Annotated in this window: 48 protein-coding genes (1 of these 48 running past the window's edge); 16 read left to right on the forward strand and 32 right to left on the reverse strand. The window is 47.6% G+C overall.

Annotated elements, in window-relative coordinates; genetic code table 11:
* The 20 genes from Q4526_RS00095 to mnmG form a co-directional block, all read right to left on the reverse strand.
* Window positions 1–953: filamentous hemagglutinin N-terminal domain-containing protein (locus Q4526_RS00095; RefSeq protein WP_215974669.1), on the reverse strand; the 953-nt coding region annotated here is incomplete at its 3' end.
* A 110-nt stretch (window positions 954–1,063) separates the two neighbouring features.
* On the reverse strand, window positions 1,064–1,618 hold the full coding sequence (locus Q4526_RS00100) for a hypothetical protein (RefSeq protein ID WP_215974670.1): 555 nt from the start codon (window positions 1,616–1,618) through the stop codon (window positions 1,064–1,066).
* Between the two features lie 31 nt (window positions 1,619–1,649).
* Complete coding sequence (locus Q4526_RS00105; RefSeq protein ID WP_215974671.1) at window positions 1,650–2,402, reverse strand: TlyA family RNA methyltransferase; 753 nt, start codon at window positions 2,400–2,402, stop codon at window positions 1,650–1,652.
* Window positions 2,402–4,231, reverse strand: coding sequence for a glutamine--fructose-6-phosphate transaminase (isomerizing) (gene glmS / locus Q4526_RS00110; protein WP_215974672.1), 1,830 nt, complete (start codon window positions 4,229–4,231; stop codon window positions 2,402–2,404). The genes Q4526_RS00105 and glmS overlap by 1 nt, the downstream gene beginning before the upstream one ends.
* 52 nt (window positions 4,232–4,283) lie before the next feature.
* Window positions 4,284–7,085 (reverse strand): insulinase family protein, encoded by a 2,802-nt coding sequence (locus Q4526_RS00115; protein ID WP_215974673.1) that lies wholly within the window; start codon window positions 7,083–7,085, stop codon window positions 4,284–4,286.
* 17 nt (window positions 7,086–7,102) lie between these two features.
* Window positions 7,103–7,924: an undecaprenyl-diphosphate phosphatase gene (locus tag Q4526_RS00120; RefSeq protein ID WP_215974674.1), complete on the reverse strand. Its 822-nt coding sequence runs from the start codon at window positions 7,922–7,924 to the stop codon at window positions 7,103–7,105.
* 12 nt (window positions 7,925–7,936) lie between these two features.
* Window positions 7,937–9,304, reverse strand: a complete 1,368-nt coding sequence (gene glmU, locus Q4526_RS00125; protein WP_215974675.1) for a bifunctional UDP-N-acetylglucosamine diphosphorylase/glucosamine-1-phosphate N-acetyltransferase GlmU — start codon at window positions 9,302–9,304, stop codon at window positions 7,937–7,939.
* A gap of 140 nt (window positions 9,305–9,444) precedes the next feature.
* Complete coding sequence (locus Q4526_RS00130) at window positions 9,445–9,870, reverse strand: F0F1 ATP synthase subunit epsilon (protein WP_215974676.1); 426 nt, start codon at window positions 9,868–9,870, stop codon at window positions 9,445–9,447.
* Window positions 9,871–9,915: 45 nt separating this feature from the next.
* On the reverse strand, window positions 9,916–11,295 hold the full coding sequence (gene atpD, locus Q4526_RS00135) for a F0F1 ATP synthase subunit beta (protein ID WP_215974677.1): 1,380 nt from the start codon (window positions 11,293–11,295) through the stop codon (window positions 9,916–9,918).
* Window positions 11,296–11,368: 73 nt separating this feature from the next.
* Window positions 11,369–12,232: a F0F1 ATP synthase subunit gamma gene (gene atpG / locus Q4526_RS00140; protein ID WP_215974678.1), complete on the reverse strand. Its 864-nt coding sequence runs from the start codon at window positions 12,230–12,232 to the stop codon at window positions 11,369–11,371.
* Window positions 12,233–12,285: 53 nt separating this feature from the next.
* Window positions 12,286–13,830 (reverse strand): F0F1 ATP synthase subunit alpha, encoded by a 1,545-nt coding sequence (atpA, locus tag Q4526_RS00145; RefSeq protein ID WP_215974679.1) that lies wholly within the window; start codon window positions 13,828–13,830, stop codon window positions 12,286–12,288.
* A gap of 16 nt (window positions 13,831–13,846) precedes the next feature.
* Entirely contained in the window at window positions 13,847–14,383 is a 537-nt protein-coding gene (locus Q4526_RS00150) for a F0F1 ATP synthase subunit delta (protein ID WP_215974680.1), read from the reverse strand.
* A 12-nt stretch (window positions 14,384–14,395) separates the two neighbouring features.
* Window positions 14,396–14,866, reverse strand: coding sequence for a F0F1 ATP synthase subunit B (locus tag Q4526_RS00155; protein ID WP_215974681.1), 471 nt, complete (start codon window positions 14,864–14,866; stop codon window positions 14,396–14,398).
* Window positions 14,867–14,915: 49 nt separating this feature from the next.
* Window positions 14,916–15,152 carry a F0F1 ATP synthase subunit C gene (gene atpE, locus Q4526_RS00160; RefSeq protein WP_020208604.1) on the reverse strand — a complete coding sequence of 79 codons (237 nt, stop codon included), beginning with the start codon at window positions 15,150–15,152 and terminating at the stop codon, window positions 14,916–14,918.
* Window positions 15,153–15,206: 54 nt separating this feature from the next.
* Window positions 15,207–16,151, reverse strand: coding sequence for a F0F1 ATP synthase subunit A (gene atpB, locus Q4526_RS00165; RefSeq protein WP_215974682.1), 945 nt, complete (start codon window positions 16,149–16,151; stop codon window positions 15,207–15,209).
* A 48-nt stretch (window positions 16,152–16,199) separates the two neighbouring features.
* Entirely contained in the window at window positions 16,200–16,634 is a 435-nt protein-coding gene (locus Q4526_RS00170) for an ATP synthase subunit I (protein WP_303604379.1), read from the reverse strand.
* A 303-nt stretch (window positions 16,635–16,937) separates the two neighbouring features.
* Window positions 16,938–17,849, reverse strand: coding sequence for a ParB/RepB/Spo0J family partition protein (locus Q4526_RS00175; RefSeq protein ID WP_215974684.1), 912 nt, complete (start codon window positions 17,847–17,849; stop codon window positions 16,938–16,940).
* A gap of 27 nt (window positions 17,850–17,876) precedes the next feature.
* A complete protein-coding gene (locus Q4526_RS00180; protein WP_215974685.1) occupies window positions 17,877–18,683 on the reverse strand; it encodes a ParA family protein in 807 nt (268 codons plus the stop codon).
* 148 nt (window positions 18,684–18,831) lie between these two features.
* Entirely contained in the window at window positions 18,832–19,476 is a 645-nt protein-coding gene (gene rsmG, locus Q4526_RS00185) for a 16S rRNA (guanine(527)-N(7))-methyltransferase RsmG (protein ID WP_215974686.1), read from the reverse strand.
* Window positions 19,476–21,371 carry a tRNA uridine-5-carboxymethylaminomethyl(34) synthesis enzyme MnmG gene (gene mnmG / locus Q4526_RS00190; RefSeq protein ID WP_215974687.1) on the reverse strand — a complete coding sequence of 632 codons (1,896 nt, stop codon included), beginning with the start codon at window positions 21,369–21,371 and terminating at the stop codon, window positions 19,476–19,478. The genes rsmG and mnmG overlap by 1 nt, the downstream gene beginning before the upstream one ends.
* 622 nt (window positions 21,372–21,993) lie before the next feature.
* Here mnmG and Q4526_RS00195 point away from each other — a divergent pair.
* The 3 genes from Q4526_RS00195 to Q4526_RS00205 all read left to right on the forward strand — a co-directional run bounded on the left by Q4526_RS00195 (window position 21,994) and on the right by Q4526_RS00205 (window position 24,190).
* Window positions 21,994–22,857: a fructosamine kinase family protein gene (locus Q4526_RS00195; protein WP_215974688.1), complete on the forward strand. Its 864-nt coding sequence runs from the start codon at window positions 21,994–21,996 to the stop codon at window positions 22,855–22,857.
* 71 nt (window positions 22,858–22,928) lie between these two features.
* Window positions 22,929–23,552 (forward strand): signal peptidase I, encoded by a 624-nt coding sequence (gene lepB, locus Q4526_RS00200; RefSeq protein ID WP_215974689.1) that lies wholly within the window; start codon window positions 22,929–22,931, stop codon window positions 23,550–23,552.
* A gap of 125 nt (window positions 23,553–23,677) precedes the next feature.
* Entirely contained in the window at window positions 23,678–24,190 is a 513-nt protein-coding gene (locus Q4526_RS00205; protein ID WP_215974690.1) for a helix-turn-helix domain-containing protein, read from the forward strand.
* Window positions 24,191–24,248: 58 nt separating this feature from the next.
* On the opposite strand, the gene mnmE is transcribed toward Q4526_RS00205, so the two are convergent.
* The 5 genes from mnmE to rpmH form a co-directional block, all read right to left on the reverse strand.
* Window positions 24,249–25,607 (reverse strand): tRNA uridine-5-carboxymethylaminomethyl(34) synthesis GTPase MnmE, encoded by a 1,359-nt coding sequence (mnmE, locus tag Q4526_RS00210; protein ID WP_303609489.1) that lies wholly within the window; start codon window positions 25,605–25,607, stop codon window positions 24,249–24,251.
* A 19-nt stretch (window positions 25,608–25,626) separates the two neighbouring features.
* Entirely contained in the window at window positions 25,627–27,282 is a 1,656-nt protein-coding gene (gene yidC / locus Q4526_RS00215) for a membrane protein insertase YidC (protein ID WP_215974803.1), read from the reverse strand.
* 25 nt (window positions 27,283–27,307) lie between these two features.
* A complete protein-coding gene (yidD, locus tag Q4526_RS00220; protein WP_368411077.1) occupies window positions 27,308–27,577 on the reverse strand; it encodes a membrane protein insertion efficiency factor YidD in 270 nt (89 codons plus the stop codon).
* Window positions 27,529–27,903, reverse strand: coding sequence for a ribonuclease P protein component (gene rnpA / locus Q4526_RS00225; RefSeq protein WP_215974693.1), 375 nt, complete (start codon window positions 27,901–27,903; stop codon window positions 27,529–27,531). The genes yidD and rnpA overlap by 49 nt, the downstream gene beginning before the upstream one ends.
* 121 nt (window positions 27,904–28,024) lie before the next feature.
* The gene (rpmH, locus tag Q4526_RS00230; RefSeq protein ID WP_215974694.1) at window positions 28,025–28,159 is read right to left on the reverse strand and encodes a 50S ribosomal protein L34; all 135 of its coding nucleotides are present in this window, start codon (window positions 28,157–28,159) and stop codon (window positions 28,025–28,027) included.
* 410 nt (window positions 28,160–28,569) lie between these two features.
* Here rpmH and dnaA point away from each other — a divergent pair, with 410 nt between their 5' ends.
* The 8 genes from dnaA to Q4526_RS00270 all read left to right on the forward strand — a co-directional run bounded on the left by dnaA (window position 28,570) and on the right by Q4526_RS00270 (window position 43,957).
* Complete coding sequence (dnaA, locus tag Q4526_RS00235; protein ID WP_215974695.1) at window positions 28,570–30,018, forward strand: chromosomal replication initiator protein DnaA; 1,449 nt, start codon at window positions 28,570–28,572, stop codon at window positions 30,016–30,018.
* A gap of 52 nt (window positions 30,019–30,070) precedes the next feature.
* Window positions 30,071–31,174, forward strand: coding sequence for a DNA polymerase III subunit beta (gene dnaN / locus Q4526_RS00240; RefSeq protein ID WP_215974696.1), 1,104 nt, complete (start codon window positions 30,071–30,073; stop codon window positions 31,172–31,174).
* Between the two features lie 10 nt (window positions 31,175–31,184).
* On the forward strand, window positions 31,185–32,291 hold the full coding sequence (gene recF, locus Q4526_RS00245) for a DNA replication/repair protein RecF (RefSeq protein WP_215974697.1): 1,107 nt from the start codon (window positions 31,185–31,187) through the stop codon (window positions 32,289–32,291).
* Window positions 32,292–32,324: 33 nt separating this feature from the next.
* Window positions 32,325–34,745, forward strand: coding sequence for a DNA topoisomerase (ATP-hydrolyzing) subunit B (gene gyrB, locus Q4526_RS00250; protein WP_215974698.1), 2,421 nt, complete (start codon window positions 32,325–32,327; stop codon window positions 34,743–34,745).
* 520 nt (window positions 34,746–35,265) lie between these two features.
* On the forward strand, window positions 35,266–38,079 hold the full coding sequence (locus tag Q4526_RS00255; RefSeq protein ID WP_215974699.1) for a TonB-dependent receptor: 2,814 nt from the start codon (window positions 35,266–35,268) through the stop codon (window positions 38,077–38,079).
* A gap of 65 nt (window positions 38,080–38,144) precedes the next feature.
* Window positions 38,145–39,746, forward strand: a complete 1,602-nt coding sequence (locus Q4526_RS00260; RefSeq protein WP_215974700.1) for a discoidin domain-containing protein — start codon at window positions 38,145–38,147, stop codon at window positions 39,744–39,746.
* A 73-nt stretch (window positions 39,747–39,819) separates the two neighbouring features.
* Window positions 39,820–42,363 (forward strand): family 20 glycosylhydrolase, encoded by a 2,544-nt coding sequence (locus Q4526_RS00265; RefSeq protein WP_215974701.1) that lies wholly within the window; start codon window positions 39,820–39,822, stop codon window positions 42,361–42,363.
* The gene (locus tag Q4526_RS00270; protein ID WP_303609482.1) at window positions 42,266–43,957 is read left to right on the forward strand and encodes a tetratricopeptide repeat-containing sulfotransferase family protein; all 1,692 of its coding nucleotides are present in this window, start codon (window positions 42,266–42,268) and stop codon (window positions 43,955–43,957) included. The genes Q4526_RS00265 and Q4526_RS00270 overlap by 98 nt, the downstream gene beginning before the upstream one ends.
* 3 nt (window positions 43,958–43,960) lie before the next feature.
* Here Q4526_RS00270 and Q4526_RS00275 read toward each other — a convergent pair whose 3' ends face one another.
* The 3 genes from Q4526_RS00275 to Q4526_RS00285 all read right to left on the reverse strand — a co-directional run bounded on the left by Q4526_RS00275 (window position 43,961) and on the right by Q4526_RS00285 (window position 47,082).
* Window positions 43,961–45,088: a helix-turn-helix domain-containing protein gene (locus tag Q4526_RS00275; protein ID WP_215974703.1), complete on the reverse strand. Its 1,128-nt coding sequence runs from the start codon at window positions 45,086–45,088 to the stop codon at window positions 43,961–43,963.
* Window positions 45,089–45,581: 493 nt separating this feature from the next.
* Window positions 45,582–46,502, reverse strand: coding sequence for a prolyl oligopeptidase family serine peptidase (locus Q4526_RS00280; RefSeq protein ID WP_215974704.1), 921 nt, complete (start codon window positions 46,500–46,502; stop codon window positions 45,582–45,584).
* 106 nt (window positions 46,503–46,608) lie between these two features.
* Entirely contained in the window at window positions 46,609–47,082 is a 474-nt protein-coding gene (locus Q4526_RS00285) for an Lrp/AsnC family transcriptional regulator (protein ID WP_215974705.1), read from the reverse strand.
* A 266-nt stretch (window positions 47,083–47,348) separates the two neighbouring features.
* On the opposite strand from Q4526_RS00285, the gene leuA reads away from it, so the two are divergent.
* The 3 genes from leuA to Q4526_RS00300 all read left to right on the forward strand — a co-directional run bounded on the left by leuA (window position 47,349) and on the right by Q4526_RS00300 (window position 51,810).
* Window positions 47,349–49,049 (forward strand): 2-isopropylmalate synthase, encoded by a 1,701-nt coding sequence (gene leuA / locus Q4526_RS00290; protein WP_215974706.1) that lies wholly within the window; start codon window positions 47,349–47,351, stop codon window positions 49,047–49,049.
* Between the two features lie 245 nt (window positions 49,050–49,294).
* Window positions 49,295–50,602: a GGDEF domain-containing protein gene (locus Q4526_RS00295; protein WP_215974707.1), complete on the forward strand. Its 1,308-nt coding sequence runs from the start codon at window positions 49,295–49,297 to the stop codon at window positions 50,600–50,602.
* 83 nt (window positions 50,603–50,685) lie between these two features.
* Complete coding sequence (locus Q4526_RS00300; protein WP_215974708.1) at window positions 50,686–51,810, forward strand: pectate lyase; 1,125 nt, start codon at window positions 50,686–50,688, stop codon at window positions 51,808–51,810.
* Window positions 51,811–51,813: 3 nt separating this feature from the next.
* On the opposite strand, the gene Q4526_RS00305 is transcribed toward Q4526_RS00300, so the two are convergent.
* From Q4526_RS00305 to glyQ, 4 genes are read right to left on the reverse strand one after another with little or no spacing between them, the layout of a single operon-like run.
* Window positions 51,814–52,569 (reverse strand): 1-acyl-sn-glycerol-3-phosphate acyltransferase, encoded by a 756-nt coding sequence (locus Q4526_RS00305; protein ID WP_215974709.1) that lies wholly within the window; start codon window positions 52,567–52,569, stop codon window positions 51,814–51,816.
* 20 nt (window positions 52,570–52,589) lie between these two features.
* Window positions 52,590–53,150, reverse strand: coding sequence for a D-glycero-beta-D-manno-heptose 1,7-bisphosphate 7-phosphatase (gene gmhB / locus Q4526_RS00310; RefSeq protein WP_215974710.1), 561 nt, complete (start codon window positions 53,148–53,150; stop codon window positions 52,590–52,592).
* A 6-nt stretch (window positions 53,151–53,156) separates the two neighbouring features.
* Window positions 53,157–55,235, reverse strand: coding sequence for a glycine--tRNA ligase subunit beta (glyS, locus tag Q4526_RS00315; RefSeq protein WP_215974711.1), 2,079 nt, complete (start codon window positions 55,233–55,235; stop codon window positions 53,157–53,159).
* A gap of 3 nt (window positions 55,236–55,238) precedes the next feature.
* Window positions 55,239–56,186 (reverse strand): glycine--tRNA ligase subunit alpha, encoded by a 948-nt coding sequence (glyQ, locus tag Q4526_RS00320; protein WP_215974712.1) that lies wholly within the window; start codon window positions 56,184–56,186, stop codon window positions 55,239–55,241.
* A gap of 197 nt (window positions 56,187–56,383) precedes the next feature.
* Between glyQ and Q4526_RS00325 the strand changes: the two genes are divergently transcribed.
* Both Q4526_RS00325 and Q4526_RS00330 read left to right on the forward strand, forming a co-directional pair.
* On the forward strand, window positions 56,384–57,253 hold the full coding sequence (locus tag Q4526_RS00325; protein ID WP_215974713.1) for a lysophospholipid acyltransferase family protein: 870 nt from the start codon (window positions 56,384–56,386) through the stop codon (window positions 57,251–57,253).
* Window positions 57,254–57,272: 19 nt separating this feature from the next.
* Window positions 57,273–57,671, forward strand: the 5' portion of a protein-coding gene (locus tag Q4526_RS00330) for a RimK/LysX family protein (RefSeq protein ID WP_215974714.1). The gene runs 312 nt beyond the window's last position; the window shows 399 of its 711 coding nt (coding positions 1–399); its start codon is at window positions 57,273–57,275; its stop codon lies off the right edge, out of view.

The following is a 57,671-nucleotide window of genomic DNA, read 5'->3' on the forward strand; positions in this document are numbered from 1 at the left end:
TCAATAAAGCCGCCGTCGCCGCCTTCGGGGGCCGACGCATCCAAGGTGCCACTTACACGTACGGTGCCGCCGGTGCTTGCGGTCATGCCACCCAGCAGTAAAATTTTGCCGTCTTGATTTTGTAGAGTTTGTGCTTCTATCACGCCGGTGTTGTTGACCACGGTTTGCAAGAGCGCGTCACTGGCGTGGGCAGTCATGAGTACCTGGCCGCCGTCGGCCTGAATCAAGCCGTGGTTTTCCGCCAAGGCGTTCAGCGCGGCTTGGTCCACTTGTACATTCAGCAGACCATCGCCGGCAAAATCGAGGGTGATTTGATTGCCCGCAGCCAGTGCCACGTTGCCCAGCTTGGCGTGAATGACACCGCGGTTACTGACTTGCCCACCTAAAAGCGCTACCGCACCTGTGTCGGCAGCGGTAATTTCGCCTAAGTTTAATACCGAGGCGGGGGCGCCATTGCCGCTAAAGGTAAAGTGGGTATAGTCGGTGTGCGACACGTCCAACGTAGAGGCCACCAGGGAGCCGACATTGACGCTGGCATTTTGACCGAACAAGACGCCGTTGGCGTCCATCACAAAGACGCGGCCGTTGGCGTTAAGTTGGCCGTTAATTTGCGTACCGTCGGCGCTGAAGACGCGGTTGAGCGCAATAGAGGTGTCATTCGGCTGCAGGAAGTTAACAATTTCGCTGGCGTCGATATCAAAACTGTCCCACACGATGGTGGTGTTCTGGCTGTGTTGGTTGATATCGGTGATATTGCCGTAGTGATGAATATTGGCGTTGCCGTCGATCACTACGCCGCCCTCGGGCGCCGCCATGGCGCAATGAGCACTGGCCACGGCCAGTGCTAGCGCTAATTGCTTACCGGCAAACGTTCTTTTTCGGCGCCCACTTTTGGCGGCATCGGTGTGCGACGAATTGTTTGTGTTCCCTTGGGTATTAGCGATTACGCTCATGACGATCCTCGAAAGCTGATGTTCGACTTAATGACTGGGTTTCTATGCAATTGCAAAGGCCTCTATTCTAAATCAGGGGCATTGAGATTAGATAGTAGCTAAACCAAGAATCACTGCAACTGAGCGATATTGTGGCTGAATATTCGCGCAGCCTGATCCAGGCTTTGTAACTTGAGCGGCAAGGTCAGCGTAATTGACTTATTCAGCGTCATAGCCCCGCGCCATACCGAATGTTGAGTGTAGGCGTTGTCTAGCCAGATTATTAATGTTTTATCACTCAGTTGGGTTGCATTAGCAAGGGCTGGTGCCACCCCAAAGCGAGTGATCATTTGCGCTTTTGACAGCTGGCTGTCGAGCACCAGGGCGCCTCGAATTAGATAACGGGCACGGCTTTCCTCCTCTGCAATCATCAAACCATCGGCCTCTAAGGCCGATAGCAGTAATTGCTGCCAGTGTTCAATTTCTTCGGTTGTGATTTCACTGGGTTTTGAGGCTAGTATTTCTAGAGGTGCACCCCAGGCGATAGCGTCGGTACTGTGTATTTGAACCCCCCGTGCCACGACACTGATAAAAGACTCATTATTAGCGTTATCGGTGGGTGGCGGATAAAAAACACACGCGTTCAACACTGCGTTAAGGCACAACAGACAAAACCATTTGACCATAAACGACTTTCCTTGCGGCGTTAGCAGGTTGCTAACGGCCCTTCTGCGCCCACACAAAAAACTCGCGGTTACCATCGCCGCCTTTTATCGGGCTGTCGAAGTAATCTTTCGCCTGTAGTTGATTGGCTTGGCAGTAGGCTTTGATTTTGGCTTGAACTTCTTTATATAGACTGGCATCGCGCACAATACCGCCTTTTCCTATTCCCTCACGGCCTACTTCGAACTGCGGCTTAACCAAGCTGAGCAAATACCCGCCGGGAGCCAGTAATGGGGCCAGCGAAGGGTAGATCAGCGTTTGTGAAATAAACGAGACATCCATAACCGCCAAATCAAACCCGGCGGCGCTGTGAGTATCGCGCAGTGTTAAGGGTAGGGCACGGGCGTTAATTCCTTCGTAAACTGTAACGCGCGTGTCCTCGCGGATGCTTTGGGACAGTTGGTCGTGGCCCACATCGACACCAACGATAGCATTAACGCCAGCTTGCAATAAGCAATCGGAAAAACCACCGGTGGATTGACCCACATCGAGTGCCGTTACACCAGAAACCTTAATACCGGTATGTTGCAATGCACCCTCAAGTTTTAAACCACCTCGCGAGACGTAGCGATCTTCCTCGGTGGCGGTGACCGTCAACGGTGTATTTACCTCGATTTTTTGACTGGGTTTGGTCAACGGCAAGTTTGTATTACTGTCACTGACGCAGCCATTTTTAATCAGCTTTTGCGCATGAGCGCGACTGCGTGCTAAGCCGCGCACTACCAACTCAGTATCCAACCGATCCATTATTCGACAGTAACCGATTTGGCCAAATTACGCGGCTGGTCAACATCGGTACCTTTAATAATAGCGACATAATAAGACAATAATTGCAGCGGAATGGTGTACACCACCGGGGCCAGCCAAGGGTCGGTATGGGGTAGGTTAATAACCCGCATGGTGTCGTCCGATTGAAAATTAGCATCGATATCGGCAAACACATACAGTAAGCCGCCGCGCGCGCGCACCTCCTCAACATTGGATTTTAATTTTTCCAACAACTCGTTGTTAGGGGCAACCACAACAATGGGCATATCATCGTCAATCAGTGCCAAGGGGCCGTGTTTTAACTCACCCGCGGCGTAGGCCTCGGCGTGAATATAAGAAATCTCTTTGAGCTTTAACGCCCCCTCCATGGCGATAGGATATTGGTCGCCGCGCCCCAAAAACAACGTGTGGTGCTTATCGGCAAACTCTTTGGCCATGGTTTCAATAGACGAAGCAAGGTTAAGGGTTTCTTCTAATTTTTGCGGTAGGTTTTTAAGTGCGCTAACCAGCTGCTTGAGCTGCTCTGGGTTCATCTGATTGTGTTGCGCTAAAGACAGCACCAAAATCGCCAAGCCGACCAGTTGAGTGGTAAAAGCTTTGGTTGAGGCAACGCCGATTTCCACACCGGCGCGTGTCATAAACGCTAGATCGGATTCTCGCACCAACGACGATGCACCCACATTACAAATTGCCAGGGTAGCCAAATAACCCAAATGACGCGCCATTCTTAACGCGGCCAAGGTATCTGCCGTTTCACCGGATTGCGAAATCGTCACCAACAGACTGTTTTCGGGTACCACGGATTTTCGGTAGCGGTACTCTGAGGCAATCTCGACACTGCAGGCAATACCAGCCAAAGATTCAAACCAATAGCGCGCAACCATTGCCGAGTGATAACTGGTGCCACAGGCGACTATTTGTACGTGGCGTACTTGGGCAAATATTTTCGTGGCCTCAGTGCCAAACGCTTGCTCTAGCACATGATCTTGAGCCAGGCGCGACTCCAGCGCGTTACGCACAGCCTGGGGCTGATCGTAGATTTCTTTGAGCATAAAATGGCGGAAATCGCCTTTGTTGCCCGCGTCGTAACTGGCGGTAGATTCTTGCGCAGGGCGGTCAACTTCTACTCCGTTGGCATCTTCAATATAAACATGATCGCGTGTGATTAAGGCAACATCGCCTTCTTCTAAATAAATAAATTGGCGCGTTACCGGTAAGAGGGCGAGCGAGTCTGAGGCGACAAAGTTTTCTCCTATACCTAAACCAATAACCAACGGGCTTCCCGAGCGGGCCACTACCAGTTGCTCTGGGGTATTTTTATCCATTACCACGGTACCATAGGCGCCACGCAACTTCTGGGTGACGGCCTGAACGGATGCCAATAGATCGTTACGTTGTTGTTGCTCTTTATGCACAAGGTGAGCAATCACTTCGGTATCAGTTTGTGATTGAAAGTGATAACCCTCAGCCACAAGTTCTTGGCGCAGCTCCTGATGGTTTTCAATAATGCCATTGTGCACCAGGGCAATATTGTCCGAACTGGTGTGAGGATGGGCGTTATTCTCGCTGGGCTCACCGTGAGTTGCCCAACGAGTATGGGCAATACCAGTGCCACCAATTATTGGGTTTGTCATAGCATCGGCCAAGGCTTGCACCTTACCCAAGGCACGAATTCGCTCTATGGTATTCTCTGGATTGATGACCGCTAAACCAGCAGAGTCGTAACCTCTGTACTCCAGACGTTTTAAGCCTTCTAATAATATTTGCGCTACATCGCGCTGGGCGATGGCCCCAACTATTCCACACATAATCTTTCACACTCTCTAATCGTAGCGCGCGGGCATTGCGCGTACTGTTTTGTTATGGGCTAACAAAAAGCTCGCCTTGTAACTGGACGGTTACACGCTCTGCGTTATCGCCGAGCAGTAGGCTATCGTATAACGATAGAACCTGGTTTTTGCTGGTTGCTTCTATCGCTTCAGTCAGTTTTTGTCGGGTGTTAAAGTCATCATTACCCCGATAAAAATCATTGAGAAACCTTGGGTATTCATCGGAAAAATTACCCGGTGGCTGATTAATTTGCGCTATCAGTGTTGTACGTAAAGTATCAAACACACTTTCATCAAGCTCAGCCAGATCGCGTCTATAGTCTTTAATGAATAGGTCAAACCGCGCCTGTAGTGGCTGCAATGCGGTATTTTTCGTTTGTGCGTAAATCATTAAGCCCCAATGGTAACCAATGCGATCAATACTTGATCCCACAATATAACCCACTTGTTCTTCGGTTCTTAATTTGTTGTACATGGCTTGATTGAATACCGAGTTTAGCAATAACAACTCGGCACCGGTGGTTAACTTATCGACCGGAGAGTAAAACGCATTGAGTAAGGCATTGTCGGTATGTTGGGTGGTACCGTTGTGCTCTATTTCTATACCAGCTTTTACCGGCTTGTACTCACTCAAGTAGCGCTCTTGGGCTTGCCAGTTGCCAGGTAAAAGTGCTTGGGTACTAGCGGCTATTGCCTCCACATTCTCTGGGGTGTAGTTACCAAAGGCATAAATACGAATTCTATTGTTTAACAAAATTTGACGGTGATATTGCTGTATATCTTCTGGCCTAACCTCTGCGAGTGCTTCGGCCAATTGCTGATCAGTCCAACCGTGAGTCGACATTAAGCGATTTAATTCGGTGAAAAGTTGCCTATTAGGATCATCTTTTTTTCGCCCCTGTAGCCAATCATTAAACCCTTCTTTCGCAATGTCAAACGATTGCGCATCAAACTCTAGATTAATCCAACGCTTGAGCATTCTTGCAAACAGAAGAGGGTGTTTTTCTGTATATCCTGACAGCGTTAAGGCGTGATTTTCTCTGGGGCGCTCAATCCCCATTCCAATACCAGCGCGACCCGCTTTATCCCTTAAGGCAGTGGTTTTTTGGGCAAAAACACGATTAATTAAATCGCTCATTACTGAGTTTTTAGCACTCTTAACAGGTAAGTTTGTATTAAACATCACCTGTACATAACCGTATTCTGACTGATGGTATTGGCTGTGTGTTAACCAGGCTTCTATACCGGGTTGATTTACAATACGTTTAGGAGAAGCTAGATCATTATCGACAATCTGTGCTTTGCCCGAGCTAAACAGGTCATTTTCTTCCGGTAAAGATAACTGCTGTTTTTTGGCTTTTTCTTGCCATAGTTTGAGTTCTTGCTCAGTGATGGGGCGAATAGCGTACTGACCATCGTAGTAGGGTATATCTTCGGTGACCTCAACACTTGGCAAGATATGCCAAATACGGGCGAGCTCTGGTTGCATTCGATCCAATATCTGTTGAATTTTTTGCGGATGAAACTCACTTAATACATAGTTTGCATTAATAAGATTTTCTATCGGAAAATCGAACATAGCCCGGGAAAAATGTAATGCTTGGCGGTACGCCTGTGGCACTTGTAAATCGGCAAAGCGTTTGTCTAGCATTGCTCGATATTCTTTGAAATATACTTCATCAACTCCGTTTTTTTTAATTTTTTCAATATACGAAAATACCGTGGCAATTATATCGTCTTGATAGTCTACGCCGGTCTCGGTCAAGCCAATGTTAATGGTGAAAATACCGTCAGAGCCATAATATTGCGGGCTTACACTGGCAGTAAAATTATCCACCCAGCCCTTAGCTCTTAATACTTGTGCGGCGGTTCCGGGCTCTTCAGAGCTAATCAAGTTGGCAATAAAACGATTGGGTTTATAGGGCCACTGATTTGAATTGTCGTCGATTGAAAATTCAATCACCAGCTCACGCATTGGTTTTATCGGCTGGTAATCAATATGCTTGCCTAGCTGGGCTGCTGTTAGACCTTGTACGGCAATGCTGGGGCGTGCAATGTTTTTGTTTTCAATAGCTGTAAAATTTTCACGCGCTAATTTTTCCAAATCACCAATAGGGAGATTGCCAAAAACAACCAGTTTCATGTTATTGGCAGAATAGTACTGTTGATACAAACCCAGCATCGCTTGGTAGACGTCTACATTGTCGTTATCTTGCAATGTCTCAAGATTACCAACCGACATTCTCGTCGCTGGGTGTGCGGGGTTAGCGGTGATGCCTCGCAACCGATTAATAATTCGGCCGTCTTGGGTGCGGCCCATAGACCACTCGCTATCGACAGCGTGTTTTTCTTTGGCGCTGTACTCTTTATCAAAATTCGGAGACTTAAAATAATCGCTAAAACGATCTAGCGCTTCTTCAATGGCTTTTTCACCAATTTGAAAAAAATAATTGGTATGGTCGGTGGCGGTATAAGCATTGCTAAACCCCGCATTTTTTTGTACGTAGGTTTGAAAACCATTAGCTTCTGGGTATTTTTCTGTACCCAAAAACAACATGTGCTCCAGATAATGCGCTAAACCCGGTATAGCCTCAGGGTTGTGATAACTGCCTACACCCACACTTAATGATGCACCGGCTACCTCTAATGAAGGGTCTGATATCAGTACAACATCCAGCTGATTATCTAACTGCACGGCTTTATAAGCTCGCTGATCATTAGGGCTTTTTATAATCATTAAATCTTCTTTATCGCTTTGATGGTGGTTAGCACTACAGGCCGTTAACAGTACGGCGATCATGGCTAACAGAGGGAGACTTAATAAATACTTCATTTGATTGTTTTTTCCGTTCAGTAATATAAGTAAAGCAAATAACCACCTAGCAACAGGCGATACCAAACAAAAGGCTGTAGTCCGTATTTTTTAATCAGTGCGAGAAACCAGTGAATACACGCATAAGCACTGATGGCTGAAAGCCCCGTACCGACTATTAGAGGAAACAAGGCTGTCTCTGTCGGCTGGGCCTGTAACTCTATGGTTTGCAGGCCTGCGGCAAGCGCAATAACCGGTATACTCAACAAAAATGAAAATCGTGCGCTGGCTTCACGAGTCATACCTGTCATTAGACCTGCTGTCATGGTAATGCCCGAGCGTGATGTGCCAGGTATTAATGCCAGTACTTGACTTAAGGCAATAATCAACACTTGACGATTGGTCATACTGTGTTCATCGGTAAGCACAGGTTTAACTTGTCGCTTTTGCGCTTGAGCATAACGCCAATCGGCCCACCCCAACAGTAAACCAAAAACAATCAAGCTATAGGCCATGTACACGCCTGTGCGCAAATGTTCTTCAATCACTGATTTGGCCAGAAGACCAACCAACCCTACCGGGATAGTGGCCAGAATAATACTCCAGGCCAGTTTTGAGTTAGAGGTATGTACACCATTAAAACTTTTGCACCAGGCGATAAAAAGCTGAAATATATCTTTTCTGAAATACGTAACAACCGCTAATAAACTGCCAAAATGTAATGCAATATCAAAAGCCAGCCCTTGATCTTGCCACTGGGTAAACAGTGGAATTAATAACAAGTGGGCACTGCTGGAGATCGGTAAGAATTCCGTCAGCCCCTGAATAAGAGATAAAACAAGTACTTCAAACCATTGCACTATTGTTCTCTCTTATTGTTTGGTTGGTTTTTGCCAACCCGGTAAATTACGCTGTTTAGCGCGGGCAATGGCTAAGTCTTGTGCTTCTGTGCTTTTGGTAATAGTGCTGCCAGCACCGATACAAGAGTCGCGGGCCAACTCAACCGGAGCAACTAGTGCCGTGTTAGAGCCGACAAAACAATCATTGCCAATCACTGTTTTAAATTTGTTTACACCGTCATAGTTGCACGTAATAGTGCCGGCACCAATATTAACCCCAGTGCCCATATCGCAATCACCAATATAGCTTAGGTGATTCACCTTGCTACCTTTACCTATTACAGACTTCTTAATTTCAACGAAGTTTCCAACTTTTGCCTTAGCCTGTAACACGCTGCCCGGTCGCAAACGGGCGAAAGGTCCAACGGTACAGTGAGTATCCAGTTGGCTGTTGTCGATCATCGAGTTAGCTTCTATTCGACTACCCGCGGCGATTGTGGCGTTTTTAATAATGCAGTTGGGGCCGATGGTTACACCATCACCGAGCTCTACATTACCTTCGATAATAACGTTGATATCAATGCATACATCTTGGCCAAAGATAAGGGAACCACGACAATCAAAGCGAGTAGGATCGAGCAACATCAAACCTTTTTGCATATAGGCATTGGCCTGATTTAACTGATATTGGCGCTCCAAGGTGGCTTGTTGTTGTCTGTTATTCACACCTTCCACCTCCCACAAGTCCTGGGGCTGACAGCTAGTAATAGTTGTGCCGTCGCGCTTGGCCATAGCAACGATATCGGTTAGGTAATACTCTTGTTGGGCATTGTTGTTCGATAGCTGCGGCAACCAGTCACGCAGTTTAGCGGTGGGAACTGCCATGATTCCGGTGTTGATTTCAGCTATTTTTTTCTGCGCATCGCTGGCGTCTTTTTCTTCCACGATGGCTACAATGCTGTTGTCGCTTGGCTCGCGCACTATACGCCCATACCCGGAAGGGTCTGCCAGGTTAACAGTCAATAGCGTCAATTGTTCCCCGTTACATTGTGCTGCTAAACGCTGTAGTGTTTTCGGTTGGATTAACGGTACATCGCCATACAGAATTAATGTTGTGGTCGACTCGCCAAGGTGGGGTAGGGCAGCTTGAACGGCATGACCGGTTCCCAGCTGCTGTTTTTGCTCGGCCCATTGCACTGTTTGACTGGAAAAGTTTTCTTTCACCTCTGCGCCACCGTGCCCCACTACGATCACTGGAGGTGCATTATTGCCAGGCAATGCACTAGCGGCTTGATATACATGACTCACCATAGGTAAGCCTGCAATAGTTTGTAGGACCTTGGGCGTAGCCGAGCGCATACGGGTGCCTTTACCCGCCGCCAAAATCACAATATCCAGCACTGATCAACTCCAATAGACGTATGTTTGAGGGGTAAGCGAATGATACCAATATCTGACAATGCCCGCTGAGAGTTAAAGCTCTAAACGAAAAAAGGGCAGCCGAAGCTACCCTTTTTAATGCCGATGTACCTTGGCGTGAGTTACTTCCGCGCTTTGCGTCTAATCGCCTGTAAAGCGCGCAATTGAGCAGAAGCTTCGGCCAGCTGTATTGCCGCCTTGGAATAGTCCATTTCACCGGAGTTATTCAGCAGCTTAGCAGCGGCTTGCTTTTTCGCGTTTTCGGCAGCGGCTTCATCCATATCGCCGGCGCGCAGGGCGGTATCGGCCAAAATGGATACATGATTCGGCTGAACTTCCAAGTATCCACCGGATACATAGAAGACTTCCTCTTCACCGCCTTGCTTTTTGATGCGAACAGGACCAGGCTCTAAGCCAGTCAGCAGTGGTGCGTGACCATAGGTTACACCTAGGTCACCCAGGCTACCTGTTGCCACAACCATCTCTACCAAACCGGAAAAGATCTCTGTTTCTGCACTAACGATATCGCAATGGACAGTCATTGCCATAATCTGCCTCTCAAGCTTTTAGGGAGCGGCTTGCGCCGCGCCCAATTACTTCATTTTTTCGGCTTTCTCGACGGCTTCGTCGATAGTACCAACCATGTAGAACGCCTGCTCTGGCAGGTGATCGTAATCGCCAGCCAAAATACCCTGGAAACCACGGATGGTTTCTTTCAGGGATACGTACTTACCAGGCGCACCGGTGAATACTTCCGCTACGTGGAAAGGCTGAGACAGGAAGCGTTCAATCTTACGGGCACGTGCTACGGTCTGCTTATCTTCTTCAGACAGTTCGTCCATACCCAAAATCGCAATAATGTCTTTCAGCTCTTTATAACGCTGCAACACCATCTGTACACCGCGCGCGATGTCGTAATGCTCTTGCCCAATGATTAATGGATCAAGCTGACGCGAGGTTGAATCCAGCGGGTCGATAGCGGGATAAATACCTTTAGAGGCGATGTCACGGCTCAAGGTTACGGTTGAGTCCAAGTGAGCAAATGTGGTCGCTGGCGATGGATCGGTCAAGTCATCCGCAGGTACGTAAACGGCCTGAATAGAGGTAATAGAACCGGTCTTGGTCGAGGTAATACGCTCTTGCAGTACACCCATTTCTTCGGCCAGAGTTGGCTGATAACCTACCGCCGATGGCATACGACCCAACAGTGCCGATACTTCGGTACCCGCTAGGGTATAACGATAAATGTTATCGACGAAGAAGAGTACGTCTTTACCTTCATCGCGGAATTTCTCGGCCATAGTCAGACCGGTCAGTGCAACGCGCAGACGGTTACCCGGTGGCTCATTCATCTGGCCGTAAACCATGGCAACTTTGTCCAGTACGTTGGACTCTTTCATCTCGTAGTAGAAGTCGTTACCTTCACGAGTACGCTCACCCACACCGGCAAATACAGACAAACCGCTGTGCTCTTTGGCGATGTTGTTGATCAGCTCCATCATGTTAACGGTCTTACCAACACCGGCACCACCGAACAGACCAACTTTACCACCCTTGGCGAATGGGCATACCAAGTCGATAACCTTAATACCGGTTTCCAGCAATTCATCGGAAGCTGCCAACTCTGCGTAAGCAGGGGCTTTACGGTGAATTTTCATACGGTCTTTTTCACCGATAGGGCCGGCTTCGTCGATGGGGTTACCCAACACATCCATAATGCGACCCAAGGTTTCAGCACCTACAGGTACTTTGATCGCTTCATTGGTGTTTTCGACATCCAGACCGCGACGCAAACCTTCAGACGAACCCAGTGCAATAGTGCGTACCACACCGTCGCCCAATTGCTGCTGAACTTCCAAGGTTAGGTTTTTCTCGGTGATAGTCAGTGCGTCATAGACTTGAGGCACTGCATCACGTGGAAATTCCACGTCGATCACGGCACCGATGATCTGTACGATACGTCCGCTACTCATTTCCGATTCCTCTTTATTTCAGGCTCTTAGCCTGAAGGTTTAAGCTAAATTCTTCACAATGGCGTACGGGATTTTAAGAAATCGCCGCTGCACCGCTCACAATTTCTGACAATTCCTGAGTAATTGCCGCCTGACGAGCTTTGTTGTAGACAAGCTGCAGACCGTCAATAAGGTCACCGGCATTATCGGTGGCGCTTTTCATAGCGATCATACGAGCGGCTTGCTCACAAGCTCCGTTTTCTACGACAGCCTGGTAAACCTGTGACTCGATATAACGGGTCAGCAGGCCTTCAAGCAACTGTTCAGCATCCGGCTCATACAAGTAGTCCCAGTGATGCTGCAGCTCTTCGTCTTGTTTTGGCTCAAGTGGTAACAGCTGCGCTACACCAGGGTCTTGTGTCATGGTGTTCACAAACTCGTTGCTCACCAGGTACAACTTATCGATACCCTCATTAGAGTAGGCATCGAGCATAACCTTGACTGAACCAATCAAATCAGCAACGCTTGGTGCTTCACCAATGTCGCGAGTGCTTGCCAGCACACTGCCGCCAAAACGATTGAAAAACGCCTGCGATTTCGCACCGATTAAACACAAGTCTACGCCCACACCCTGTTCAGAATAGCTTTGCATTTTCTTCAATGCTGCTTTGAACAGGTTAACATTCAGGCCGCCACACAAACCGCGGTCTGTGGAAACGACGATGAAGCCCACGCGTTTAACATCGCGTTGCTGCATAAAACGGTGTTTGTATTCGGGGTTGGCGTTTGCCAGATGTCCGATCACCGAGCGCATACGGGTAGCGTAAGGTTTACCTTTTTGCATGCGTTCTTGAGCTTTACGCATTTTACTGGCGGCGACCATTTCCATCGCGCTGGTAATTTTTTGCGTGCTCTTAATGCTCGAAATCTGTGTGCGTATTTCTTTTGCGCCTGCCATTAATCCGGCCCTCGAGATTTCTTAACGGTGGTGCGCAAAGCGCACCACTGAACTTACCAAGTTTGGCTAGATTTAAACTTCTCAACCAAGGCTTTGAATTGCTCTTCCAAATCGCTGTTCCAATCACCGGTATCGTTGATTTGTTTAATCAACTCACCGTGTTCGGCATCAGCGTAAGACAGAAGGGCAGCTTCAAAATCCAAAATCTTATTGGTTTCGATGTCTTGCAAATAACCTTCGTTGGCGCAGTAAAGTACCAAGCCCATTTGCGCAATGCTCATGGGTGAGTATTGCTTTTGCTTCATCAGCTCGGTAACACGCTCACCGTGATCCAACTGGGCTTTAGTCGCGTCATCCAGATCAGAAGCAAACTGAGCAAAGGCCGCCAATTCGCGGTACTGAGCCAGTGCGGTACGAATACCACCAGAGAGCTTTTTGATAATCTTGCTTTGCGCCGAACCACCCACACGAGATACCGAAATACCGGCGTTCATCGCAGGGCGAATGCCCGAGTTGAACATGTCTGCTTCGAGGAAAATCTGACCATCGGTAATCGAGATTACGTTGGTCGGTACGAATGCAGAAACGTCACCACCCTGGGTTTCAATAATTGGCAGAGCGGTCAAAGAACCGGTTTTGCCTTTTACTTCACCATTGGTTTGTTTCTCAACGTACTCGGCGTTTACACGAGCGGCACGCTCTAGCAGACGTGAGTGCAAGTAGAAAACATCCCCTGGGTAGGCTTCACGACCCGGTGGGCGACGCAAAAGCAAAGAGATTTGACGGTAGGCCCAAGCTTGCTTGGTCAAATCATCGTAAATAATCAGGGCATCTTCACCGCGGTCGCGGTAGTACTCACCAATGGTACAACCGGCAAATGCAGCCAGGTACTGCATAGACGCTGGGTCTGATGCGGTAGCGGCAACCACTACGGTGTGTTCCATGGCGCCGTGCTCTTCTAGCTTACGCACTACGCTGGCAATCGAGGAAGCTTTTTGCCCGATCGCTACATAAACACATTTAATACCAGAGTCTTTCTGGTTGATAATGGCGTCAACAGCAATGGCAGATTTACCAATCTGACGGTCACCAATGATCAGCTCGCGCTGGCCGCGACCGATTGGTACCATTGAGTCAACGGCCTTTAAACCAATCTGTACTGGCTCATCAACCGATTGACGCCAAATTACGCCCGGTGCTACTTTTTCAATAGCGTCGGTTTGCTTGGCATCGATTGGGCCTTTTCCATCGATGGCATTACCCAAAGCGTCAACGACACGACCTTCGAGTTCAGGACCCACCGGCACTTCAAGAATACGGCCAGTACATTTACAGGTTTGACCTTCGGCAATGCCGAAGTAGTCACCCAGAATAACGGCACCGACAGAGTCCTGCTCGAGGTTAAGTGCCATACCAAACATGCCACCTTCGAACTCGATCATTTCCCCGTACATAACATCCATCAAACCGTGGATGCGTACAATACCGTCTGATACAGAGACAACCGTACCTTCGTTACGGGCCTCAGAAGACACATCGAGGTTATCGATGCGCTGTTTGATAATTTCGCTAATCTCGGATGGATTCAGCTGCTGCATGCTTTTTTCCTCAATCCTACGAATTGATTGCTTTGGCGAGTTTTTCTAACCGACCGCGCATGGAGCCGTCGATCACCAAGTCACCAGCTTTAATGACCACACCACCGAGTAATTGTTGATCGGTGATAGTGGACACTTTTACCTTACGCTCCAGTTTCGCACTGAGCGCGTCGGCCAGTTTTTGCTGGCTGGCATCGTCCAGTTCAAATGCTGTTGTCAACTCAACGTCAACGGCCTGCTCTTGGGCGGTTTTCAGCGCATCGAAAAGGGTGAATACTTCGGGCAACAAAGCCAAACGCTTATTGTCCGCCAGTAGCTGAACAAAGTTTTGGACTTTTTCGCTCAGCTGTTCACCGCAGACTTCAATCAGAGCGGCGGCTTGATCAGCGGGAGTCATACCTGGTGAGGCAACAATTTCTTTTGCCTTACCGTACTCGCTAACCAATGCCAGTGTTTTCAGTTGCGTTGCCCAACCCGCAAGATCGCTATGGTCGCGGGCGAATGTAAAAGCCGCTTTTGCATAGGGTCTTGCTAGGGTAGTCAATTCAGCCACAATTCACCTCACTTACAAACTGGCAGCCAGTTTGTCGATCATGTCTTTGTGAGCCGCTTGATCGACAGAAGACTCGAGCACTTTCTCAGCACCGGCAAACGCCAAGACAGAGACTTGTGAACGCAGCTGTTCTTTCGCGCGATTCATTTCTTGCTCAACTTCAGCTTGAGCGGCCGCTTTAATACGGTCTGCTTCAGTGCGAGCTTGCTCTTTCGCTTCATCGACGACTTGCGCTGCACGCTTATTGGCAGACTCCAGAATACCGGCAGCCTCAACCTTAGCTTCACGCAAGGTTTTAGTTGCTTTTTCCTGAGCCAGTTCCAAATCTTTGCTGGCGCGATCGGCGGCGGCCAGACCGTCAGCAATTTTCTTCTGACGCTCCAGCATAGCCGCAGTAATAAACGGCCATACATACTTCATGCAAATAAGCACAAAGACAATGAACGTTATGGACTGTCCAATGATGGTTAAATTAATGTTCACGCCGACACCTCGGTTATGGGAAGTTTCTGTGCGTTAATTCGGTTTTAGCTTACGCCAAACCTGGAACAGTAACGAACAGAATGTACATAGCGATACCCACACCGATCATTGGTACGGCGTCAAGCAGACCAGCGATCAAGAACATTTTGCCTTGCAGCATTGGAGCCAATTCTGGCTGACGGGCAGAACCTTCAAGCAGTTTGCCACCCAAAATGGCGAAACCAATAGCGGTACCCAGAGCGCCCAGACCAATCAACAGTGCAACAGCAATCAGTGCTAAACCCATGGTAAATCTCCTCGATTTAAGTATGTAAAAGTAAATTAAAAAAAGGTGTATATTTTAATGATTAAACTGATCTTCATCATCGTTATGGAACGCCATAGCCATATACACAATGGTCAGCACCATAAAGACAAACGCTTGCAGTGTAATCACGATAATATGGAACAGCGCCCAACCTAATTGCAACACACCGGCGAACAGGCCAAGAATCAAGCCGGCTCCAAACATGGTGGCAATCAGAATGAAGATCATTTCACCCGCATAGAGGTTACCGAACAAACGCAGGCCCAATGAGATAGGGCGGGCGAGTAGGGTGACTGACTCAAGCGCGAAATTAATAACAATAATAACCGGTGCCAACACAATCGCCGGCCCTTTGGTGGGCGGGTGGAAAGGGTGGAAGGTCAATTCTTTAACAAAGCCCACAAAACCTTTCTCTTTGATGCTAAACAACACCATCAGAAAGAAAACGGTAAAGCCCATACCCAGTGTAACGTTGGGGTCGGTAGTTGGCACAATCTTAAAGTAGAAGTGGGGGTCGCCGGCAATCCAGGCTGCCAACTGCGGAATAATGTCCACAGGAATCAAATCCATCAGGTTCATCAAGAAAACCCAAACGAAAATAGTCAGAGCCAAGGGCGCAACAAAACGGCTTTTGTACTGAAAACCATCTTTTACGGTTTTATCAATAAATTCGATGATGGCTTCAATAAAATTGAGCATACCAGTGGGGACACCCGCGTGTGCTTTGCTAGCACCCCAGCGAAATAGTGCTAAAAAGATAACACCTAGGCCAATTGACCAAAGCATTGAATCAAGGTGAATCGCATTGAACCCCATAGCCGACATTTCTTCTGAACAGTGTGCAACTGTCCAGCCGGTGGATTCTTGAACACTTTTACCATCGCAATAGGTACCGGCAGGCAATTTGCCATAGGTCCAGTTGGTTAAGTGGTGCTGGATATACTCGGTGGTGGTTGGTGCGCTACCTTCCGCGGCCATCTGTAATCTCTCAACTGTTAATTCACGTTTTAAATTGAGCGGAACTTTTTATGGTTTACCGCTCATTCGGTGGTGGCGCAAAACTTTAGCGGTCACCACCAACTGTACTACCTGGGCCAGAATGTAGGCACCGATAAAAACCGGCACACTGAAATCCACATCCCGGGTAAACACCGCCGCAAACAATACGGCAGTGAGTGTAAATTTCGCTGCTTCTGCTCCGTAGAGACGATTAACACTCGCGTAGACACTGGAGGCGCCGTTGATACGTCTGGCATACCAAGCAAATACAATTGCCGGCACCAAACATACGGTAAAACCCCACAGTAAAGACATCCCCCAACGCGGCTGCCAGAGTAGAGCCGGAAAACTGATACACAGGGTAATTACCCACAATCGCATCAAGTGCTTATAAACCGGTAATCTGGCTAGCTCAGCTGTCTGTCGGCGTGCCCCAAGCATCGATTCTTTATCGTTTGCCACTGCGATGGTGTCCTGCAATTTGGCAAATCTGTCGATTTACGCCGTATATTTACGTCTGCTTACAGATCAGCTGCAAAGCCGCAGCATTATAGGGGGTTTCCAGAGTGCCTTTCAACAGTGCAATCGTTAAATTCGCTCAGTTAGGGTCAATTGTGAACCTAATAGTGGGTAAAGACTGCAAAACAAGCCTTAACACTCCTTAACTGGCATGACCAATACCTGTGGATATTATTTTTTTGACCCAAAATAGGGCGGCGGTTATACCAAACCAAACACCTAGAGCACTTTTTACTTGGTTAATTTTTATTTTATATGGGACAAAATACCATCCAGCTCGTCAAGATTATTGTAGCTGATGACTAATTTACCCTTCCCTTTGGCTGAGTGCTGAATAGCGACACCGGCCCCCAGAGTTTCCGACAACTCATTTTGCAGCCGCTTAATATCCGCCGACTCTTGTGGTTTTGCGCCAATGGTTCCTTTGTTTTGTTCTTCTTGGATTTTTCGCACTAAAGCTTCAGCCTGACGCACAGTCATACCTTTGCCCACAATTTGCCTAGCCACTTGACGCTGCTGATCGGCCGTTAGGGACAACAGGGCGCGCGCATGGCCCATTTCTAAGTCACCGTGTTCGAGTAATTTTTTCACTTCTTCATCGAGGGCAATCAGGCGCAACAGGTTAGTCACCGTGGTGCGCGACTTACCCACCGCCTGAGCCACTTCCAGATGGGTGAGTTCGAATTCGTCTTGTAGGCGCTTGAGGGCGACCGCTTCTTCGATGGGGTTGAGGTCTTCACGCTGAATATTTTCAATCAGCGCCATAGCAATGGCAGCTTCATCCGGCACATCGCGCACCACCGCCGGTATTTTGTCGAGCCCCGCCTGTTGGGTTGCACGCCAGCGTCGCTCACCGGCTATAATTTCGTACTTGTCCTCACTGATGGGGCGCACAATGATCGGCTGCATAACACCCTGTGCCTTGATCGAGTCGGCCAACTCTTCTAAAGCTTCTGGGTGCATATCTCGCCGCGGCTGGTATTTACCACGCTGAATCAAATCCACTGGCAGTTGCATTAATTTGCCATCTGCCGGAGTGGGGGCTGGGGTTTGTTCTGCCGTTGAATCCCCTACAGGTACATCGGCCGGAGGAATATTAACCCCAGCACCCAATAGTGCGTCTAAGCCTTTGCCCAAACCTTTACGTTTTCCAGCCATGGTTCTACCTGTGTTCGACTAAATGCGCTATTGCGCCAATTCGGGGTTCAAGGGGACGCTACCAGCGCCTAGTTCGTTGCGGCGAATCAACTCGCCGGCCAGCGCCAAGTAGGCGATAGCCCCTTTGGACTGACGATCGTACACCAATACCGGCTGGCCATAACTGGGAGCCTCAGCAAGGCGTACATTACGTGGAATGCATGTGCGATAAACCCTGTCGCCAAAGTGTTCGTGTAATTGCGCCGACACATCATTGGTCAAACTGTTACGCGGGTCGTACATTGTGCGCAAAATACCCTCAATGCGCAGCTTTGGATTGAGCAGGTCATGTATTTGATTGATAGTACCAATCAGAGCAGACAACCCTTCCAGCGCGTAGTATTCACATTGCATGGTGATGATCACACCATCACAGGCTGCCAACGCGTTGAGTGTCAGCATATTGAGTGACGGCGGGCAATCAATCAAAATATAATCGTAATTACTCTTCACTTGCTCAAGTGCCCGACTAAGGCGGCGCTCTTTGTTCGGCAGTGACAGCATTTCAACTTCGGCGGCGGTTAAATCACCATTTGCAGGAAGGACGTGATACTTTCCCTCTTCGGATACCACCAGACAATCGGCCATTTGCGCCCGGTCGGTCAGCACATCGTAAACAGTTTCTTCCAACTCGGATTTATCCACGCCACTGCCCATAGTCGCATTGCCTTGTGGGTCGAGATCCACCAGCAATACTCGCTTTTTGGTAGCAACCAAAGAGGCGGCCAAGTTCACACAAGTGGTGGTTTTTCCCACTCCACCTTTTTGATTGGCTATGGCGTAAATTTTAGTCAAGTTGTTATCCTTCTTCTGGTGACAAGACCTGCGGTCTACCACTCTGGAGTCGGTGCTATTGGGGGTTGGCGACACCCGCCCCACTAAACGAGCCGTCTATTGTGTGGCAGATATGGACATCGGGCAAGCGCCACAGACAATTGCGAGCTTATTCAGGCTTTACCGGACGTTTGTTGATCACCAATAAATGTCTCTGCCCAGCCTCACCGGGTACGGATAGGGGAATATTCTGCTTCAATTCAAAATCCGGCTGGATATCCAGCAGTTCCTGCTCAGGGTAGATCCCCTTCATTGCGTAAAAGCAACCGTCATCGGCCAGCAAATGTTGGCACCAGTGGGTCATATCAGACAAACTGGCAAAAGCCCGGCTTACCACACCTTGGTATTTTTCACGGCTCTGGTGTGATTCAACCCGGCAGTTTTCCACCTCAACCCAATCCAAACCCAGCAGTGTTTTTACATGAAACAAAAAGCGTGTTTTTTTGCCATTACTATCGAGCAAAGTTAATGGTTGGTTGGGCCGACATATCGCCATCACCATACCGGGCAAACCACCACCGGTGCCTACATCAATAAACCTTCCATCCGGCAAGTGGGGTAGTATCGCCAGCGAGTCCAACAAATGGCGACTCACCATCTGATCAATATTGCGAACCGCCGACAAGTTATACGCTTTATTCCAACGCGAAAATTCTTGCAAGTATTGCAGTAATACTTCGATTGTATCCGGAGCTAAAGTCAATGAAAGGGATTGCACCCCTTGTTCAAGTTGTGCGCGCAAAGACAATGCCATTACACGGCCTCTGCTTTGGCGCGCCCCAACAAGCCGCGTTTTTTCATATACACCAAGAGTAATGAAACCGCCGCCGGTGTCACACCGGGTATGCGTTGTGCACGCGCTAATGTTTCAGGCTTGGCTTCGGATAATTTTTGTTTTACTTCATTCGACAAACCATCGACCGCATTAAAATCAAACGCGTCTGGAAAGCGTGTATTTTCATAAGCTCGCAATCGATCAATATCTTCTTGTTGACGCGAAATATAACCCGAATATTTTGCGTCGATTTCAATTTGTTCGGCTACCGCTTCACTGACATTGACCTCGCCTTTTAGGTTGGCAATATCGGTGTAATTTAATTCTGGCCGTTTTAATAAATCAAATAAACTGTATTCACGGGTCAGTGGACTTTTCACTTTTCCAGCTAATTCATCCGCTTGTGGTGTGCCGGCTTGAACCCAGGTATCTTTTAATCGGGCGCGCTCTACTTCAACCGCTTCGCGTTTTTCGCAGTAATCTTGCCACTGCGACTCGCCCACTAACCCCATTTGATAACCTTGTTCGGTTAATCGTTCATCGGCGTTATCTTCGCGCAACAACAACCGGTACTCGGCACGGCTGGTAAACATACGATAGGGTTCACTGGTACCTAATGTGATTAAATCGTCCACCAACACACCAAGATACGCTTGATCACGGCGCGGACTCCAGGCATCCAATTCGCGAGCGCGTCGCGCCGCATTTAAGCCAGCCAACAAACCTTGCGCGCCGGCCTCTTCGTAACCGGTTGTGCCGTTAATTTGGCCCGCAAAATACAAGCCTCCAATCACTTTTGTTTCCAGTGAGTATTTTAAATCTTGCGGGTTAAAGTAATCGTACTCGATGGCATAACCTGGACGCATTATATGTGCGTTTTCAAAACCTTTGATAGAACGCACTAAATTCATTTGTACATCGAACGGCAAACTGGTGGATATACCGTTGGGGTACAATTCGTGAGTCGTTAGACCTTCCGGCTCAATAAAAACCTGATGGCTCGGCTTGTCGGCAAAGCGATGGATTTTATCTTCAATGGATGGGCAGTACCTCGGCCCCACACCTTCAATGACACCCGAATACATCGGTGATCGGTCTAAACCACCTCGAATAATCTCATGGGTTTTTTCATTGGTGTGGGTAATCCAACAACAAACCTGCCTTGGCTGCATTGCGCGATTACCGCGTACTGACATCACCGGGCGAGGCTCATCCCCCCACTGTTCCTGTAATTCAGAAAAGTCGACCGATTTGGCATCGATTCGCGGCGGGGTACCGGTTTTTAACCGGTCAACTCGTAGCGGGTATTCACGCAAACGCTGAGACAATGCCTGTGCAGGTGGATCACCGGCGCGACCGCCTGAGTGGTTTTGCATACCAATATGGATAACCCCACCTAGAAAAGTTCCCGCGGTCAGCACCACTTGGTTAGCGAGAAACCGCAAGCCCATCTGAGTGATAACCCCACGCACTTCATCGGACTCAACAATCAAATCATCGACCGCTTGTTGGAATATCCAGAGGTTGGGTTGGTTTTCTAAGGTTTCCCGAATAGCTGCTTTGTACAGTACACGATCGGCTTGAGCGCGAGTAGCGCGAACCGCAGGGCCTTTGCGAGCATTTAAAACCCGGAATTGAATCCCCCCAGCATCGGTTGCCAACCCCATGGCACCACCGAGTGCATCAATCTCTTTTACCAGGTGGCTTTTGCCAATTCCCCCGATAGCTGGATTACACGACATTTGGCCCAGCGTCTCGATGTTATGGGACAGCAATAGGGTTTTTGCCCCCATGCGAGCAGCAGCCAGGCACGCCTCTGTGCCGGCGTGACCACCGCCAATCACAATAACGTCAAAACGATCCGGGTAATTCATTCAGGCCTCAAGGCTACCAAGGAAAAAAGGGCGAGCATTATATAGTGAAGTTGGACTGTATAAAACATGTTCAATACTTAATCTTTAAAATCTAGTTATACAGATAATTATTTAATAATAAATATATATATAAATATGTATTAAAGATTAATACTGTTGTTACTAATGGTAAGGCGGTTTTCTGTTTATAACCGTAATTTATCCTTTTAAAACAATGATTTATTGTGATTACAACTGGGTCTTAAAACTGCCTGTAAACTGGCAGAGAGCTCTTGATAAGCTATGGATGGAATAGCCAGTTATCCCCAGAATTTTTAAAACTCGAGTTATCCCCATTTTCATCATCAAGTTAATCAGTCTTAATACACAGGGTTATGGCCAATTCTGATTACTTAACAGGCAAAAAACACTTGAAAACAGTAACTTATGGGATAAACCTGTGAACAATTGTGGATAACCTTCGTAAGTTAGTGCTTTTAGGTGCTTGGCGCTGTGGGTAACCTTGTCCACTTCTGTGAATAAAACGCGTTTTTGAACTTTTGGGCGTGTTTATCCCTTTCAATTGAGAGTTGTTCTCAAGTGTATAATTTTTCAAATTTATTAATGTGTTATAGGTGGGTGTGTGAATCTTGCACTATGGGGTCAAATTAACGTCAGGTTTTTTGCCGGTCAGCTGCAATTAGATACGGTAGAGATGATCGCTGGTGGCGATATTTGCCAAAGTTACAGAGTCTCCGATGCCTTGTTGCGGATGTATTTTATTAAGATACACGTCAATCAGAAGCTTCTCGGGGCTGAACATCATAATTTACAGACTCTCCAGGCAGCATCGATCAGAACTCCTAAAGTATTGGGTTGCTTGTCATTTGAGACATTCGCGGTCTTGATTATGGAGTATTTATCCTTATCCGACAGTGGCGATGAGTACCTATTGGGGCAATCGCTGGCCCAGCTTCACACCTTACTAGCACCGGATACAATGTATGGTTTTGATGAGGATAACTTCATCGGACATAACCCTCAGTACAACAGTCAAAGTCCTAATTGGGAGCAATTTTGGTGGAGCCAGCGACTTGAGCCGCAGTTATTAATGGCTCAAGGCTCGGGGTTTTCGCCTGTCTCTATTGCAAGGATTCGCGAGTGTACACACGCACTTTTGGCTGATCACCAGCCGGCACCTTCTTTATTGCACGGGGATTTGTGGTCGGGTAACAAAGCATTTTTAGCCAATGGTGAGCCGGTATTGTTTGATCCTGCTACCTATTATGGTGATCGAGAGACGGATCTAGCGTTTACCCATGTGTTTGGCGGGTTTAATGCTGGGTTTTACCGAGGTTATCACCACCATTGGCCATTACCAGCCGGGGCCAATCAACGCCAATCGCTGTATAACCTTTACCATCTACTTAACCACTATAATTTATTCGGTAGTGGTTACGTCTCTTCTGTTTATGCGGAATTGGAACGCTTGGGTTTACAAGCCTGACCACCGTGTGAAACTTAACAGCCGGGATAAGACTCTAACGTTTTTTATCGACTTGGTTAAGAAGATTGTTTATGGATGATTCATTTCAGCGAGTAGGTTTTATTCGACGCAACGCAAGGTTTATACTTTTTGTTTTAGGTTTGGCTATTTTTCGGACCGCGGTGGCCGATTGGAATTACGTACCCTCAGGTTCAATGGAACCAACGCTTTACCCAGGGGATGTGTTGGTTGTAAACAAGCTTGCCTACGGCCCTTCTATTCCTTTTACTCGTTCGCGCTTACTGGCATTGGGACAACCAGACAGGGGTGATGTCATTACCTTTTTCCCCTCACATACAAAAGATTGTTTAGTAAAACGCGTTATCGGTGTTCCCGGAGACAAATTACGTATTCAAGGTAATCAGGTTTGGATCAACAATAAGCTTGTGTCTATTGAACAGGCACAGGGGCAGTATTGGGAGCTACTACCAGGTTCTCGTCATTTAATAGATCCGACAGGTGATCAGCCTATTTTAGAAGGCGAATTGCTCATTGCTGAGGGCAAATATTTTGTTATGGGTGATAATCGCGGTAACAGCCTCGATTCGCGCTTCTGGGGGCTGGTAGACGAGAGTCAGGTTATTGGGAAGGTGGTGGCGGTGGGTTTAAATTTGGGGGATCATTTCACTCAGCGAATGGTTCATGGAGTTTTGTAAGTTATTGTTTTTATTATGTTGTCGCCCTTATGTCAGGTAAATGACGTGGATTTGTCCGGTCTTTTTTAACAATACTAAAGGTGTGCCATAAACGCAGCACACCTCAGTACATTACGGAGCAAGGAATGAACGCTCGGAAATTAAGATTAGTGAAAGGCTGGTCTCAGGAACAGTTAGCCGAAATGGCTGGTGTCAGTATTCGGACGATTCAGCGTATTGAAAGAGGGCAGCCACCTTCTTTAGAGACGCGCAATGCACTTGCTGCGGTGTTTGAGGTTGATATCAGTGAGTGGCCTTTGGAGGGCATCGATATGAACACAACATCTACCGCAACTAATGAAACAGCAATAAATCACGAAGACTCGAAAGCGGAAGCGCTAAAAGAGCAAAAAGCGATGGAGTATGTCAGAGACGTTAAAGCGTTTTACTCAAATTTGGCATCGTATCTGTTAATTATCCCCTTTTTGGTTTTTGTAAATCTAACCACCTCGCCTGGCTATATATGGGTGTTTTGGCCCGCCATCGGTTGGGGTATCGGCCTGGCTTTACATGCCCTAAATGTGTTCGAGGTGTTTAACTTTTTTGGCTCCGATTGGGAGCGAAAACAAGTTGAGAAACGATTGGGGAGAAAGTTGTAGAGTAAGTCGCTAGAGGTCTGATGTCGGACGCTGTGGACAGACCTCAGACCTCAGACCGTTATTTCCCTATACAAAAAGAGGAAAATATGCGCCCCAGTAAATCATCGGAGGAAAACTCTCCGGTGATTTCCGACAAATGATTTTGCGCATCGCGCAGATCTTCAGCCAGTAGCTCGCCAGCGGCGTGTACTTGTAATTGCTCTTTACCTTGTTTAAGGCAGCTCTCTGCAGACAATAGGGCGTCTATGTGCCTTTGCCTGGCGGTGAAGGTTGCCTCGGTGGTGCTCTGATAGCCGATACAATCTTTTAGATGGCGTTTTAGTTGATCGAGCCCCTGGCCGGTTTTAGCGCTTATTGCCAGTGCGTTGGCAGGGAGTTTAGCGCTGTCTGCTAAATCGACTTTATTGTAAATGACGCTGACTTTATCGGAATGCTTTAAACGCTCGGTAAATTCTGGCCATACATTCTCGGGTTGCCATTCAGGGTGGTTAATTGCATCGAGTGTGTCGATCATCAGCAGTATTCGATCGGCTTTTTCTATTTCAGCCCAAGCTCTTTCGATACCTATTTTTTCTACCTGATCGGACGCTTCGCGCAGACCTGCGGTATCGATAATATGTAGTGGCATACCGTCGATATGTATATGCTCTTTGAGTACATCGCGAGTGGTGCCGGCGATGTCTGTGACAATTGCACTGTCTCTTTCTACCAGTGCGTTTAAGAGGCTGGACTTACCCGCATTGGGTTTGCCAGCGATGACCACTTGCATACCATCGCGGACCAATTGGCCTTGTCTCGCTTGCTGGATTAACTCGGTCAGAGCCTCGTTAATCTGATCCAGGTCACCAGCTACCTTGCCATCACTAAGAAAGTCGATCTCTTCTTCTGGGAAATCAATAGCGGCCTCTACATAGATGCGCAGAGCTATCAGAGATTCCACCAATTTATGGACTTGGTTGGAGAACAACCCTTGCAGTGAGTTTAGTGCGTTGCGCGCGGCTTGCTCTGAACTGGCCTCAATTAGGTCGGCTATGGCTTCGGCTTGGGCTAAATCTAACTTGTCGTTAAGGAAGGCTCGCTCTGAGAACTCACCAGGGCGTGCCTGGCGTGCTCCTAACTGTTTGACCCGCTCTAGCAGTAAGCCCAAGACAACCGGTCCACCGTGCCCTTGCAGTTCGAGTACATCTTCACCGGTAAAGGAGTTTGGGCCTTTGAAGAGCAATGCTATGCCCCGATCGAGTTCTCGGTCTTCGGCATCAATAAAGGGTAAGTAGTGCGCTTGACGGGGTTGTAAAGTGTTCTGGGTAATAGCCGAGGCTATAGCGGCCGCTTGTGGACCGGACACCCGGATAATACCGACACCGCCGCGACCGGTAGCGGTCGCAACGGCGGCAATGGTGTCAGAAGGCGTTAACACCATGAAATCACCTTATCGTCTATGTGCTGGCATTGTCCGACTTTTCAATTTGTCGGGTAATAACCATCTGTTGCAAGAACGACAGGGTGTTGTTAGTTACCCAGTACAGAACTAAACCGGCCGGGAACCACAAGAACATAAAGGTAAACACCACCGGCATTAACTTCATAATTTTGGCTTGAGTTGGGTCTGGTGGCTCTGGGTTGAGTCGCATGGTGAGCCACATGGTAAAGCCCATTAACAGCGGCAAGACAAAGATTGGATCTTTAATCGACAAATCTGGAATCCACAAGAAAGGTGTGTGGCGTAACTCAACCGACTCCATCAGTACCCAATACAACGCCAAAAACACTGGCATCTGGATTAACATGGGTAAACAACCGCCCAGAGGGTTCACTTTTTCGTCGCGATAGAGCTTCATTGTCTCTTGCGACATTTTTTGTCGATCATCACCGTGGCGTTCTTTTAGCTCCTTCATTTTAGGAGCAAGTTTACGCATACGGGCCATAGACCTATAACTGGTGGCACTTAGCTTAAAGAAAATTGCTTTAATAATAATTGTCAGGGCAATAATTGATAAACCCCAGTTACCAATAATCTCATGAATGTACTTCAACACACCGAATAATGGCTTGGCCATCCACCATAGCCAACCATAATCCACGGTTAAGTCTAAATACGGAGCTATTGCCTCTAGAGCTTCGGTGTCTTTAGGGCCGGCGTAATACTGAACCGCTATAGCTTGGGATTCACCTGGAGCGACTGTCGTCATCGGTGAGGTAAAGCCCATTAAGTAAATATCCTGACTACCTTGTTGGCGTAAGTAATACTGATTTTGGCTTTCGGCGGCGGGAATCCAAGCGCTGATAAAGTAGTGCTGAACCATGGATACCCAGCCACCTTGAACACTGGCTTTGAAACTTTTTTCTTCCAGATCATCAAAAGAAAATTTCTTATAGCGTTCATCATTGGTTGTTAAAGCGGCACCGACAAAAGGCTGCATACCAAAACCATTGGCCGTGTCAGGCTCGTGACTGTCGCGTTTAATTTGACCATATAAGGCGGCTTGCCAGTTTTCGCTGCTCCCGTTTTCAATCAGGTAGCTAACTTCAACTCGATACTCACCTCGATAAAAGGTAAATCGCTTAGTGACTGTTACTGAGTCCTGTTTAGTCGTCAGGTCAACTTGTAAGGTGTCTTGACCTTCGCTCATTTGATATTGAGTATCGCTTGCGGTAAATACTGGGCGTCCGTCAGAGCTGTCGGTACCGTTAGGGCCTATTAAGCCACTCTGTGCGGTGTAGGTTTTACTGCCACGATTGTTTACCAGCACAAAAGGTTGGTCTGGGGTATCTATTTCGGCGTAGTGCTTAGGCAGCGAAACTTCGGTGATATCACCGCCAGTGGGGTTAATGGCGACTTTCAAGGTGTCGGTTGTCACGCGAATTACCTGAGTGCTGGTAATTTCTGGTGAGGCCTGGCCGGGTATCTCGGTAACGGGTACATCGCCACTAACCACTGCAGGGATATCGCTGTCTTTAGGGCTGTTGACTTGCTCCTCGGCAATTTCAGCCGTTGTTTCGGCTTGCCGTTCTTGGAACTCTTCCCAGCGTATCACCAGGAGCACGATTACTGCGACCATTGCCGCGATTAACAGATTCTTTTGCCAATCCATTTTAATGTTTGCCATTGGTTAGTGGTTAATTGTTGGTTTTAGTTGGAACTGGGTCTATACCACCCGGGTGCCAAGGGTGGCATTTTAATAGGCGGCTGACTGTTAGATAAGACCCTTTTATAAAACCGTGAGTCATTATGGCTTCCTCACCATAGTGTGAGCAACTGGGGTAGAAGCGGCATTGATTGCCGATCCATGGGCTCAATAAATATCGATAGAGTCGGATACATTTAATGGCAAGCCAGCTCACGATTGGGCCTCTTGTTGAGCTTTTTTGTGTTGTAAACGCCGCCACTGCTTGGCCAGTAGCTTAAAGATTTGCTCGTTGTCTAACTCGGCCAATCCCCGGCGAGCCAGTACAATAACATCTAACCCATATAAATGTTGTTGGTGCTGACGAAAACTTTCCCGAATTAATCTCTTAACTCGGTTGCGATCAACAGCGAAGCGGATATTCTTTTTTGCGATGACCAGTCCAAGGCGGGCTGTTTGATCATCGTTACTGCGAGATAGCATCAATATATGCTGATGTGAGGCACGAAAGGGTGCGTCATCAAATACCGCCTTAAATTGAGCGGGCTTCAATAAACGTTGTTGTTTGCTAAAGGCATTCGAGCTCACAGGGCTGCGACCTCGTTAAATTGAAAACTGACCACACACAAAAGGCACCGGTGTAGTGCTTCATCATATAATGAAGACGCTACAGCGGTGCCTTTTGTATCACGCGCAGTCTCAGGCTTAATTAGGCGCTTAAGCTTTTACGACCTTTTGAGCGACGACGAGCCAATACTGCACGACCGTTTTTGGTGGCCATACGAGCACGAAAGCCGTGGCTACGTGCGCGTTTTAATACGCTGGGCTGAAATGTTCTTTTCATGGGTTAACCTACCGATACCTGTATTGATCACACAGTGTGCGAAAAAGAGGCGGCGATTTTATAGAAGAACACTAGCAAAATCAATGCTTAATCCTTAATGAGTTATAAATTTATCTATACAGGGTTTATATACTTTGTTTACACAGTTTTTCACGGGGTTATCCACTGGGTTGTTATTGAGAGATGGTTGTTAGTGAGGTTGTTGTATTTTGTGGATAAACCTGTGTAAATCTTTTTTATAACCTGCATAAAACCTCTTAAAATTAACAATTTACCTTGATTTTACTGATCTGGATAGATTTTTGTTCTTTGGTGTGGATAACTAGCTTTTGGCAAGGTAAACTAGTGAGTTCTAAGGCGAGCACCAAACGTTGTAGCAAGGTGTTTGTGAATAATATTGGGGGTTAGTTTTGCCGGAATCGGTGTGGGAATTTTGCGTTTCCAGTCTTCAGGATGAGTTGCCATCGCAACAATTTAATACTTGGATTCGACCGTTAAAGGTTGAGGGGGGCGCTGATGGTGCCAGCCTGCGTATTCTTGCGCCTAACCGATTTGTTTGTGATTGGGTTAGAGAGAAGTTTTTAGCCCGAATATCTGAACTCGCTCTTCAGTACCAAGACGAACCATCACTTACTATTGATGTAGGGGTGGGCAATCGCTCTGGTGGCAACCCCGCTATTATGCGTCGACCGGCCCCAACAGCGACGCAGTCTAATCCTGCCCCAGCGGCAGCAGCGCCTGAGACAACCCCTGTTGCTCATAATGCCTCAGTGACTGCTCCTCCCCCGCAACCGCCAATACAGGCTTCCAGGCCAGATGTAGAGGGGGCGCTTAAGCATCAAAATAATGTCAATCGAGCTTTCAGTTTTGAAAGTTTTGTCGAGGGTAAATCTAACCAGTTGGGTTTAGCAGCCGCGAGACAAGTAGCAGAAAACCCCGGTGGTGCTTACAACCCACTTTTTATTTACGGTGGAGTTGGGCTGGGTAAAACTCACTTGATGCAAGCTGTGGGAAATGCACTGCTGCAGAAAAATCCCAATGCTAAGGTTATATATTTACACTCTGAACGCTTTGTGGCGGATATGGTAAAGGCACTGCAATTAAATGCCATTAATGACTTTAAGCGTTACTATCGTTCTGTTGATGCATTGTTAATTGATGATATTCAATTTTTTGCGGGTAAAGAGCGCTCTCAGGAAGAGTTCTTTCACACTTTTAATTCGCTATTGGAAGGTGGCCAGCAAATTATTCTTACCTGTGACCGTTATCCAAAAGAGATACACGGCTTAGAGGAGCGGCTTAAATCTCGCTTTGGTTGGGGGTTAACCGTAGCGGTAGAACCCCCTGAGCTCGAAATGCGAGTGGCTATTTTAAAGAAAAAGGCCCAGCAAGTTGAGGTCGATTTACCTGATGATGCGGCTTTCTTTATCGCGCAGAGGATTCGGTCAAATGTACGTGAGCTAGAGGGTGCACTAAAAAGAGTGATAGCGAGTGCTCACTTCACAGGAAGATCGATTGATGTAGAGCTGGTACGCGAGGCCCTGAAGGATTTACTAGCACTGCAAGATAAACAAGTGAGTGTGGATAATATTCAGCGGGTTGTCGGTGAGTATTACAAAATTAAAATCGCGGATATGTTATCTAAACGGCGCAGTCGCTCAGTTGCCCGGCCGCGTCAGGTGGCTATGGCATTAGCGAAAGAGTTAACCAATCACAGTTTGCCTGAGATTGGTGAAGCTTTCGGTGGGCGCGACCATACAACCGTTTTACATGCCTGCCGTAAAATTAAAGAGTTGGAAGAAGAAGATGCAGATATCAGAGAAGATATGAAAAATCTGCTACGTTCTTTAACCTCTTAAACCAATCAATCAGTAAGCCCTATATTCAAGGACTAAGACAAGAGACCATCACATGAAATTTGTCGTATCGCGAGAGGCATTGATCAAACCCCTGCAACTGGTGGCGGGTGTTGTTGAGCGTCGCCAGACCTTACCTGTTCTATCCAATGTGTTGTTGGTTCTAGAGGGGAATAGGCTGTCCCTGACGGGCACCGATCTAGAGGTGGAAATTGTCGGTCGGGTAGAGCTGGAAGCTCCTGGAATTGATGGTGAAATCACTGTACCGGCCCGAAAATTTGTGGATATTGTTCGCTCATTGCCGGATGACGCTGTGGTGGAGTTAATTGAGGAAGAGAGCCGAATTTTATTAAAAAGTGGCCGTAGCCGCTTTACCCTATCTACCTTGCCAGCCAATGATTTCCCCAATGTTGAGGATGGTCCCGGTGATTTGCAGTTTAGTGCACAACAAGGAGAGATAAAGCGACTTATTGATAGAACTGCTTTTGCAATGGCTCAACAGGATGTCCGTTACTACCTAAACGGTATGTTATGGGAAGTTCAGCAAGATCAGTTGCGAGTAGTGGCCACTGATGGCCATCGTATGGCAATGTGCACACGAGCTCTGGGAATCAACACCTCTGAGTTGGTACAGGCTATCCTGCCCCGTAAAGGCGTGTTAGAGCTTGCTCGACTAATGAATGACAATGAAGAGTTGGTGGATGTTGTACTGAGCGCGAATCATATTCGCGTGGCATCCCATGAATATACATTTACCTCCAAACTAGTAGACGGTAAATTCCCAGATTACGAACGAGTATTACCGCGTGGTGGCGATAAGATTATGTACGGCTCACGCAGTGAATTAAAACAAGCCTTTTCTCGCACGGCTATTCTATCCAATGAAAAGTATCGTGGTGTACGTTTGTTGCTGGATAGCGGCCAGCTAACAATTGTAGCGAACAACCCCGAACAAGAAGAAGCTGAAGAGCAACTAACCGTTGATTACGCTGGAGACTCTCTTGAGGTGGGCTTCAATGTCAGCTATCTGACAGATGTTGCCAATGTACTGAACAGTGATGCGATTAAGATCACTCTCTCAGATGCTAATAGCAGTGCTTTGCTAGAGGAGCCTGAAGAGGGCGACTCTCTCTATGTTGTTATGCCTATGAGGCTCTAAGACTTAGAATATGCCTATCCAGCGGCTGTTGGTCACCCAGTTTCGCAATTTGTTACAGGTCGACGTCCAGCCTTCACCCGATATCAATCTTCTTTATGGTCAGAACGGCTCTGGTAAAACATCTTTACTGGAGTCAGTTTATTTGTTGAGCCTCGGGCGCTCTTTCCGCAGCCATAAAATTAAGCCGCTTATTAATGAAAGCGCCTCTGAATTAACAGTCTTTGGAAAATCAAGTGCAGCCAGTATTGGTATTACCCGTCCACGACGTGGTGATTCTCAGTTTAAGGTTAATGGCTCAAGGATAGCTTCACTGGCTGAATTAACCCGCTCTTTACCGGTGTTGGTAATTAACAGTGATACTTTCCGGTTGATAGAAGGTGGGCCAAAAGAACGACGTCAACTTCTCGATTGGTTAGTGTTTCACGTGGAACCTGGCTTCTTCATCACCTGGAAGAATGCCAGCCGGTGTTTAAAACAACGGAATGCAATGCTGCGTCGTGATAGAATACCCTATGCTGAGTTTCATCCTTGGGATAGAGAGTTGGCGGGGCTCAGCCAGCTGTTAGCTGATTATCGCTGCTGTGCATTTGATCAATTCAAAGCCGTTTTCTTGTCACTAGTGGAAGAGTTTGTTCAGATTGAATCTCTTACGGTAGAGCTTGAGCAAGGTTGGGACACCACTGGTAATCTGCTGGATATCTTAGAGCAGCATTTTGACCGCGATAAGAAACAAGGCTTTACAGGCACTGGCTTCCATCGGGCGGATATCAAAATCAAAGTAGGCTCCCATAAAGCTGAAGAAGTACTGTCACGGGGCCAACAGAAACTGCTGGTTTGCGCCTTAATCCTTGCTCAGTGCATGGTGTTTCAGCAAACAAGTGGAAAGAATTGTATATTGTTAGTCGATGATTTGCCCTCTGAGTTAGATGATAAGTATCAAACTCTGATGGTTAATTGGATTAACAAGCTTAATTGCCAGGTGTTTGTGACAGGGGTTGATGTGTTAGCTCTGTCAGAACCTTGGGGAAAGATGGTTGATCGGGATATTAAAGTGTTCCACGTGGAACACGGAGAGATAAAACACGAAGAGCGACTGGCGCTATCTGAAACGGAATAAGCCAGCCTTACTAATAAGCGGAGTAAACCTACTATGTCAGACGATAAACCCAATTATGACTCGTCCAGTATTAAGGTGCTAAAAGGCCTTGATGCCGTACGTAAGCGACCGGGTATGTATATTGGGGACACAGACGACGGCACGGGTTTGCACCATATGGTCTTTGAGGTGGTGGATAACTCCATTGATGAGGCATTGGCAGGCTTTTGTTCAGAAATTCGCGTTGTCATACACCCCGATGAATCAGTTTCGGTATCAGATAATGGTCGTGGCATCCCCACTGAAATGCATGAAGAGGGTGTGTCTGCGGCAGAGGTCATTCTGACCGTATTGCACGCCGGTGGTAAGTTTGATGACAACACCTATAAAGTGTCAGGTGGTTTACACGGTGTGGGTGTTTCGGTGGTTAATGCTCTTTCAGAAGAACTAAAGCTCACCATCCGCCGCGGTGGCAGCGTACATGAGCAGGTCTATCAGCACGGTGTACCACAAAAGCCCCTAACGGTTGTGGGTGAAACAACCTCAACGGGAACAGAAATTCATTTTAAGCCTTCCGCTGACACCTTTAGCAATATCAAATTCGAGTTTGAACTCTTGGCTAAGCGTCTGCGCGAGCTGTCGTTCCTAAACTCCGGTGTGCGTATCGTTCTAAAAGATGAGCGCAGTGGTAAAGAAGAAGTGTACGAATATGAAGGTGGTTTGCGTGCCTTTGTGGAGCACCTTAATGCCAATAAAACCCCAATCAATAAGGTTGTACACTTTACTGACCAGCGAGAAGACGGCATTGCAGTAGAAGTTGCCCTGCAGTGGAACGATTCCTTCCAGGAAAATATATTCTGTTACACCAATAATATTCCTCAGCGCGATGGTGGTACTCACTTAGCAGGCTTTCGGGCTGCATTGACGCGGGGTTTAAATACCTACATTGAAAAAGAGGGCTTGGCGCAGAAAGCTAAGATCAGCACCACAGGTGATGATGCACGAGAGGGGCTAACAGCGATTATTTCTGTAAAAGTACCCGACCCTAAGTTCTCATCGCAAACCAAAGACAAGCTGGTTTCTTCTGAGGTGAAAACCGCGGTAGAGCAGGAAATGAGTCATAATTTGGCTGATTTCCTGTTGGAAAACCCAGCCGAAGCCAAGCAAATTGTGGGTAAAATGATCGATGCGGCCCGCGCTCGTGAGGCGGCCCGTAAAGCCCGTGAGATGACACGCCGTAAAGGCGCACTGGATATAGCCGGGTTACCGGGTAAACTGGCAGACTGCCAAGAGAAAGACCCAGCGCTATCAGAACTTTACCTGGTGGAGGGTGATTCTGCTGGCGGTTCCGCCAAACAGGGCCGTGCCCGAAAAACCCAAGCCATCTTGCCACTAAAAGGTAAGATTCTAAATGTCGAGAAAGCGCGATTCGATAAAATGCTGTCCAGCGTTGAAGTAGGTACTCTGATTACTGCGTTGGGTTGTGGTATTGGTAAAACTGAGTTTGACCCGGAAAAGCTGCGCTATCACAGTATCATTATTATGACGGATGCTGATGTTGATGGATCGCACATTCGCACCTTGTTGCTGACCTTTTTCTTCCGCCAAATGCGCGAATTGATTGAGCGCGGTCATGTTTATATTGCCCAACCTCCTTTGTATAAAATTGCCAAGGGTAAGCAAGAGCAATATTTAAAAGATGAACCCGCCCGTATCGCTTTTTTGACCCAAGCGGCCCTTGAAGGTGCAAGTCTTCATGTTAACAGCGATGATCCAGGTATACGCGGTGAGCAACTTGAAAACTTGGTGCGTGAATATCGCAGCGTGATGGAGACCATTGAGCGTCTATCGCGTTTGTACCCACCAGAAGTGCTTGAGCAAATGATTTATATGCCTTCATTATCACCTGAAAACCTAGGTGATGAGCAGGTTATGAATGAATGGTGCGAAAAGCTAGCATCTAAGTTCCACAACAGCCACAAAGCGGGTGCCGATCGCTACGAATTGACCGTGCGGGAGGATCAAGAGCGCCATCTTTATTTGCCTCATGTGGAGATCATTGAGCATGGTGTAGCTGCGGAGTATCCATTTAATCACGAGTTCTTCGCATCCGGTGAATATCGAGCAATTGTAGGCTTAGGTGAGAAGCTCGATAATTTGTTGGAGGACGGCGCCTTTGTCAAACGCGGTGAGAAAACTCAAGAAGTCGACACATTCGATGCTGGTTTAGAATGGCTCATGAAAGAGGCTACTCGCGGTTACTCTATCCAACGTTATAAAGGGCTGGGTGAAATGAACCCAGAGCAATTGTGGGAAACCACAATGGACCCACAGAGCCGTAGAATGCTTAAAGTGACTATTCAGGATGCTATCGCTGCCGATCAAATTTTCACGACACTTATGGGTGATCACGTTGAGCCACGTCGTGAATTTATTGAAACTAACGCACTGGCAGTGGCCAATCTGGATGTGTAAGTAAGTACTAACTACATTATTTTTGGCGTGCTTTAATGGCCAAAATCTTCCTCTAAACAGTTTTTGTTGGGGGAAGGTTTGGGCCAAACACCCTCAATCATGAATACGTTCAAGCCTGCCAACCTGTCTATCAAAGCTCTATTTTTATTTGCAGTTATTTAACTGCAGGCTATAAAAGCTCGATTATAGGGCCAAAATATAGCCCAAATACCTGCCAGAATATTCCCTATATTAAAAACAGACTATCTTCCTGAATTTTTTTCAAATCCCGAATAATAAACCAAATTTTAAAATTCTTTTAATTTCAATGGTTTACGGTTGGGTCATTTATTTGTTTAAAGTGGGTCGGGTCAATTCTTACGAAAAAGCGAAACTGAGTCGCGACTATTGAGTGGAAAGCGGATTATCAATTGCAAGGAGAGCTATTGCCAACACAACGGTTTCGTGAGCCTGAATCAGATGACAAAAATGCCTAAGACAAAGTCTTATGATCAGGCACTACTTTGGGGAGAAGAATTCGATGTTTAAACATTCAAAGCTTTCGGTAGCAATACTAGCTACCTTGTCGGTGGCACCAGTAGCCAGTATGGCTCAAGAAGAAGAGGTGCTGTTCGAGGAAGTAATCGTACGAGGTATCGCAAGCAGTATTGAACGCAGTATTGATCGAAAGCGTGATCAATCTTTGATTTCAGATGGTATCTCGGCTGAAGATCTGGGTAAGTTCCCAGACAATAATATCGCCGACTCACTCCAGCGTGTACCCGGTGTGGCAATTGATAGAGATGGCGGTGAAGGTCGATTTGTCAGTATTCGAGGGCTTGGCCCAGATTTCACGGCGGTACAAATAAACGGCCGTACACCAGCTTCTGAAAATGAAGAGCGGGCTTTTAGTTTTGATACCCTGGCCTCCGAATTGGTGAGCACTGTTGATGTCTTTAAGACGTCGGCACCAGGCTTGAAAGAAGGTGGTTTAGGTGGAACGATTGATATTGTCACCGCACGTCCATTTGATTTTGATGGTTTTAAGTTCGCAGGCAGCTTAAAAGGGCAGTACGAAGAGAACAGTGAAGAGACCAGTCCGCAAGGCTCTTTTATTATCAGCAATACGTTCAATGACGGCATGTTTGGTGTTTTGGCGTCAATGACCTACCAAAAACGAAACACGTTAGAGTATGTGGTTAGAAATGAACACATTGCCAATACAAATCTAGAGCCGTTTCTTAGCTTTACCACGCCAAGTGAAGGTTGGGGTGGTGGCTATGCCTACTCAGGCGATGGTCTAGAAGAAGACACCTACCGTATTCAAAGCATTTACGCCGGCAGCGAAGAAGTGACTCGTGAGCGAGTTGGTGGCAACCTCGTCTTTCAGGCCAGACCGACGGAAAACCTGACTTTAACCGCTGATGTTATTTATTCAGACTACAGCACATCATCTACTGAGTATTCGACCGGTTCGTATCTTTGGGCGCCTACTTTGTCAGACCAAAATGTGGTGGATGAGAACGGCTTTTACCAAGTAATTAACCATGGTTACGACGAAGGTTATGATATTACTGGTTACGCCCACCTGTTAACCACGAAAGAGAGACCGACCGAATCGGTTATTGGCGGCTTTAACGCTGAGTGGTATATCACCGATGATTTAGTGATGACGGCTGATATAGCACACTCAGAGGCGGAGTTGGATAACCGCGGTTTGGATCGCTTGTATATTGCCGAATTTCTTAACCGCCCTGGCTACATTATGACCTCAGATGGCGGAATTCCGACCTATGAGTATCGTGACGAAGACGCCATTAAGCCCGAGATGGGCAGCCAAAATATGCAAGACCTGAGGGCGCGTATTACCTCGAATGATGGTGTGTATAACAAAGGTACTAACGATGAGTTTAAGTTGGACTTTGCTTGGGACGCCGATGGTGAATACTTACAAGGCGTGAAGTTCGGCATCAATAACACGATATCTGAGAAGCAGACAGAATATTGGAAAACTCCTGAATTGATCCGTCGTATGTACCACGGCCTGGCTACCGGGCAAGAGATTGATTACGATAGCATTATTACCGGTGTACAGGAGTCGGGTGACCATTTTGGTGGCCTTAACGCCGATGTTTATATGATTGATCCCGTGGCGTATCGGGAGTGGATGGCAGAAAATATCGATGGCCGAACCCGAGCAGATACAGCCACCGGTATAGCGTCTAAAGAAGCCTTTATTGAAAACGGCTACAGTTGGGCCGCGGTCAAGTCTAACGATTCTTATGTCATCGAAGAAGATGTTATTTCAGCTTATCTTGAGTTAGATTTCGAAGTAAACCTGATGGGGATGCCATTAGAGCTCGTTGGTGGTCTGCGTTACACCGAAACATCGTTAATCTCCGATGGCACTTCTCAAGTATTGGAATCATTGGAGCGTGAATCTACCGGACCCGGCGAACCACCATCGCCCTGGTTAGTGCAGAACTACGCAGATGCTGCAGGTACCGCCGTATCGATAGACAGCAATTACGACAATTGGCTGCCGTCTCTTAATGCTACCTTGCAGGTAACAGAAGATCTTTATGTTCGAGCAGCGGTCAGTGAAACCCTAACACGACCGACTCTGTCAGCTCTTGCACCTTATACGACCTATCAAACAACCACTGTGTCAACGCGCACCGCCATGGGTGGCAACCCCGATTTGAAGCCGTATAAATCAACCAACTATGATTTGGCGTTCGAGTACTATTACGGCGATTCCGATATCTTATCTTTGGCTTTTTATCAAAAGAACATTGATGACTATATCGTGCGGTACTCGCAATTGGAAACCATAGAAAATGTTGCGGTTGAAGACCCTAGCTGGCAAGAGTTTATGGTGACTCGCCCACACAATAGTAAGTCTGCCACGATTGAAGGTGCAGAGATTAATATCACGCACTTATTCGATATAGGGGTTGGTGTAACGGCAAACTATACGTTTGTTGATAGCAGTGCCACCCTAAGCGAAGCGAGTGATGCCGAGCAATTTGCCCTTCCTGGGCTGAGTGATACCGGTAATGTTTCTTTGTTCTACGGCAACGAACTCTATGAAGGTCGATTAGCGTATAACTATCGCACCGATTTTCTTGGTTTAGTGTTTAACGGCCCATCAAACGAGCCGGTTCACTATGATGCGTATGGAACCTTAGATTTCTCCTTTAGCTACAACATTACAGAAAACATGTCGGCCTTTATTGAGGGTATCAATGTTACAGGTGAGGTTGTGAATAAATACGGTCGTTACGAAAATCAATTTGTTGGTTACGAAGACACCGGAGCAATTTATACCTTTGGCTTAAGAGCCAATTTCTAAAGAGTTTGTTTCCTCGCTTTGGCCCGGGTAATACCGGGCTTTTTTTATCGATAGGGTTAGGAAAAATGAAAATTTCAAATATTTATATTATGGCTAAAGTAGTAGTCATTATGCTAATCAGCCAGATTACTGTAGCTGAAAACTCGGCTTCAATTGGCGGACATTGCGTAGAAATTAACGGCATGTATGTTTCTCTGAACAGAGGAAATACTGATCTTTTAGGAAATTTTAATCGAGAAACAGAATTATTGGAATTTAGCCAGAGCAATGGCATCAATTATTTAATTCTCTACGGTCTAGAAGGTATGGGGCCGGATGTTTCTCGACAAAATAAACTGGCAAATTTTATCTCTAGAGCGAAAACATACTACGGTATTCAGGAAATAGCGGCTGCACTGGGCTCGGCATCATCAGCCGATGAAATGCTCGCCTATAACAATACCCGGACGAACATTGAAAAACTGGATGTTTTAAATCTTGAGTACGAATTTTGGAATCGTGAAGACAGAGAGCAAGCATTTACGGAAACTATGAATATTTTATCTCATTTTGACAGCGTTGCTCGTGGGAATGAGTTAAAAACAGAAATTTATATTGGCTGGATAAACGCAGAAGAAGGTGCAGCTTTAGCCGATGCGGTAGATAGAGTACTTGTACACTATTATCGACAAGACGATATTAATATTATTCAATATGGATTAGACCGCCTAGAGTTTTTGGCGTCGGGTAGTCGAACTGTAGAGATTGCTCCTATATTTTCTAACGAAGGTCCTACCAATACAGGTGATCCAACCTCTTACTTTATGGGCCCATGGCTGGAAACACACTCTATTGATCAGCCCTTTAAAACATGGATGACAGAGTATCAGCAACTAGATGACGTATGGAAACAAAAACTCGAGGTGGTCGGTAGTACCTGGTTCTTATATAACCATTTCGCTGATATATCTGTAAATAACGAAAATCATATTAATTTACAGCCTGTGTCAAATAAGGCCTGTGTAAGTGAAGAGGTAACACTTCAGCTTAATAGCAGTGCCAGTGAAAAAGATATTACATGGTTTAAAGATGGGCAATGTTTAACGAATACTCAGAGCATTCAAGGTGCTGATTCACAGACACTGCAAATTAATAGCCTAAAGGTCGATGACATAGGTAGGTATCAAGCGCGTGTGGTTAGTTATGACGCTACCAATCCGTCTAGCCATGTGACTAAAACCGCTAAAATAAAACAAAAAAATAAATGTTCACCAAATCAAAATATAGCGTTAAATAAAACCGTCGATGCGTCGTCGTTCGTAGCGTCAGGGTATGAGCCCTGGCGTATTACAGACGGCGACATCACCAATAGTCGCTGGGCCAGTGAATACACCGGAGATCAATGGATACAGGTCGATTTGGGGAGTGAATTTTATATCAAAAATATCACCCTAACTTGGGATCCGGCTTATGCAATCGATTACCAGGTGAGCCTGTCTACCGATGGCAGTGAATGGAGATCATCTATCGATATTTCAGATAACAATCAAATGATTAACACACACGATAATATAAAAAAGAAAGCTAGATTTGTCCGTATTAAAGCTACGAAAAAAGCAATTCCGTCGCGAGGTTTCTCGTTGTATGAGTTAGAAGTGTACGGAACACCGGTTATTAAAGAGTGCTGATAGACCGATAGCGTATAAATAAGGTAGAGCCAAACTTAAAAAAGTGACATTAGAAATTAAATAGCAGGCTTTTATGAGACAAATACTGACAATTGTGCTTGGACTATTATTGGTTCAAGGCACGCACGCGTTTGATTATCAAGCGTTTGCCGACGAGGCGGATGTAAAATACGGAGTTGAAAGTAATTTTCTACCGGACGGAAAATTTAGTGCATACTTAAAGATTAATAATAGCTCGAGCCAAACAATCCCCGCGGGGGAGTCGGGTTGGAGTTTTTATATGCATTTCGTTAGGCGCATTACTAAAATAAATACGGATGAGTTTACCCTGACTCGAATCAAAGGTGATCTGCATCGTTTAACACCGACAGCCGCCTTTAAAGGCATAAAACGTGGTGAAAGAAAACGCATTTCATTTACAGCATTAGGCTATATTTCAAGTTATAGCTATATGATGCCAAACGCTTTTCTGGTTGATCCGAAGGGCAATAGCTATGTTTTCGCCAGTACAGCTTATGAAGACCCTAAAACGTTTACAGATGAGTTAGCAAAACCAGAGCAGTATCTCCGGTTTAATAATCCCGACGCCGATCTTTATCCGGTAGCCACACCTGCCAGCCGCTACAGCGACAATAAAAACGTTGATGTCATCGAACAGCCTTGGGGCATTATTCCTACCCCGAAAGAAGTTCATCGAAGTAAGGGCTATGCCAAAATTAATAGCGAATGGTCACTGTATCAAAGTGGGGGCTTGCGCTTCTCTGCTGACTATTTAAAGCGTGAGTTTGAAGCGTTAGGGATTACGTTAAACGACATTGAAAATGTCGGCGCCGACAATGGCATCAGTTTACTTATTGACGATTCAATCACTCAAGCTGAGAAATATGAGCTCAATATAAAGAGTAATAGAGTGGTTATTAAGGCGGGTGATAAGGCTGGAATATTCTATGCCGTACAGAGTTTAACTAAGCTTTTACCGCTTTCAGAAAGTCAACAAGAGGTTAAGTTACCCGCGGTTAGAGTATTTGATGAGCCACGTTATACATGGCGGGGAATGCACTACGACATCGCGCGAAACTTCCATGGCAAGCAGGCCATACTGACTTTAATTGAGCAAATGGGCCGCTATAAACTTAATAAACTCCACCTGCATTTGACCGATGATGAGGGCTGGCGGTTGGCGATCCCAGGCTTGCCCGAATTAACCGATATAGGAGCAAACCGGTGTTTTGATCCACTGGAACAAACGTGTTTAATGACTCAGTTAGGTAGCGGACCTACCTCGGAGCAAGACAAGCAGTATTTAACCCGTCAGGACTATATGGATATTGTGCGCTTTGCCAATAACAGAAATATTGAAATAGTGCCTGAGATTGATATGCCGGGTCATGCGCGGGCGGCAATTGTTGCTATGCAGGCAAGGTACCACAATAAGTTAGACGTAGACCAAACAGCACAAGCCGAGCAGTTTTTGTTATCCGACCCCCATGATACGTCTGAATATTTAACGGTTCAGAGTTACAACGATAATTCTATCAATGTGTGTATGGAGTCGACGTACCACTTTATCAATAAGATCATGTATGAACTGCAGCGTATGCATCGCGATGTTGGTGCTCCTTTGCAGACTTTCCACATGGGCGGTGATGAAGTAGGGCGAGGCTCGTGGGTGGGCTCACCGCGCTGCCAAGCGTTGTTCAAAGATGCAGACTCTGGAGTCGTGGGTGTAGATGATTTAAAACCGTACTTTGTTAAACGGGTCGCGCAGCTCGCCAGTGATCGCGGGTTGGCAATTGCCGGCTGGGAAGATGGTTTGATGTACGATAAGAACACGCCCTTTTTACGCGAAAGTCTGCCAAATTTGGATGTTATTGCCCACACTTGGGATAATATTTGGGAGTTAGGTGTTTCCGATCGAACCTATATGCTAGCGAATGCCGGCTACAAAGTGGTTTTGTCTTCTGCCACTCACTTGTATTTTGATCATCCGTACGAAAGTAACCCAGATGAACGAGGTTATAACTGGGCAACGCGATACACTGATTTAGAGCAAGTGTTCGCTTTTCGACCAGACGACCTATATGCCAACGCGGATAAAACCTTTAGAGGTGAGGAGATAACTAATCTAGAGGCGCTGACTAACAAGGTACATGTAGCTCTCGAAAAACCGGAAAATGTTCTCGGTATGCAAGGGCAGCTTTGGAGTGAAACTCTGCGTACCACAGAGGCGGTAGAAAGTATGATCTTCCCCAGAATTATCTCCCTCGCTGAGCGCGCTTGGCACAAAGCTGGCTGGGAAGATGGCAATGGTAAAGACAAAGAGTATCGTCAAGACTGGCAAGTATTTTTATCTGCGCTGGTTACCCATGAACTGCCAAAGCTGGATCAACATGGGGTGAATTTTTATATCCCTCCGCCCGGCATTCGGATGAACGGAAAAAAACTGATGTTTAATAGTGCACTACCTAAGGTGACTTTTGAAGCGAGTCTCGACGGAGGGGAAACTTGGGTGGCCATTGATGGCAACACCGCAGCTTATACACCAGCTGCCCTATATCGATCTCGTTTTGGTAATCAGTATAGCCGTTCAATATCGATGGCTAACGCGGAAATTTAGGAGATTTGTTTTGACTCACTCGCCCCCCCCAAAAAGCTTGGAAACTTTAGCACGTAAAGCGCTTGGGGAAGGGCGTGATCAGCAGGCGTACCAGCTGTTAGGTGAAATTCTTCAACAGCAGCCGGATCATGCAGAAGCTCACTACTTACTGAGTTATATTGCGCATAAATACGGTAATTACCAGAAAGAGGTAGAGCTTCTCCAAAAAGCATCGATCATTAACTCGGAAAATCTGCTTTATAAGGGTTACTTGGCTCGAGCGTTGGTGCTTTGTGGTGAAATGAATTCCGCTTATCAGTTATTACAAACAATTGACACGGTGGCAACAAATAATCCTGAGTTGATCGATGTTGTCGCAACCACTTACAATCGGTTGAATCTCTATACACAGGCAAGCAAATGCTATCAGCGTTTAGTAGAGATTGATGTGAGTAGCGCGTTGGTGTGGTTCAACCTTTCAACTTGCTATAAGTACCTTGGTGACTTTTCTCAAGCCAAAAAGGCGTTAGAAAAAGCCGTTGAGCTTAAGCCTAACTATGAGAAAGCCCAGGCGGCATTGACTTTACTCAGTAGTATGGACTGCCGTGCAAAAAATTCTGAGGATAAACGAGTAAAGTACCTGACCCGAATGTTAGAGGCCAGTCACAACCCGGAAGCTCAGCTGCATATAGCGCATGCTTTGTCCAAAGAGCTGGAGGCTGGTGGTCATTATTCACAGTCTTTTTCTGTGCTGCAAAAGTACAAAGCCAAACAAAAGGCGGCAATAGGTTATAGCTTTGATCGGGATAAACCGATCTTAGACAAGTTAATCGCTAAGGCACCTTATCCCTGTAAGCCCGCCGATGGTGTTGAGAATATTTTTGTAACCGGAATGCCGAGAAGTGGTACCACTTTAGTTGATCGTATATTGTGTGGTTCGGACGAGGTTATCTCTGCCGGCGAATTACAGTGCTTTCGTACCAGTATCAAAAAGGTACTGGCGGACACTTCTTCGAACTTTATCACACCAAGCTGTTTAGCCGCCTTAGGCGACGATAAGTGTATAGAAGTGGGTCGGTTATACCAGCATAACACTCGCTACTTACAGGGTTCAAAAAAAATTCTACTAGACAAGCTGCCGGTTAATATCTTGTTGGCAGATCAACTTATTCACTGTTTGAAAAATAGTGTCGTAGTGTGCTTAGATCGAAACCCACTGGATACCATTGTGAGTAATTATCGGCAGTTGTTTAGTTTTGCTGATGGTTGCTATAGCTATTCTTTAAGCTTAGAGGATACAGCCTTATTCTATGTGTCGTTTTACCAATTAACACGGCGGTTGAAGCGGGATTATCCAGAACGTTTTTTTCTTTTAAACTATGAAAATCTCGTACAAAATCAACAAGAAGAAGCTAAACAGCTGTTCGAATTCTGTCAATTGCCCTGGAGTCGTGAATATTTAAATATCGAAAATAATACAGCGCCCGTGGCGACTGCCAGTGCCTTACAGGTTCGGCAGAAAATTTATACCCGATCTATAGAGCAATGGCGTCACTACGATGACCAGCTACTAGGGGTTAAAGCTATTCTCGACGCCCATGATATCGCGTATTAACGATTAATCCGTTTGGTTAATAGCTTTATTGCGATATTCAGTTGGTGACTCACCGGTTAATCGTTTGAAAAATCGCTGAAATGAGGATTTGCTGTTAAAGCCAGACTCCAGTAAAACCTCCATAATCGACATATTTAAACATTCCTTATCGCCTAGGTAGCGCTTTGCTTCTTCTACTCGGTAAAAATTAATAAATTCAAAAAAGTTTTTATCGAAGGCACGATTGATCGCAAAGGAAACATCCCGGTATGGTAGATCGAGCATATCAGAGAATTGCTCTACGTTGATATTTGCTTTTAAGTAGAGTTTCTGGTCTTGTATCCCACTCATAACCTTGTTGATTAAATCATCAATATTATCGTTGGATTTATTGCCCGGATTTTTTAATCCTTTAGTGGTAGTCAACCGTTGAGCATGTGAAACACTGTAGAAAAAGAGCGCAATTAATAGGATAAAGTTTATGTAATTGTCAGTAATGCCCAGCGGCAATCGATAGGCGACGGCTAGAAAACTGAGCATTAACGACCATACTGCGGAGCAAATATAAGCCACAGTTATCAGGTAAAGCCAAACAATCGCTTCTTCGTTGACCGAGGAGTTGTGACTGAACACAGTCTTGTGATATTTCCTGACAATATACAACGAGTAAACAAAATAGGCGAAAGGGGTAAGTTTAACGAACCACCAAATAAAATCGACGGCTCGATATACAGCGCTATCGATACCAAAAGTATCGAGGCGAAGAAAGCTGCTGCCTATACCAAAAAAAGCAATCACACTGATGACGATTATAGTCGGTATAAAGTGCAGCCAATCGGTTCCAGTAAGACTAAAGTCGTCGTGGGTAATGCTGGCAACATACAGCATTAAGAGAGGACCCTTAAGTAGCATGGCCGGTGCATAAAAATAGGGCGTAAGAGTTTCCAGTGTATCAGAAGTGGGCAAATACTCATTCCAGATAAGCAATATGCCGATATCGGCCAAAGCAATGGATACAAAAAAACCCGATAAAAGATATTTGGAGATAGGCAGCTTGCTGGAAAATAAAGTCTGCGACAGGGCCAGTACAATGCTTAGACCAATAGATAATATAAGAATGACATCGTTAAGGTTAAAGTACAGCGTGGTCATAAAAAAGGCTTCACATAATATTACTAACGACAATTCTCGCTAGATAGACTGGATACTGCTATTAGATCAAAAGCAGTTGCTTGTGACTATAGCCAATTCGTTAAAGTAAAAAAATTCAGGTTTCATAGAATAGAAACTTAGAATTTGATGTGGTAGCGGTTTTAGATATACCAGAGACTCAGGCAGAGCCTCGTTTAAAGTGATATCGCTAGAAAAAAGCATATCGAAGATACAAACTTATTTTGTATTAGCTAGCTCTTCTCGTTTCTGTGGCTGGGTGTATAGAAAGACTATTCATGGCGAGTGTCGTCAAGCAGAAAAAGTCAGTTTTCACTTGCTGGATGGCCTAGAGAAAATCAGGGCTGGATTGGATTGGCCTGTTGTCAAAGCGTCCAGGTAAAAATTAACACCCCTCTATATTATCAGACAGAGTCAATGCGGGGTGCTGAGTTTTTTATTCCACTACCTTCGTCAGGGCCGTGAATAGCCATCGTTAGCGGCTTTGTTGCAACAGCCAAGAGTATAGATCTTCACTGCGATACACTCTACGCCAAGCATCATGACCCATGTCTTCGTGTGTTGTGAAGTGAACACAGGGGTGGCCAAGTTGCTCCAGTTTATTGAGCGCTGGGTAGAAGTATTGAATTGGAATGGTCTGATCACGTCCCCCGGCAAATTGCCAGATAGGTATCTGGTGTTTGGCAATGGGTTCGACGAGTGATGGGTGGCCCCAACCAACAACTGGGACAACGGCGGCAAATAGTTCTGGGTGTTTACCGGCAAGCCACCAAGAACCAAAGCCACCGTAGCTTAAGCCTGTTAGATAGAGCTGATCTCTCTCGGTTTTATAGTTGTTGTGTACTTGTTCGATGATATGTAACAGGTCGGTTTCTACTTGATCCCAGCCGGCAGGGAGATTGGGTGGAATTTTTGATATATCGGACACTTGTGGCATCCCCGACATTGGTTGAGGGGTCGTAAAGTAAGGTTCTCTAGGGGGAGTGCCCTCGGTTAAGCGCTGTGGAATTTGAGTGGGAGACCGATTGTCGATGTAACTGATGCCACGCTTATCCATATCAAACATAGGCAACTGAGGTGAAATAATAATAAAGGGCAGGTCTTTTTTTTGAATCCAAGCTTCATAGATAGGACCATGCTGTAATACATAGTCCAGCTCATTTCGGCCATTACCCCGTTCGCCATTACCGTGTAGGAATAAAATAACGGGCCATTGTTTGGCTTCATCCGGGTTGTAGCCCGCGGGAAGATAGAGAAAAAAATCTCTTTTTTCTTTACCAATTGAACTGGTATAGCTGACTCGTTTTAGTTGCGGATCAGTCACTGGGGTGTCGTTGGCCCCCATTGTGTTGGCTGATAAAGTAAAACTCAGTAGCAATAGTAATAAAGTCCTCATAAAAGACCTCTAGGGTTCCGCGAAAAGCTATTGAGCAGGTTAGCTATTAATAAAATGGGGGAAATCGCTCAATATGTGTATTTGCAAGTGCTGATGGATCGGCTCATCAAGCTTTATGTTGTATCGGTAAAGCTGTGGAGCGAATGGGGGATTTGAGCACAAAGGATGACTGAACGCCGTTGACACCTTCAACCCGGGTTAGTTTATTGAGTAAAAATTGCTGAAAGGCATCCATATCTTCCACGATAACTTTTAACAGATAGTCTGCACTCTGCCCGGTAATCAAATGGCACTCCAGAACCTCAGGGTATTGACTGATAGTTTGCTCAAAGTGTTCAAATCGCTCGGGGGTGTGACGATCCATACTGATATGAATAAACGCCATTAGGTTTAGGCCCAATTTACGCGCGTTAAGCAAGGCCACATAACCATCGATTAGACCATCCTCTTCCAGCTGCCTAACCCGTCGTAGGCATGGTGACGGCGAGAGACTGATCGCATCGGCTAGCTCTTGGTTGGAAATACGCCCTTCGCTTTGAAGGCGCTGTAAAATCATTCCGTCATATCGGTCGAGCTGCATAGCGAGGAAAACTCCTTATAGATGTACCGTGTTCGGCAATCATAGCGCAATAATATGCTAATTAATGTAAATATAAAGCTAGTTTAGCAATCATCTGCGGCAACAACCTCCTTATACTGTTTACAACGGGTTGAGAGGCAAGTTCGATTATCTATCGACGGTGTCTACAGAGCCAAAAGCTCATAGTGATGGATTGATCTGAGTGATCCCCAGAGCAGCGCAGTCACGTTAACCCGCCAATAAACGGCTTTACTGAGGATGCCACCATGTTAGACCAACCAAGTACTAAGTATCGAGCTTACCAACCGGTTAGCTTAACCGATCGCCAATGGCCAAACCGTAGTATTGAATGTGCCCCTATCTGGATGAGTACAGATCTGCGCGATGGCAATCAGGCTTTGATTGATCCTATGTCGGTAGAGACGAAGCTTGAGTTTTTTAAGTCACTGGTGGCTATTGGGTTTAAGGAAATAGAGGTTGGTTTCCCATCTGCATCCGCGACGGATTATGAATTTGTTCGACGTTTGATCGACGAAGGGCATATCCCTTGCGATGTGACCATTGAAGTACTTACCCAAGCGCGCAAAGAGTTAATTGATCGCACGGTAGAATCGCTTAAAGGTGCCCGGCGGGCTATCGTCCATATGTACAATCCGACGGCTCCGGATTTTCGCGAGATCGTTTATCGTACCGATCAAGCTGGCGTAAAAGCAATCGCCGAACAGGGGACTCGCTGGGTAAAAGAAGCCGTTGCCCAGTATCCGCAAACCCAGTGGGTTTATCAGTATTCACCGGAAGTGTTCTCGGGAACAGAACTGGCTTTTGCCAAGGAAGTGGTCGATGCGGTCTCGGCGATTTGGCAGCCGACCCCTGAGCATAAGATGATCGTTAATTTGCCTGCGACAGTGGAGATGGCGACACCCAATATATACGCCGATCAAATTGAGTGGATGCATCGGCATATTGAGCGTCGCGACGGTATTATTATCAGTGTTCACCCACACAACGATCGGGGAACCGCCGTGGCTGCCGCCGAGCTCGCTGTGATGGCGGGTGCCGATCGGGTGGAGGGTTGTTTATTTGGCAACGGAGAGCGAACCGGCAATGTGGATTTAGTCACTTTGGCATTAAATCTCTACACTCAAGGTGTTAGTCCAGGGCTGGACTTCAGTCACATTGATCAGGTGCGGCAAATGGTTGAGCGGTGCAATAAAATTCCCGTGCATCCGCGCCATCCGTATGCGGGAGAATTGGTGTTTACCGCTTTTTCCGGTTCACACCAAGACGCGATCAAAAAAGGGTTTGCAGCGCGAGCAGAGCAAGAGGATGAACGTTGGTGTGTCCCTTATTTACCTATAGACCCCAAAGACCTCGGCCGGGATTATGAGTCGGTGGTACGGGTCAATAGCCAATCGGGTAAAGGTGGTATTAGCTTTTTGTTACAACAAGAGTATGGGTTAGATATACCGCGACGCTTACAAATAGAGTTTAGCCGAATCGTGCAAGCATATACCGATAAAACCGGTAAAGAGGCGAGCGCGGCGGATATCTTTGCCTTATTTGAGGCAGAATACTTGCCGGTAGAGCAAGATTTACGCTACCAAAACTTAGAGCAACACAGTACGGATGCCTGTGTCTCCTTGGCGCTTGATGTTGCGATCAAAGGACACGTGGAGCGTTTACGGGGCCAGGGCAGCGGCCCGGTTGCGGCAGCCGTAGCGGCTGTCAGTGAGCGCCTAGCGGTGCCGATACAGGTAGTGGACTACCATGAGCATGCGGTACAGGGCGGCGGGGCTGGCGGCGAAGCAGTCTGCTATGTCGAGCTGAAAGTGGCAGATAGTCCCGCAATCTTCGGCGTCGGGCAGGATCAAAACATTGTTGCCGCTGCCGTTCGCGCATTGCTGAACGGAGTAAGCCGGGCGGTGCCGACTGAGCAGGAACAATCTATAACCGCAACCCAGAGTTGATGGTGAAGGCGCGGTTGCTCACCGCGCCGCACAAATTTTCGAATGTTCGGTCACTGCAGGGCTCAGCCTGCTAGAATAAAGGAAAAGGTGCGGTAAGCTTTTGCGCCAGCGTTCTTGCTGCTGGTATTGAGCTTGCACAGACACCCAGCAATAGGGCGACTGAGGCCGAGCGTTTTACGACATGGCGCAGAACATACAGCGTTTTTTGCTTTTTTCTTAAATTCTTGCGCGTGGGGACAGCTGGATTGATCGTTCACTTCAATCGACAACAGTGGCTACTGTTAGGTGCCTTGATCCTGACGCTCGCCGCTATATTGCTGCGCAGCTATTTGCCAGAGCGCCAGCTGAATTTGCTGACCAGCGATCAAGTTGTCTACCTATATTACGACCAAACCCATGGCGGTGGCTCGAAGGCCGAGTGGGTCGAGCGCGACGCCTTTAGCTTTCGCTGTAAGAGAGAAAATCCAAATCTACCCTCATCATACTGCGGTATGAGTATTGAGCTCACCCCGCGTGAAGGCAATATAACCGATGGTATCGACTTTAGTCAGTACGACTCCATATTGCTCGATGTCGATGTAGACAGCACTCAGCCGCGTATATCGTTGATCTTGCGCAATTTTAACCCCGATTATTCGACAGTTGGAGACTTTAGCTCGACGCAGCATATCTCCCTACCTTTGCGAGTAAGTGACCTTCAGCAGTCCATCGCCATCAATATGAGCGAGTTCAGCGTGTCCGAGTGGTGGTTGGTGGATCGCGATGTATCGCGTCAACACACCAGACCGGATTTTGGTAATGTCATTACGTTTGGGGTAGATGTTCGCGACAATCTGGATATGAGCGAGCACAGAGTTACCCTCAATCAATTCACCCTAACGGGCGAAATAGTACAAGCCGAAACCTGGTATTTAGCAATCTTGGTGATCTGGCTCTGTGCTTTGGTGGTGTATTTACTTTACAGCGCAATTTATTGGCGTCAGCAGGCACGAGGCGGCGTTGGTCGTATTAAGAAGATGGCGCAGCGCCAGCGTGAGTTGCGCTCTGAGGCGGCAAATTTTAAAGCGCTGTCGGAACAAGACCCGCTGTCGGGGCTGGCCAATCGCTTAGGTTTGCAATCCACCTTTAACCAAATGGCCATCTCCGATATAGGGCCCGTATCTTTTATTTTGATTGATATCGATCATTTTAAGCGTATCAATGATCGGCGCGGGCACGCCGAGGGCGATCGAATTATTTGTGCGATTTCCGATATTTTGCAAAACAACACACGCTCCGGTGATTTACTTGCGCGCTGGGGCGGAGAGGAATACCTGCTTATTGCCCCTTATACGGACATTGCACAAGCACAAATCATTGCCGAAAAAATACGGCTACGTATCTATGCCACGGATTTCTTTGCCGAGAAGCCAATGCCGATTAGTGTCAGTGTGGGGATTTCCAAAATGCGTGATCAGGACAGCTTCGATGACGCCTTTAACCGTGCAGACGCCTGTTTATACCAAGCCAAAGCAATGGGCAGAAACTGCGCCGTGACCGAAGATGAGCTATAGATAACATTCGCTGCGCTGTTTGGCGCTTAGCGCTGCGCACCCGCTTCGTTTACAATAGCGCTCTTTGGCCGAAATCTGCTTGCATGATAAAACTTCACCTCCCCGGTAAATTTGGCTTATTGACCCTGCTGCTGGTTGGGTGCACCAGCCATGAGCCGGTCTATCGACCCGTATCGACCGCTGGCTTCGAGCAGAACCTCGCGTTGTGGCAAACACGCGCACAATCGCCCAACGCGCCTAAAAAGCGTTACGCCGCCGACAATATCTTGGCCGTTGCAGACAACCTCCTGTTGATGCAGCGAAACAACGGCGGCTGGCCCAGCGGACAACACCCGTTTCGCCCCATCAGTGATGCCGAGCGTCTGCAGTACCTGAAAGATCAGAACGCCAAAGATGCCAGCTTTCGTCACCACAATATCTTTCCCCAAATTTTTTATCTGTCCAATGTATATTTGCAAACCGGCGATGTGCGCTATCGCAACGCGGCCCGCAAGGCACTGAAGTTGGTGTTGGCTTCACAGATCTATAATGGCGGTTGGACCGCTCAGGCCATCCGACAGACACAAACCGATGATTTGACCGCAGTTGATCTTGCGGTCACTTTGGGTGCGTTACAGTTTTTGCGCAAAATAGCCGCCGGTGAAATACCTTATGGATATATCCATTTCGGGATGCGTAAACAGGCGGCTGATGCGGTGCGAAAAGGCGATGAACTATTGCTGCGCTTGCAACAGGCCTACGACAGTCGCTTAACCCTTTGGGCGTCACACTATTCGGTAAACAATTCACGACCTATTGCCGGCGACAATGCCGTGCCTCTCGCGTTAAACGTACCGCTCAGTGTGCGCATTGTCGATTATCTAATGGCCGTGCAGCGTCCGCCAGGTGAGGTAGTGCGCTCGGTACAAGGAGCTTTGGGGTGGCTAGAGGCGCACAGTCTTCAACGCTGGCTAGCGCGTCAACCAGCGCCACAGAGCGTTGGGCAAAACAGTGTAGAGCGGTCGCCTGAGCGTGGAGTATGGGCAAAGTATTACGACATCGACACTTCAGCGCCGCTGATGGATGGCGCTGAGGGCAGCGCTAATACTCGATGGTTTGATCCGTCATCGGCGACCGGAGATTGGCCATACGACCTGCTGAAAGAGCGGGCCGAGCGCTGGCGCCAACGTGTGACCCACAGCTCCCCAGTCAGCTCAGCCAAGCCCTAAAAGTCAGTCTTTACGGGGTTGGGTGGGGCTATAAATGCCGTCCTTACGCGCCAGAGGCAGACTGGCAATAGTGCTTTCGGTCCACTGTTTTACTTGTTCAGTTAGAACTTTTCGGTCAGCATTTTCCGTTGAAAGTGCCTCGCCGATCACCACCGTGATAGTGCCGGGGTATTTAAGGAAGTGTTTATGTGGCCAACACTCAGCTCCATTGTGGGCAACTGGAACAATTGATACTTGAGCGGCACAGGCTATATCGGCACCGCTGCGATAGTAAGTTCCGACCTCGCCCAAAGGCATGCGTGTTCCCTCGGGAAAGATCAAAACACTAATGCCTTCCTCTAGCCGCTCTATGCCCTTTGTTTTAACGTCTCGTAGTGCCTGAATACGGTTAGAGCGGTCGATGGCGATCGGCTTTAAGGCCGCTAGCCCCCAACCAAAAAACGGAATACGCATTAATTCTTTTTTTAATATGGTACTGATAGGGGCCATATAGTGTTGTAAAAAAAGCGTTTCCCAGGTGCTTTGGTGTTTAGCCATAACGACCACTGGGTGTTCATCACTTGTGCGCTGGTCAATCACGCGAACACGAATGCGACAGGTCAACTGCAGCCAGAACATGACAAAACAGTTCCACAGGGTAATTACCCGCCAGCGCCGTTGATAGGGCAGTAGGGGCCAGATTAAGACACTCAAAGTACCGGCGATAATGCCGGTAAGGTAGTAGCCGGTATTGAAAAGCAAAGTTCGTAAATAGAGCAACAGGGGGTTCCTTGTAGCGATTAAGCCAGAAGCGAATCGACAACGGCCTTGAGGTCAGCAAAAACATCGACCGGGCTGTCGTTAAGTCGACGAGCACCTTCCGCTTCGCCGGAAAGTTCGGTTAACGTTTGTTCGCCATTGCCTGTTAAGACCAAACACAATCGACAGCCTTTAGTTTGCCCGGCTTGTAAGTCGCGCAAACTGTCGCCGACTAAGATGGCATCTTGTGCACTGACATTAAACTCAGCTTCGATAGCATCGATTAGCCCTGGCATGGGTTTGCGACATTTACATTGATCATCCGGGCCGTGCGGGCAATAAAAAATGGCCGCCAGTTGACCGCCAGCGTCTTCGACCAGTTCGGTCAGTTTGGCGTGCATGGCTTCAAGGTCATCTAAATCAAATGAGCCGCGAGCTAAGCCCGGTTGATTGGTTGCCACCACTACGGTGTAACCGGCATTACCGAGCCGGGCGATGGCCTCAATACTGCCGTCAATCGGCTGCCAATCATTCGCCGAGCGAACATGGTTGTCGCGGGTATGGTTGATAACACCATCCCGGTCGAGTATCGCCAGCTTCATGGGTGACTATCCTTTAGTCGGCGCAAGCAGAGAGATATCAGCCACTTGCAAAAATAGGCCGCGCAACTGATTGAGCAGTGCCAGGCGATTGTTTTTCAGGGCCTCGTCTTCTGCCATCACCATAACTTGGTCGAAAAAGTTATCCACCGGCTCGCGCAAACTGGCCAGTTCGGCCAAGGCGTCGGCATAGCGACGTTCTTGATACAAAGGCGCTACTGAATTTGCCTTGCTGGCTACCGCTTCGGCCAATACTTTTTCAGCGTTTTCATGCAGTAAGTCGTTGTTAACCGAACCGCTGGGTTCGCCATCTAGCTTGCTTAGAATATTCGATACCCGTTTATTGGCGGCAGCCAGTGCTTCGGCCTCACTCATACGGGCAAATGCATCCACCGCTAAAACGCGCGCGTTAATATCCAGTGGATGACTAATGCCTTTGGCCGCTACGGCGAGATAAATCTCAGTGGCAATGGCGTCTTCTTCGTACCAGGCGCGAAAACGCTCGAGCATATAAGCTAGCGATTCGGCGACGGTTTCATCGGGCTTCGCGATATTACTACCGTGGCCGGCGACGGCGGTTTGCAATAAGGTCTTAAGATCGAGGTTGATACCCTGTTCTACCATCAGGCGCAAAGCGCCGAGGCTGGCGCGGCGCAAACCGAATGGATCTTTGGAGCCGGTGGGTTTTTGACCAATGCCAAAAATGCCGACGATGGTATCGAGCCGGTCGGCCAGTGCGATCAGCGTACCCGTGGTGGTTTCTGGCAGCTTGTCGCCGGCGTATTTAGGTAAATACTGTTCGGTTAAGGCCTGGGCAACTTCTGGGTCTTCGCCGTCATTTAGCGCGTAGTAATAACCGGCAATGCCCTGCATTTTGTCGAACTCCAGCACCATTTCGGTCACCAGATCCGCCTTGCTAAGCTCTCCGGCGCGGGTCGCTTTGGTGGCGTCGGCGCCAACATCCTGAGCAATCGCCGCCGCGAGGCTGGCAATGCGTTCGGTTTTCTCGTAAATGCTGCCGAGCTTGGCTTGAAAAACAATCGTTTTTAAACGCTCGCGCTGAGTCGCTAAAGGTGTTTTCTTATCGGTTTCGAAAAAGAATGCGGCATCGGAAAGGCGAGGGCGAATAACGCGCTCGTTACCGTCGATCACTTGTGCGGGATCTTTCGATTCGATATTGGCCAAGGTAATAAAGTTGGGCTTGAGTTCGCCGTCGGCGTCGACCACATGGAAATATTTTTGGTGCTCGGCCATAGAGGAAATCAAGGCCTCGGCGGGCACTTGTAAAAAGCGCTCTTCAAACTTACCCGTTAGGGCCACAGGCCATTCCACCAGAGCGGTCACTTCATCCAACAGGCCTTCTTCAATGACAGCGGTGCCGCCAATTTGACTGGCCTGGTGGTTGACCTGCTCAATAATCAGCGAGCGTCGCTCAGCCATATCGACCAATACATAAGCGCTGCGCAGCGTTTCTACATAATCGCTGGCACTGTTAAAGCTAATCGGTTGGTTGTGGTGAAAGCGGTGTCCGCGTGATTCGCGCCCAGCGGTTAAGCCGAGAATAGTGGCATCCACAACGTCATTGCCGTACACCATCACTAGCCAGTGTACAGGCCGGACAAATTCAGTGCGACTGGCACCCCAGCGCATACGTTTGGGGATGGGTAATTTGGCTAAGGCGTCGTTAAATATGTCGGCCAACAGTGCGGTTGCCTGTTCGCCACCGGCCTGTTGGCGGGCCACTAGCTTGTCGGCTTTACCGTCATTTTCAGTGCTTAAGTCACCGACACTCAAACCATTTTTGCCAGCAAAGGCCTCGGCGGCTTTGGTGGGGTTACCGTCAGCGTCAAAAGCGATTTTAGCTGGTGGGCCCCAAACGGTGACTTCTTTGACTGGAGTGGTAGGGGCTAAACCTTTAATAATGATGGCTAAGCGGCGTGGTGCGGCGTAGCTTTCTATATCGGTGTATTCTAAGCCCGCCTTCTGTAAGCCCTCTTGGGCTCCAGCGGCGAGCGCCTTGAGCAGAGACTTAAGTGCAACGGGGGGCAGTTCTTCGGTGCCCAGTTCAAACAAAAAATCGGCAGACATGGCTTATTTCTCCTCCGCGGCGAGCACTTCCTGGCGTAATGATTCCTTCGCCAGCGGGAAGCCTAGTTGTTTGCGTGCCTCATAATAGGCTTGAGCGACCGCTCGGGCCAGAGTGCGCACGCGTAAGATAAAGCGTTGACGCTCGGTCACTGAAATTGCATGACGGGCATCGAGCAGGTTAAACGCGTGAGAGGCTTTCATCACCATCTCATACGCGGGAAGGGGGAGGCCGGCCTCGACTAAGCGCTGGCTTTCGCGTTCGCAGACATCGAAGGTGTGAAATAAAAACTCCACATCGGCTTGTTCAAAGTTGTAAGTGGACATCTCGACTTCGTTTTGATGGAAAACATCGCCGTAAGTCACTTTGTCCCCAGTTGGGCTGATGGTCCAGACCAGATCGTAAATAGAGTCGACGCCTTGCAGGTACATAGCAATACGCTCAAGCCCGTAGGTGATTTCACCGGTCACCGGATAGCACTCAATGCCACCGACTTGCTGGAAGTAAGTAAATTGGGTGACTTCCATACCGTTGAGCCATACTTCCCAGCCTAGGCCCCATGCCCCTAACGTTGGCGATTCCCAGTTGTCTTCAACAAAACGGACGTCGTGTACCAGAGTATCAATGCCCAGTTCACGCAGTGACTCTAAATAGAGCTCCTGAATATTGTCGGGGGAAGGTTTCAACACTACCTGAAACTGATAGTAGTGTTGCAAGCGGTTGGGATTTTCCCCGTAGCGGCCGTCGGTCGGACGGCGGCAGGGTTGCACATAGGCGCTGTTCCAGGTCTCGGGCCCGATGGCGCGCAGGAAGGTGGCGGGGTGGAAGGTACCGGCACCCACCTCCATATCGAGTGGCTGTAAAACGACACAGCCCTGGCGAGCCCAGTATTCCTGTAGGGCGAGAATCAGCCCTTGAAATGTACTTACATCGGCTTGGGATCTTTCGGACACAAGGTTTCTCCGGATTTTGCGGTTGCAGGCCGCGTCATTTCGCGACTCTCGGGGTATCAAAGGGGCGAATTATAGCGTCAGAGAGTGTCTATTGGTATGGCGAGAGGCGAATCAATGGACAAAGTGTGGCCGACACCTTTCCGCTGGCGGATAAATTCCGGTAAGCTTCACGTCTTTTGCAAGATTGAGGGTATATCTTGAAGCAGCGTTTGATACTCTTAGTGCTGAAAGGGGTGGGCCGGTTGCCACTGGGGGCCGCCCGCTGCTTGGGTGCGTTTATCGGTTGGATGCTGTACAAAACCAATGCGCGTGCTGCGCGGATCACTAAAACCAATATCGCACTGTGTTACACCGGGTTGCCACAGGCGGAGCGCGACCAACTTGCGCGCCAAAGCCTGATCGAAACCGGGCGCACAGGGGTTGAAATTCCTGTGTTGTGGCGGCGCAAAGAGTCCTGGTTGCGCCAGCATGCGCTGGAGTACGAAGGCGTTGAGCTCATTCGTCGCGCTCGTGAGGCGGGTAAGGGCATCATTATTTTGACGCCCCACCTAGGAAATTGGGAGTTGTTGGCCGCCACGCTGACATTACACGGTAAAATTACATTTCTTTATCAGCCGCCTAAGAACTCAGAGCTAGAAAAGTATGTAGTGGCCGCTCGCAAGCGCAGCCAGGTTGAGCTGGCACCCACTAACCGGCGTGGCGTTAGTATGCTGATAAAAGCACTGAAAGCCGGCGAGATGATCGGGATATTGCCCGATCAGGTGCCAGATAAAGGCTATGGCGGGGTCGAAGCCCCCTTTTTTGGTGAGTCGGCACTGTCCATGACCCTGGTTCACAACCTTCTGCAACGCACCGAGTGTGAAGTGTTAATGTGTTACGCCTTGCGTGTGGCGGGAGGCTTTAAGGTGGTGATGGCTCCCTGTGAGCCCGATATCCGCCACTCGGATGTGCTCATTGGGGTTACCGCTTTGAACAAATCGGTTGAAAACTGTGTCCAGCGAGCTCCGGCCCAGTACCAATGGGAATATAAACGATTCAAACGGCGTAGCGAAGGCGCACCCTATTAGAGGTAAGGATAAGATGGCAATGACTCGCTATTTATGGGTTGCAGTCCTATTGATTTTGTCAGGTTGCAGCCAGTCGCAGTATAAGCTGGTGGGGGTGGACGACCTCGCCGAGCTACAATCCTGTGCGGTAACAGCCGATAATCACCACCATTTGTTGCTTGAGCAGCAGTTGGAATTAAAGCAAGGAGTGAATGAGCTAATTAGTGAGATTGAGCGTTCGCGTGCCGAAGTAACCGCACTCAACCCCAACCCACAAGAGTGCCTTAATTATAGCGCCCAGACACAATCAACCGTCGTCGAATCGGTAACGGTCGACGATGTGGCGAAACAACTAGTCGGCGCCAATGAGACGGTTCACTTCGAAGAGTTAAACATAGCACTAGCGGCTCGAATAGACACTGGAGCCATGATATCTACC

The organism is Gilvimarinus sp. 2_MG-2023, from assembly GCF_030547685.1.
Lineage (GTDB): Bacteria > Pseudomonadota > Gammaproteobacteria > Pseudomonadales > Cellvibrionaceae > Gilvimarinus.

What these genes read in the sequence shown, in the direction of transcription:
- Q4526_RS00100 (WP_215974670.1), bottom strand. Translation starts at nt 1,618, where the DNA reads ATGGTCAAATGGTTTTGTCTGTTGTGCCTTAACGCAGTGTTGAACGCG.
- Q4526_RS00105 (WP_215974671.1), bottom strand. Translation starts at nt 2,402, where the DNA reads ATGGATCGGTTGGATACTGAGTTGGTAGTGCGCGGCTTAGCACGCAGT.
- glmS (WP_215974672.1), bottom strand. Translation starts at nt 4,231, where the DNA reads ATGTGTGGAATAGTTGGGGCCATCGCCCAGCGCGATGTAGCGCAAATA.
- Q4526_RS00115 (WP_215974673.1), bottom strand. Translation starts at nt 7,085, where the DNA reads ATGAAGTATTTATTAAGTCTCCCTCTGTTAGCCATGATCGCCGTACTG.
- Q4526_RS00130 (WP_215974676.1), bottom strand. Translation starts at nt 9,870, where the DNA reads ATGGCAATGACTGTCCATTGCGATATCGTTAGTGCAGAAACAGAGATC.
- atpD (WP_215974677.1), bottom strand. Translation starts at nt 11,295, where the DNA reads ATGAGTAGCGGACGTATCGTACAGATCATCGGTGCCGTGATCGACGTG.
- atpG (WP_215974678.1), bottom strand. Translation starts at nt 12,232, where the DNA reads ATGGCAGGCGCAAAAGAAATACGCACACAGATTTCGAGCATTAAGAGC.
- atpA (WP_215974679.1), bottom strand. Translation starts at nt 13,830, where the DNA reads ATGCAGCAGCTGAATCCATCCGAGATTAGCGAAATTATCAAACAGCGC.
- atpE (WP_020208604.1), bottom strand. Translation starts at nt 15,152, where the DNA reads ATGGGTTTAGCACTGATTGCTGTTGCACTGTTGATTGGTCTGGGCGCT.
- atpB (WP_215974682.1), bottom strand. Translation starts at nt 16,151, where the DNA reads ATGGCCGCGGAAGGTAGCGCACCAACCACCACCGAGTATATCCAGCAC.
- Q4526_RS00175 (WP_215974684.1), bottom strand. Translation starts at nt 17,849, where the DNA reads ATGGCTGGAAAACGTAAAGGTTTGGGCAAAGGCTTAGACGCACTATTG.
- rsmG (WP_215974686.1), bottom strand. Translation starts at nt 19,476, where the DNA reads ATGGCATTGTCTTTGCGCGCACAACTTGAACAAGGGGTGCAATCCCTT.
- mnmG (WP_215974687.1), bottom strand. Translation starts at nt 21,371, where the DNA reads ATGAATTACCCGGATCGTTTTGACGTTATTGTGATTGGCGGTGGTCAC.
- lepB (WP_215974689.1), top strand. Translation starts at nt 22,929, where the DNA reads ATGGATGATTCATTTCAGCGAGTAGGTTTTATTCGACGCAACGCAAGG.
- Q4526_RS00205 (WP_215974690.1), top strand. Translation starts at nt 23,678, where the DNA reads ATGAACGCTCGGAAATTAAGATTAGTGAAAGGCTGGTCTCAGGAACAG.
- yidC (WP_215974803.1), bottom strand. Translation starts at nt 27,282, where the DNA reads ATGGATTGGCAAAAGAATCTGTTAATCGCGGCAATGGTCGCAGTAATC.
- rpmH (WP_215974694.1), bottom strand. Translation starts at nt 28,159, where the DNA reads ATGAAAAGAACATTTCAGCCCAGCGTATTAAAACGCGCACGTAGCCAC.
- dnaN (WP_215974696.1), top strand. Translation starts at nt 30,071, where the DNA reads ATGAAATTTGTCGTATCGCGAGAGGCATTGATCAAACCCCTGCAACTG.
- recF (WP_215974697.1), top strand. Translation starts at nt 31,185, where the DNA reads ATGCCTATCCAGCGGCTGTTGGTCACCCAGTTTCGCAATTTGTTACAG.
- gyrB (WP_215974698.1), top strand. Translation starts at nt 32,325, where the DNA reads ATGTCAGACGATAAACCCAATTATGACTCGTCCAGTATTAAGGTGCTA.
- Q4526_RS00255 (WP_215974699.1), top strand. Translation starts at nt 35,266, where the DNA reads ATGTTTAAACATTCAAAGCTTTCGGTAGCAATACTAGCTACCTTGTCG.
- Q4526_RS00260 (WP_215974700.1), top strand. Translation starts at nt 38,145, where the DNA reads ATGAAAATTTCAAATATTTATATTATGGCTAAAGTAGTAGTCATTATG.
- Q4526_RS00265 (WP_215974701.1), top strand. Translation starts at nt 39,820, where the DNA reads ATGAGACAAATACTGACAATTGTGCTTGGACTATTATTGGTTCAAGGC.
- Q4526_RS00270 (WP_303609482.1), top strand. Translation starts at nt 42,266, where the DNA reads ATGGCAACACCGCAGCTTATACACCAGCTGCCCTATATCGATCTCGTT.
- Q4526_RS00275 (WP_215974703.1), bottom strand. Translation starts at nt 45,088, where the DNA reads ATGACCACGCTGTACTTTAACCTTAACGATGTCATTCTTATATTATCT.
- Q4526_RS00280 (WP_215974704.1), bottom strand. Translation starts at nt 46,502, where the DNA reads ATGAGGACTTTATTACTATTGCTACTGAGTTTTACTTTATCAGCCAAC.
- Q4526_RS00285 (WP_215974705.1), bottom strand. Translation starts at nt 47,082, where the DNA reads ATGCAGCTCGACCGATATGACGGAATGATTTTACAGCGCCTTCAAAGC.
- leuA (WP_215974706.1), top strand. Translation starts at nt 47,349, where the DNA reads ATGTTAGACCAACCAAGTACTAAGTATCGAGCTTACCAACCGGTTAGC.
- Q4526_RS00300 (WP_215974708.1), top strand. Translation starts at nt 50,686, where the DNA reads ATGATAAAACTTCACCTCCCCGGTAAATTTGGCTTATTGACCCTGCTG.
- gmhB (WP_215974710.1), bottom strand. Translation starts at nt 53,150, where the DNA reads ATGAAGCTGGCGATACTCGACCGGGATGGTGTTATCAACCATACCCGC.
- glyS (WP_215974711.1), bottom strand. Translation starts at nt 55,235, where the DNA reads ATGTCTGCCGATTTTTTGTTTGAACTGGGCACCGAAGAACTGCCCCCC.